Source organism: Candidatus Thiodiazotropha endolucinida, assembly GCF_001715975.1.
In the GTDB taxonomy this organism is placed as follows: domain Bacteria; phylum Pseudomonadota; class Gammaproteobacteria; order Chromatiales; family Chromatiaceae; genus Thiodiazotropha; species Thiodiazotropha endolucinida.
The window spans coordinates 115,016-172,686 of record NZ_MARB01000002.1 but is presented as its reverse complement, the minus strand read 5'-3'; the positions used below and the strand labels follow the sequence as shown (position 1 = coordinate 172,686).

General features: G+C 52.0%; 54 protein-coding genes and 1 pseudogene (2 of these 55 running past the window's edge). 21 read left to right on the top strand and 34 right to left on the bottom strand.

From position 1 onward, the window contains the following. Positions 1-2,077, top strand: the 3' portion of a protein-coding gene (locus CODIS_RS02150; RefSeq protein ID WP_069121083.1) for a penicillin-binding protein 1A. It extends 395 nt beyond the left edge of the window; the window shows 2,077 of its 2,472 coding nt (coding positions 396-2,472); its start codon lies beyond the left edge, outside the window; its stop codon occupies positions 2,075-2,077. A 6-nt stretch (positions 2,078-2,083) separates the two neighbouring features. Then, positions 2,084-2,686, top strand: a complete 603-nt coding sequence (locus tag CODIS_RS02145; protein WP_069121082.1) for a hypothetical protein — start codon at positions 2,084-2,086, stop codon at positions 2,684-2,686. 37 nt (positions 2,687-2,723) lie between these two features. On the opposite strand, the gene CODIS_RS02140 is transcribed toward CODIS_RS02145, so the two are convergent. Then, entirely contained in the window at positions 2,724-4,025 is a 1,302-nt protein-coding gene (locus tag CODIS_RS02140; RefSeq protein ID WP_069121081.1) for a citrate synthase, read from the bottom strand. Positions 4,026-4,292: 267 nt separating this feature from the next. Beyond that, positions 4,293-5,645 carry a KamA family radical SAM protein gene (locus tag CODIS_RS02135; protein WP_069121080.1) on the bottom strand — a complete coding sequence of 451 codons (1,353 nt, stop codon included), beginning with the start codon at positions 5,643-5,645 and terminating at the stop codon, positions 4,293-4,295. A 497-nt stretch (positions 5,646-6,142) separates the two neighbouring features. Here CODIS_RS02135 and sucC point away from each other — a divergent pair, with 497 nt between their 5' ends. The 4 genes from sucC (at position 6,143) to CODIS_RS02115 (ending at position 10,116) form a co-directional block, all read left to right on the top strand. After that, the gene (gene sucC / locus CODIS_RS02130; protein WP_069121079.1) at positions 6,143-7,303 is read left to right on the top strand and encodes an ADP-forming succinate--CoA ligase subunit beta; all 1,161 of its coding nucleotides are present in this window, start codon (positions 6,143-6,145) and stop codon (positions 7,301-7,303) included. Between the two features lie 25 nt (positions 7,304-7,328). Further along, a complete protein-coding gene (sucD, locus tag CODIS_RS02125) occupies positions 7,329-8,198 on the top strand; it encodes a succinate--CoA ligase subunit alpha (RefSeq protein WP_069121078.1) in 870 nt (289 codons plus the stop codon). A 93-nt stretch (positions 8,199-8,291) separates the two neighbouring features. Continuing rightward, positions 8,292-9,164, top strand: coding sequence for a PPK2 family polyphosphate kinase (locus tag CODIS_RS02120; protein ID WP_069121077.1), 873 nt, complete (start codon positions 8,292-8,294; stop codon positions 9,162-9,164). A gap of 175 nt (positions 9,165-9,339) precedes the next feature. Further along, the gene (locus CODIS_RS02115; protein WP_069121076.1) at positions 9,340-10,116 is read left to right on the top strand and encodes a hypothetical protein; all 777 of its coding nucleotides are present in this window, start codon (positions 9,340-9,342) and stop codon (positions 10,114-10,116) included. A gap of 12 nt (positions 10,117-10,128) precedes the next feature. Here CODIS_RS02115 and CODIS_RS02110 read toward each other — a convergent pair whose 3' ends face one another. After that, complete coding sequence (locus CODIS_RS02110; protein WP_154722977.1) at positions 10,129-10,917, bottom strand: dienelactone hydrolase family protein; 789 nt, start codon at positions 10,915-10,917, stop codon at positions 10,129-10,131. 88 nt (positions 10,918-11,005) lie between these two features. Here CODIS_RS02110 and CODIS_RS02105 point away from each other — a divergent pair, with 88 nt between their 5' ends. Beyond that, positions 11,006-12,250 carry a TlpA family protein disulfide reductase gene (locus tag CODIS_RS02105; RefSeq protein ID WP_154722976.1) on the top strand — a complete coding sequence of 415 codons (1,245 nt, stop codon included), beginning with the start codon at positions 11,006-11,008 and terminating at the stop codon, positions 12,248-12,250. Between the two features lie 92 nt (positions 12,251-12,342). Next, complete coding sequence (locus tag CODIS_RS02100; protein WP_069121074.1) at positions 12,343-13,134, top strand: hypothetical protein; 792 nt, start codon at positions 12,343-12,345, stop codon at positions 13,132-13,134. A gap of 47 nt (positions 13,135-13,181) precedes the next feature. Here CODIS_RS02100 and CODIS_RS02095 read toward each other — a convergent pair whose 3' ends face one another. The 5 genes from CODIS_RS02095 to CODIS_RS02075 form a co-directional block, all read right to left on the bottom strand. Then, positions 13,182-14,306 carry a 6-phosphofructokinase gene (locus tag CODIS_RS02095; RefSeq protein WP_069121073.1) on the bottom strand — a complete coding sequence of 375 codons (1,125 nt, stop codon included), beginning with the start codon at positions 14,304-14,306 and terminating at the stop codon, positions 13,182-13,184. Positions 14,307-14,441: 135 nt separating this feature from the next. Next, a complete protein-coding gene (locus CODIS_RS02090) occupies positions 14,442-15,110 on the bottom strand; it encodes a thermonuclease family protein (RefSeq protein WP_162420089.1) in 669 nt (222 codons plus the stop codon). A 143-nt stretch (positions 15,111-15,253) separates the two neighbouring features. Beyond that, the gene (gene rpmE, locus CODIS_RS02085; RefSeq protein WP_069121071.1) at positions 15,254-15,457 is read right to left on the bottom strand and encodes a 50S ribosomal protein L31; all 204 of its coding nucleotides are present in this window, start codon (positions 15,455-15,457) and stop codon (positions 15,254-15,256) included. A gap of 98 nt (positions 15,458-15,555) precedes the next feature. Continuing rightward, positions 15,556-15,906 (bottom strand): DUF3135 domain-containing protein, encoded by a 351-nt coding sequence (locus CODIS_RS02080; protein ID WP_069121070.1) that lies wholly within the window; start codon positions 15,904-15,906, stop codon positions 15,556-15,558. Positions 15,907-16,080: 174 nt separating this feature from the next. Continuing rightward, positions 16,081-16,344, bottom strand: coding sequence for a hypothetical protein (locus tag CODIS_RS02075; protein ID WP_069121069.1), 264 nt, complete (start codon positions 16,342-16,344; stop codon positions 16,081-16,083). 113 nt (positions 16,345-16,457) lie between these two features. Here CODIS_RS02075 and CODIS_RS02070 point away from each other — a divergent pair, with 113 nt between their 5' ends. Further along, entirely contained in the window at positions 16,458-16,910 is a 453-nt protein-coding gene (locus CODIS_RS02070; RefSeq protein WP_069121068.1) for a hypothetical protein, read from the top strand. Between the two features lie 85 nt (positions 16,911-16,995). Here the strand turns inward: CODIS_RS02070 and CODIS_RS02065 are convergent, their stop codons facing one another. The 4 genes from CODIS_RS02065 to uvrD form a co-directional block, all read right to left on the bottom strand. After that, a complete protein-coding gene (locus CODIS_RS02065) occupies positions 16,996-19,701 on the bottom strand; it encodes an EAL domain-containing protein (RefSeq protein ID WP_162420087.1) in 2,706 nt (901 codons plus the stop codon). A gap of 278 nt (positions 19,702-19,979) precedes the next feature. Next, positions 19,980-21,176 carry a radical SAM family heme chaperone HemW gene (gene hemW / locus CODIS_RS02060; RefSeq protein WP_069121066.1) on the bottom strand — a complete coding sequence of 399 codons (1,197 nt, stop codon included), beginning with the start codon at positions 21,174-21,176 and terminating at the stop codon, positions 19,980-19,982. 104 nt (positions 21,177-21,280) lie between these two features. After that, complete coding sequence (locus CODIS_RS02055) at positions 21,281-22,366, bottom strand: TRAP transporter substrate-binding protein (RefSeq protein WP_069121065.1); 1,086 nt, start codon at positions 22,364-22,366, stop codon at positions 21,281-21,283. 186 nt (positions 22,367-22,552) lie between these two features. Beyond that, positions 22,553-24,715 (bottom strand): DNA helicase II, encoded by a 2,163-nt coding sequence (gene uvrD / locus CODIS_RS02050; RefSeq protein WP_069121064.1) that lies wholly within the window; start codon positions 24,713-24,715, stop codon positions 22,553-22,555. A gap of 127 nt (positions 24,716-24,842) precedes the next feature. On the opposite strand from uvrD, the gene CODIS_RS02045 reads away from it, so the two are divergent. Then, the gene (locus CODIS_RS02045) at positions 24,843-25,844 is read left to right on the top strand and encodes a glucokinase (RefSeq protein WP_069121063.1); all 1,002 of its coding nucleotides are present in this window, start codon (positions 24,843-24,845) and stop codon (positions 25,842-25,844) included. Between the two features lie 143 nt (positions 25,845-25,987). Here CODIS_RS02045 and CODIS_RS02040 read toward each other — a convergent pair whose 3' ends face one another. Together CODIS_RS02040 and CODIS_RS02035 are read right to left on the bottom strand one after the other, a co-directional pair. Further along, positions 25,988-26,977, bottom strand: a complete 990-nt coding sequence (locus CODIS_RS02040) for a cytochrome-c peroxidase (RefSeq protein ID WP_083220502.1) — start codon at positions 26,975-26,977, stop codon at positions 25,988-25,990. Positions 26,978-27,374: 397 nt separating this feature from the next. Then, positions 27,375-27,806, bottom strand: a complete 432-nt coding sequence (locus tag CODIS_RS02035; RefSeq protein WP_069121062.1) for a Fur family transcriptional regulator — start codon at positions 27,804-27,806, stop codon at positions 27,375-27,377. Positions 27,807-28,121: 315 nt separating this feature from the next. Here CODIS_RS02035 and CODIS_RS02030 point away from each other — a divergent pair, with 315 nt between their 5' ends. The 6 genes from CODIS_RS02030 (at position 28,122) to CODIS_RS02005 (ending at position 32,684) form a co-directional block, all read left to right on the top strand. Continuing rightward, entirely contained in the window at positions 28,122-28,538 is a 417-nt protein-coding gene (locus CODIS_RS02030; RefSeq protein WP_069121061.1) for a rubrerythrin family protein, read from the top strand. A gap of 86 nt (positions 28,539-28,624) precedes the next feature. Next, positions 28,625-29,971 (top strand): heterodisulfide reductase-related iron-sulfur binding cluster, encoded by a 1,347-nt coding sequence (locus tag CODIS_RS02025; protein WP_069121060.1) that lies wholly within the window; start codon positions 28,625-28,627, stop codon positions 29,969-29,971. A gap of 18 nt (positions 29,972-29,989) precedes the next feature. Next, on the top strand, positions 29,990-30,277 hold the full coding sequence (locus tag CODIS_RS02020; protein WP_069121059.1) for an encapsulin-associated ferritin-like protein: 288 nt from the start codon (positions 29,990-29,992) through the stop codon (positions 30,275-30,277). A 176-nt stretch (positions 30,278-30,453) separates the two neighbouring features. After that, a complete protein-coding gene (locus CODIS_RS02015) occupies positions 30,454-31,038 on the top strand; it encodes a DUF3501 family protein (RefSeq protein ID WP_069121058.1) in 585 nt (194 codons plus the stop codon). A 380-nt stretch (positions 31,039-31,418) separates the two neighbouring features. Next, positions 31,419-31,814 carry a DUF4398 domain-containing protein gene (locus tag CODIS_RS02010; protein ID WP_069121057.1) on the top strand — a complete coding sequence of 132 codons (396 nt, stop codon included), beginning with the start codon at positions 31,419-31,421 and terminating at the stop codon, positions 31,812-31,814. Between the two features lie 36 nt (positions 31,815-31,850). Continuing rightward, positions 31,851-32,684 (top strand): OmpA family protein, encoded by an 834-nt coding sequence (locus CODIS_RS02005; RefSeq protein WP_069121056.1) that lies wholly within the window; start codon positions 31,851-31,853, stop codon positions 32,682-32,684. A gap of 343 nt (positions 32,685-33,027) precedes the next feature. Here CODIS_RS02005 and CODIS_RS02000 read toward each other — a convergent pair whose 3' ends face one another. The 6 genes from CODIS_RS02000 to CODIS_RS01970 all read right to left on the bottom strand — a co-directional run bounded on the left by CODIS_RS02000 (position 33,028) and on the right by CODIS_RS01970 (position 40,464). Next, positions 33,028-34,677 (bottom strand): hypothetical protein, encoded by a 1,650-nt coding sequence (locus CODIS_RS02000; RefSeq protein WP_069121055.1) that lies wholly within the window; start codon positions 34,675-34,677, stop codon positions 33,028-33,030. Positions 34,678-34,750: 73 nt separating this feature from the next. Further along, positions 34,751-35,134 carry a GtrA family protein gene (locus CODIS_RS01995; RefSeq protein ID WP_069121054.1) on the bottom strand — a complete coding sequence of 128 codons (384 nt, stop codon included), beginning with the start codon at positions 35,132-35,134 and terminating at the stop codon, positions 34,751-34,753. A gap of 3 nt (positions 35,135-35,137) precedes the next feature. Continuing rightward, the gene (locus CODIS_RS01990) at positions 35,138-36,175 is read right to left on the bottom strand and encodes a glycosyltransferase family 2 protein (protein WP_083220500.1); all 1,038 of its coding nucleotides are present in this window, start codon (positions 36,173-36,175) and stop codon (positions 35,138-35,140) included. A gap of 169 nt (positions 36,176-36,344) precedes the next feature. After that, positions 36,345-38,276 carry an NAD(P)-binding protein gene (locus CODIS_RS01985; protein ID WP_069121053.1) on the bottom strand — a complete coding sequence of 644 codons (1,932 nt, stop codon included), beginning with the start codon at positions 38,274-38,276 and terminating at the stop codon, positions 36,345-36,347. 304 nt (positions 38,277-38,580) lie between these two features. Then, the gene (locus tag CODIS_RS01980) at positions 38,581-39,075 is read right to left on the bottom strand and encodes a hypothetical protein (protein ID WP_162420085.1); all 495 of its coding nucleotides are present in this window, start codon (positions 39,073-39,075) and stop codon (positions 38,581-38,583) included. A 666-nt stretch (positions 39,076-39,741) separates the two neighbouring features. Then, positions 39,742-40,464, bottom strand: coding sequence for an FCD domain-containing protein (locus CODIS_RS01970; RefSeq protein ID WP_069121050.1), 723 nt, complete (start codon positions 40,462-40,464; stop codon positions 39,742-39,744). Positions 40,465-40,849: 385 nt separating this feature from the next. Between CODIS_RS01970 and CODIS_RS20795 the strand changes: the two genes are divergently transcribed. Genes CODIS_RS20795 through CODIS_RS01960 form a run of 3 tightly spaced genes read left to right on the top strand, consistent with a single transcriptional unit; the run spans position 40,850 to position 41,367 of the window. After that, a complete protein-coding gene (locus tag CODIS_RS20795) occupies positions 40,850-40,999 on the top strand; it encodes a hypothetical protein (protein ID WP_154722974.1) in 150 nt (49 codons plus the stop codon). 42 nt (positions 41,000-41,041) lie between these two features. Then, the gene (locus CODIS_RS21670) at positions 41,042-41,185 is read left to right on the top strand and encodes a hypothetical protein (RefSeq protein ID WP_154722985.1); all 144 of its coding nucleotides are present in this window, start codon (positions 41,042-41,044) and stop codon (positions 41,183-41,185) included. After that, entirely contained in the window at positions 41,122-41,367 is a 246-nt protein-coding gene (locus tag CODIS_RS01960; RefSeq protein WP_069121048.1) for a hypothetical protein, read from the top strand. Before CODIS_RS21670 ends, CODIS_RS01960 begins: the two co-directional genes overlap by 64 nt. 455 nt (positions 41,368-41,822) lie before the next feature. Here the strand turns inward: CODIS_RS01960 and CODIS_RS01955 are convergent, their stop codons facing one another. From CODIS_RS01955 to CODIS_RS01930, 6 genes and pseudogenes are all read right to left on the bottom strand, one after another. Beyond that, positions 41,823-42,929, bottom strand: a complete 1,107-nt coding sequence (locus CODIS_RS01955; protein WP_069121047.1) for a carboxymuconolactone decarboxylase family protein — start codon at positions 42,927-42,929, stop codon at positions 41,823-41,825. Between the two features lie 204 nt (positions 42,930-43,133). After that, complete coding sequence (locus tag CODIS_RS01950) at positions 43,134-43,571, bottom strand: DsrE family protein (protein ID WP_069121046.1); 438 nt, start codon at positions 43,569-43,571, stop codon at positions 43,134-43,136. Positions 43,572-43,584: 13 nt separating this feature from the next. Next, on the bottom strand, positions 43,585-43,857 hold the full coding sequence (locus CODIS_RS01945; protein WP_069121045.1) for an anti-sigma factor family protein: 273 nt from the start codon (positions 43,855-43,857) through the stop codon (positions 43,585-43,587). After that, positions 43,854-44,486 carry an RNA polymerase sigma factor gene (locus CODIS_RS01940; protein ID WP_162420083.1) on the bottom strand — a complete coding sequence of 211 codons (633 nt, stop codon included), beginning with the start codon at positions 44,484-44,486 and terminating at the stop codon, positions 43,854-43,856. The genes CODIS_RS01945 and CODIS_RS01940 overlap by 4 nt, the downstream gene beginning before the upstream one ends. 158 nt (positions 44,487-44,644) lie before the next feature. Continuing rightward, positions 44,645-45,013, bottom strand: a complete 369-nt coding sequence (locus CODIS_RS01935; RefSeq protein ID WP_069121044.1) for a DsrE family protein — start codon at positions 45,011-45,013, stop codon at positions 44,645-44,647. A 635-nt stretch (positions 45,014-45,648) separates the two neighbouring features. Then, a pseudogene (locus CODIS_RS01930) lies at positions 45,649-46,587 on the bottom strand (IS1595 family transposase). Between the two features lie 397 nt (positions 46,588-46,984). Here CODIS_RS01930 and CODIS_RS01925 point away from each other — a divergent pair. Both CODIS_RS01925 and CODIS_RS01920 read left to right on the top strand, forming a co-directional pair. Next, the gene (locus tag CODIS_RS01925; protein ID WP_069121043.1) at positions 46,985-47,266 is read left to right on the top strand and encodes a hypothetical protein; all 282 of its coding nucleotides are present in this window, start codon (positions 46,985-46,987) and stop codon (positions 47,264-47,266) included. Positions 47,267-47,556: 290 nt separating this feature from the next. Beyond that, on the top strand, positions 47,557-48,861 hold the full coding sequence (locus CODIS_RS01920; protein WP_069121042.1) for a hypothetical protein: 1,305 nt from the start codon (positions 47,557-47,559) through the stop codon (positions 48,859-48,861). A gap of 480 nt (positions 48,862-49,341) precedes the next feature. Here the strand turns inward: CODIS_RS01920 and CODIS_RS01915 are convergent, their stop codons facing one another. The 8 genes from CODIS_RS01915 to atpA form a co-directional block, all read right to left on the bottom strand. Then, complete coding sequence (locus CODIS_RS01915) at positions 49,342-50,286, bottom strand: hypothetical protein (protein WP_154722973.1); 945 nt, start codon at positions 50,284-50,286, stop codon at positions 49,342-49,344. A 320-nt stretch (positions 50,287-50,606) separates the two neighbouring features. Next, positions 50,607-52,433 carry a glutamine--fructose-6-phosphate transaminase (isomerizing) gene (gene glmS, locus CODIS_RS01910; protein ID WP_069121040.1) on the bottom strand — a complete coding sequence of 609 codons (1,827 nt, stop codon included), beginning with the start codon at positions 52,431-52,433 and terminating at the stop codon, positions 50,607-50,609. 20 nt (positions 52,434-52,453) lie between these two features. Continuing rightward, positions 52,454-53,824, bottom strand: a complete 1,371-nt coding sequence (glmU, locus tag CODIS_RS01905; RefSeq protein WP_069121039.1) for a bifunctional UDP-N-acetylglucosamine diphosphorylase/glucosamine-1-phosphate N-acetyltransferase GlmU — start codon at positions 53,822-53,824, stop codon at positions 52,454-52,456. A 136-nt stretch (positions 53,825-53,960) separates the two neighbouring features. Next, positions 53,961-54,449 (bottom strand): FKBP-type peptidyl-prolyl cis-trans isomerase, encoded by a 489-nt coding sequence (locus CODIS_RS01900; protein WP_069121038.1) that lies wholly within the window; start codon positions 54,447-54,449, stop codon positions 53,961-53,963. A gap of 53 nt (positions 54,450-54,502) precedes the next feature. Next, positions 54,503-54,931, bottom strand: coding sequence for a F0F1 ATP synthase subunit epsilon (locus CODIS_RS01895; RefSeq protein ID WP_069121037.1), 429 nt, complete (start codon positions 54,929-54,931; stop codon positions 54,503-54,505). A gap of 19 nt (positions 54,932-54,950) precedes the next feature. Next, positions 54,951-56,327, bottom strand: coding sequence for a F0F1 ATP synthase subunit beta (atpD, locus tag CODIS_RS01890; protein ID WP_069121036.1), 1,377 nt, complete (start codon positions 56,325-56,327; stop codon positions 54,951-54,953). Between the two features lie 69 nt (positions 56,328-56,396). Then, positions 56,397-57,257, bottom strand: a complete 861-nt coding sequence (atpG, locus tag CODIS_RS01885) for a F0F1 ATP synthase subunit gamma (RefSeq protein WP_069121035.1) — start codon at positions 57,255-57,257, stop codon at positions 56,397-56,399. Between the two features lie 34 nt (positions 57,258-57,291). Continuing rightward, on the bottom strand, positions 57,292-57,671 hold the end of the coding sequence (gene atpA / locus CODIS_RS01880) for a F0F1 ATP synthase subunit alpha (RefSeq protein ID WP_069121034.1). 1,162 nt of this gene lie beyond the right edge of the window; the window shows 380 of its 1,542 coding nt (coding positions 1,163-1,542); the start codon falls outside the window, past its right edge; its stop codon occupies positions 57,292-57,294.

Sequence of the window (57,671 nt, the reverse complement as noted above, 5' to 3'; positions counted from 1 at the left end):
CTTCTTCCTCAGCAGCAAAAAAACCTACACCCGAAAACTCAACGAGATATTTCTCGCACTGAAGATAGAACGGATGCTCTCCAAAGAGGAGATACTCAAACTCTACCTTAACAAAATCTATCTCGGCCACCGTTCATACGGCGTTGGTGCAGCTGCCTTAGTCTATTACGGCCGGCCTGTAGAAAAACTTGAGCTTTCTGAAATCGCCATGATCGCAGGGCTCCCCAAAGCCCCATCCCGCTACAATCCCATTTCCGACCCGGCACGGGCATTGGTGCGCCGAAATTACGTTCTGGACCGCATGCGGGAACTCAACTATATCAGTCAATTCAAGTATGACACAGCAAAAGCCGCACCGATAACCGCCAAGCTCCATACCACCCCGAGCGAAGTTGAGGCCCCTTACGTTGCGGAAATGGCCCGAGCGGAGGCGGTCAGCCGCTTTGGCCAGGATGCTTACACCAGCGGTTATAGTATCACCACAACTATCGACAGCCACCTGCAATCTGCGGCCAATCACGCCCTTCGGCAAGCTATCCAATCCTATGACAAGCGCCACGGTTATCGAGGAGTTGCCGGTCATTACGATATCGCTGACATCGAGGAAGATATCGAACTGATCGCCCTGCTTGAGGAGCTGCCGGAAGTCACAAGTATGAAGAAGGCCATTGTTACAGCCATTGGCGAGCAGAGCGCAGAGGTCCTTACCGCACAGGGCGAGCAGTTAACACTCGAATGGCCGGGGCTATCCTGGGCAAGTGCCTATGTCGATCACGACATCAAAAAGAAGGCGCCTAAGCAAACCCATGAGGTCCTTTCGGTCGGCGACCTGATCTACCTTTACCATGAGACTCCAGAAGAGGGTGATCCCTATTGGCGCTTGGCGCAGATTCCAGCCGCAGCAGGCGCACTAATCTCCGTCTCCCCGCACAACGGCTCGATAATGGCTTTGGTCGGAGGCTATGATTTTTATCTCAGCAAATTCAACCGGGTGACTCAGGCAAAACGTCAACCTGGTTCAGGTTTCAAGCCCTTCATCTATTCCGCCGCCCTGGAAGCAGACTTTACACCTGCCACCTTGATCAATGATGCCCCGGTGGTTTTCGAAGATGACGGCCTAGAGGCCGTATGGCGTCCGGAAAACTATAGCGGTAAATTTTTTGGTCCCACACGACTCCGTTATGCTTTGACGCACTCACGCAACCTGGTTTCCATACGACTGTTGCGCAAGATTGGGATAAAGCATGCTATTACCTACGCCACCCGCTTCGGTTTCGATAAAAATGATCTGCCTCACGACCTCTCACTGGCATTAGGCAGCGGTTCTGTCACACCGCTCGCCATGGCCGGCGGCTATAGCGTGCTGGCGAATGGCGGTTTTTATGTACCTCCGCACGTTATCGACTCGATCCGCGACGACCAGGGAAATGTCCTCTATCAGGCAAACCCGATCCAGGTGTGCGATGAGTCGATGCGACAACTGGCCGAGAAAGCTTCCCAACACGCCGAGGAAGCAACACCGCTGGAATCAGAGAATGCAGATGGAGAGACGGCAAGCGTGATACCACGCTGTGCCAAACGCGCCATAACCGAACAAAACCAATACCTGATGCATTCGATGCTGCGTGATGTAATTCAGCAAGGCACAGCCCGCAAGGCCCGCTCCCTTGGCAGAATGGACATTGCGGGGAAGACCGGCACTACCAACGATCAGCGTGATGCCTGGTTCAATGGCTTCAACCACTACCTGGTCACCACCACATGGCTCGGCTTCGATAATGTGGAACCGCTGGGCCGTGGAGAAGTAGGGGGCCGGGCAGCACTTCCCGCCTGGATAGACTACATGCGAGTGGCACTAAACGGTATCAAGGAGGTCATACCGGACATGCCGCCAAAAATGGTTACCATGCGGATTGACGTCGACACCGGCCAACCTGTGGGCGTCGGCAATACGAACGCGATTTTCGAGGTATTCGAAATAGACAATGCCCCCAAATTGCCGGATACGGGCCGTACCGGGCAAATCGAAGGGAGCGTCTCACCTTCAAACATAACCCCAATTGAAGACCCATTTTAACCGGCAATGCGGACAGGAAAACGTGAGTTACAGCGGCTAATCGCATATGAGGCGGCACGCATTCTGACAGAGCTGCGCTCCGACAACGTCACTTATGCCTGCCAAAAGGCGGCGGCAAAGTATGGCATCACTAAACGCCAGTTTTTGCCTACCCGCGAGGAGGTGGAGAGTGCCCTCAGGGAACAACAGCGTCTGGTTCGTGGTGAAAGGCAGACGGACACCCTACGCACACTTCGCCTCAGTGCACTCAATGCCATGCAGGCATTGATACAATTTAATCCCAAGTTAGTGGGAGCTGTTTTTGATGGCACGGCCGATAGCAACAGCTGTGTGAAGTTGCACTTATTTGCCGACACCCCGGAAGATCTGCTCTTCACTTTGAGTGATCTGCATATACCCTGGCAGGAAAAGCAGCACAGGTTGCAGTTCAGTGACGGCAGAAAGGAATCGGTACCCTGTTTTATCTTCAATGCCGATGGCGTCGGTTTCGAGCTTGTCGTACTGCCGGCAAAAAATCCACGCAATCACCCATTGGATCCTCTGGACAACCAACCCATTCAGGGCGCGAGCATAAAACAGCTGCAGCAACTGGTCGATACTCCCGGTTGAACCACACTTCTCCCGGCCCTAAGTATGTGTTAGTGCATCATCGGTCGCTTAGCGGCACGTAATCACGCCTGGCGTAACCCTTGTAGATCTGACGCGGACGCCCTATCTTCTGCCTCGGGTCGTCCATCATCTCCAGCCAATGCGCCACCCAACCGACTGTGCGGGCTATGGCGAACATCACAGTGAACATATTGTTGGGTATACCCAGTGCCCGATAGATAATACCGGAGTAGAAATCCACATTGGGATAGAGCTTGCGTTCAATGAAATACTCATCATTCAACGCGATCTCTTCCAGGCGCTGAGCCAGCTCGAACATCGGATTGTTCGCATCCGCCAGTTTTTCCAATACCTCATGGCAAACCTCACGAATTATGCCGGCACGTGGATCATACTTCTTGTAGACCCTATGCCCAAATCCCATCAGACGGAATCCATCGTCCTTATCCTTGGCCTTGGCGATATACTTGTCGATTTGCGAAACATCCCCAATCTCGCTCAGCATATCCAGAACCGCCTCATTGGCACCACCATGAGCGGGGCCCCACAGTGATGCGATACCCGCAGCGATACAGGCGAAGGGATTTGCCAACGAACTGCCGGCAAGTCTTACCGTGGAGGTACTGGCATTCTGCTCGTGATCCGCATGCAGGATAAAAAGCAGATTCAGCGCCTTTTCCGCAACCGGATCCACTTCATACTCTTCACAGGGGGTAGCGAACATCATGTGAAGCAGGTTGGCGCAGTAAGAGAGTTCATTGCGTGGGTACATGAAGGGCTCGCCCACGTTATGCTTGTAACTGGCAGCCGCAATGGTCGGCATTTTGGCGATCAGCCTGTGAGCCGCAACCCGGCGTAACTCTGGATCATTGATATCCAGCGAATCGTGATAAAAAGCGGAGAGTGAGCCAACCACACCGACCATGATTGCCATGGGATGCGCATTGTAGTGAAAGCCATCGAAGAAGTGGGTCAGGGTCTCATTCAACATAGTGTGGCGGTTAATCAGTTGATTGAAATCCCGCAGCTGACCTTCGTTCGGCAACTCGCCGTTCAATAGCAGATAAGCGGTCTCCAGAAAATCACCGTTAGCAGCCAATTGCTCAATGGGGTAGCCGCGATATTCCAGAATACCCACCTCACCCTGAATAAAGGTAATCTTGCTTTTGCAACTCGCCGTGGACATAAATCCGGGATCATAGGTGAAGACCCCGGCCTCTTTGTAGAGCGCCGAAACGTCGATTGCCGGGGGACCCTGGATCGATTCACGAACAGGTAGCTTTACCGACACCCCGGTTTCGTCATTCGTCAAGGTATAGGTCTTTTGATTATCCGCCATGTTGTGCTCCGTGAGTTACTTCAAGGCTTGCGTAGGATCGGTGCATTACATTAACGACCGACAGTACCCTACAACGCATGTGGTATAAACTAACAATCAAATAAATATAACTAATTTTTATAAGCTACAAAATTATAGCCCGAGGTCAACGGGGTTCATCAACCAGATTATGTAAATGATAACTATTGCTTTTTAACAAACTCAATCCACAACCGGCCATCCTGACCATATATGGCCGTAATACCATGGGGGAGTGATTATGCAGGTTTACCGCGCAGCCTCAAGAAAGGGTAGTGCCTGCCCCTGAACTGGCCGCAACTGGTCATACCAGGTGACATTTTCATCATATTGAGCAAAAAAGGGCCGCTGTACAAGATCGTGATCCCTCGCCTGAATAAAGCGTAAAACAAACACCTTCTCTCCATTGATCTCAGTGACACCCTGAATCTCCACTTTACCGGGGCCGGCACTCATACTAGGTCCACGGGCGGTGCGTCCCAATCCGGAAACCTGCTTCATCGCATCACGATAGATCTGCCATGCCCTGTAGAGGGGGACCTCGAAATAGCGACGTGCGCCGGTATCCCGTTCCACAAACATATAGTAAGGGTTAACTCCCAATTTAACCTGTTCATTCCACAGCTTTGCCCAATCGCCCGAATTGTCATTGATGTGAGCTAATAAGGGGCCCTGACTGCGAATTTCAGCCCCAGTCGCCCGTACCCTGCGAATGGCGGCCCGGGCAACATCAGTATCCAGTTCGCGCCAGTGATTGTAGTGGGCCATGATGGCGACATGTTTGCCCGCCAATACCAGATGATGAAGCAATTCAATCAACTCGTCGGCATCGTCATCAAAAATGAAACGATGAGGCCAGAATGTCAACGCCTTGGTACCGATACGAATCGTCTGGATATGACTGAACTCGGGGTGGAGCAGCGGTTCCAGGTAGGCCTTTAACTGCTTGCTTTTCATTACCATCGGATCACCACCGGTCACCAGCAGGTCCGTCACCTCAGGATGGTGTCGCAGATAGCTGTAGAGCTTTTCCGCCTCGGTCGTTGCAATACGTAAGGACTTGTCACCGATGAATTGCGCCCATCTGAAACAGAAAGTGCAGTAACTGTGGCACGTTTGTCCCTGACTGGGAAAAAACAGCACGGTCTCCTTATATTTATGCTGCAGGCCGTTGATTGGCTCACCAGATTCGTCCCGCGGTAGATTATTCTCCAGCTGTCCCGCCGGGTGGGGATTGAGCTCGGCACGGATCTCATTGGCCACCACCTGCAGCTCCTTCTTTTCCAATCCGGAGTCTATCGCTATCGCCATACGTTTGAAATGCGCATCCGACAACATGCCACGCTGGGGAAAGGTCAGCTGAAACATCGGATCTTCGGGCGCCCGCTCCCAATCGATCAGTTCACGCAATACATACTCGTTGACCCTAAACGGCAATACAGAAGAGACAACCTTCATCTCATAACGTAACTCAGCGGGGAGGCGTTCCAGCTGACCGATACGGTCAAGGTCACGGGCTGTATAGACAGTGAAGCGCTGTGGCGCATACTCGAAATCCACCGCGCGCAACAGTGATCTGGTTGATTGGGAATTAAGCAGCATAGTCGTCTCCTCAAGAGATCAATAATACGATCCAAGATCCCTCATATGGTTGGAAAATGCAGCCCATAACCACCGGCAGTCGACAGTGACTCGATTTGCGTATCAGACACCTCACAAACAACCAGAGAATCGGGCATAAGGAGGCGTACCCTAACAAACAATGGCTATTGCATCAAAAAAAGCTTAAGACGACATTATGGACGAAGACAGAATATGGCTACATTTACTGACAATTACAGATATTTGCATGCATTTATCGCCATATTATGATTACATTTGAAAATGCAATGCTTCTTGAAATCAAGATTGCTAACTCACTATTTTGCACCACAACCCTACTGGCCCTCATTGCGCCACCTGGCCTACAAGCGGTATGCCAACTGGATTTTTTGTGCAAAGCACTATAAAAAACCGGCTTCTCCATTCATAATATGATTTATATGCCCATAAACCAAATAAGAGGGCAGTAAAAGTAAAAAAACACCAAAGGCACCACCATGAACCTACACGAATATCAAGCAAAATCGCTCTTTGCCAGTTACGGCATTCCTGTACCGCAAGGCCAGTCTGTCTCAAGCCCAAACGACGCCCGAACCGCAGCCCAGGGACTTGACGGCGACATCTGGGTCGTAAAGGCTCAAGCCCATACCGGTGGTCGCGGCAAAGCGGGTGGAGTGAAGTTGGCGCGCTCTCTGGATGAGGCGGAAGAGGCTGCCCGTGAGATTTTGGGAATGACCCTGGTTACCAAGCAGACGGGGCCGCAGGGACTGCCTGTGAATTCGATATTGGTGGAGGAGGGGAGTGACATTGCCAGGGAACTCTATCTGGGCGCCCTGTTGGATCGGTCTCGTTCACGCATCACTTTCATGGCCTCGGCCGCTGGCGGCATGAATATCGAGGAGGTCGCCGCGGAAACACCGGAGAAGATCCTTACAACGACAGTCAATCCTTCAACCGGAATGCTGCCCTTCCAATGCCGCAAGCTCGCATTTGGCCTCGGCCTGACAGGCAGTCAGATCAAACAGTTTTCGAAAATAATGATGTCTCTGTATCGGCTCTACCTGGACAAGGATGTCAGTCTGATCGAAATAAATCCGCTGATCGTCACTTCATCCGGCGATCTTGTCGCCCTGGACGCAAAGATCAACCTGGACAGCAATGCCCTATACCGCCACCAGGAGCTGGCGGCATTGCGCGATATCACACAGGAGGATGAAAAGGAGGCCGCCGCCGCTATACACGATCTGAATTACATAACCCTGGACGGCAATATCGGCTGTATGGTGAATGGCGCCGGTCTCGCGATGGCGACCATGGATATGGTAAAGCTACATGGCGGCGAACCCGCCAACTTCCTCGACGTCGGAGGCGGCACAACCGCGGAAAGGGTAACAGAGGCGTTCAAGCTGATCCTATCCGACACCAAGGTCAAAACGGTGCTGGTCAACATCTTCGGCGGCATCGTCCGCTGCGACCTGATCGCGGAAGGCATTATCACTGCCGCTCGCACCATTGGCGTCACGGCGCCTGTGGTAGTCCGGCTGGAAGGCACCAATGCCCAACAAGGACTCGAAATGCTGGAATCCAGCGGCCTCGATTTCCTCACTGCCAATGACTTTACCGAAGCCGCGAAAAAAGCCGTATCCGCAGCAGCCTGATCAATCAGCAAGGAATAACAATACAATGAGCATTCTCGTCGACAAGAACACCCGTGTTATCTGCCAGGGCTTCACCGGCAAGCAGGGCACATTCCACTCTGAACAGGCTATTGCTTATGGCACCCAGCTGGTCGGCGGCGTAACACCCGGCAAGGGGGGACAGACACACCTCGACAGACCGGTCTTTGACACTGTGCATGATGCGGTCGCCACCACCGGTGCCGATGCCACGATGATCTATGTACCGCCTCCTTTCGCTGCCGATGCGATCATTGAAGCGGCGGATGCTGGAATTCGGGTAATAGCCTGCATCACCGAAGGCATACCTGTCCTCGATATGCTGAAGGTCAAGGAGGCCCTAAAATCCTATGACGCACGTCTCATCGGTCCAAACTGCCCCGGCGTCATTACTCCAGGCGCCTGCAAAATCGGCATTATGCCGGGCTCGATCCACCAGCCGGGCAGGGTCGGTGTCATGTCACGTTCCGGCACACTCACTTACGAAGCCGTACATCAGACAACGCTCGCCGGACTCGGTCAAAGCACCTGTGTCGGCCTTGGCGGAGATCCGATAAACGGGACAAGTTTCATCGATTGCCTGAAGCTGTTCCAAGAGGACGGGCAGACTGAAGGCATCATCATGGTCGGCGAGATCGGCGGTTCTGCCGAAGAAGAGGCGGCAGATTATATTAAAAACCATATCGATAAACCCGTTGTCGCCTACATTGCCGGCGTTACCGCACCACCGGGAAAGCGAATGGGTCATGCTGGAGCAATCATCAGCGGCGGCAAGGGCACTGCGGAAGCCAAATTCCAGGCCTTGGAAAACGCCGGCGCTCAGGTGGTAAGATCACCTGCAGAAATGGGAAACCGTATGGCAGAATTGCTGACTTGAGCGCTGCTCAGCCACCACACACACCGCCTATAGCAGCACCGAGCCAAGTTGTCGCTATGTACTACTTATAGAACTCGACAGGATTGATAAGAAATGAAGCCAGTAATGAGTCCTTATCTCGTTCCGTTTAAAGGCCGACTGAAGCCGAGCACCCTGACGAACGAACCTCCGGGTGACGCACCAGGCAAAAAGGGCTGTAGGAAAGCCCTGGGAAAAGAGATCGACCGACTGGATGAACTCCAGCGCAGACTCTACGCAGAGGATCGCCGTTCACTTCTAATACTCTTCCAAGCCATGGATGCTGCCGGCAAGGACAGCACCATCCGCGCCGTAATGACAGGCATCGACCCCAGTGGCTGCCAGGTATTTTCATTTAAACAGCCCTCAAAAGAGGAGCTGGACCACGACTTTTTATGGCGGACCACACAGGCGCTTCCTGAGCGTGGGCGCATCGGTATATTCAACCGCAGTTATTATGAGGAAACCCTAGTGGTCAGGGTGCATCCCGAGTACCTGGAAGCACAACGCATCGACATTCCGGATGGACTCGATCAACTGTGGCCGCAACGATTTGAATCCATACGCCAATATGAGAGGCACCTGTCGGAGAATGGCACCGTGATCCTGAAATTCTGGCTCAATGTCAGTAAAGGCGAACAACGTAATCGATTTCTTTCCCGTCTCGATGAGGCGCGAAAAAACTGGAAGTTCTCAATCAAGGATGTGGAGGAGCGTCAACATTGGGACAGCTATATGCATGCCTATCATCAGACCCTGGAGGCAACTTCCAGGCCTTGGGCGCCCTGGTATGCCATACCCGCTGACGACAAGCCCTATATGCGTTGGCAGGTTGCACGCATTATCCGCAAAACGCTGGAGGGGATGGAGCCGCGCTATCCCCAGGCCGACCAGGATGAAGCCAAGCGTTTCGCCGAGATGCGCCAGGTACTGAACAACGAATCATGACGACAAAATGATGGCGGTTATGCATCACTCGGCCGTTTTAAGGCTTTTACCCCATCCTTCATAGCATAAGATGAAATCTCAACCTTTGGCGTCTATGCTGAAGGGTAAAGAGTATTGCCCCGGCTTCACGATTGAGGATTGAATCCTAGCAGTTTGCTGACCCGGTATTCGAACCATGCGCCTGCGGAATATCACAACAATCTGCCTGACCCTGTTCATCCTTGGCGACAGCCAAGCGGAGATAGAGCATGCACAGCGCAGCAATCGCCAGATGGCGGTTACTGTCTGCAACGACTATCGGGAAACAAACCGCCTACCCTGTTTTGTTTCGCGCAAGGAGTGTCCCGGGGGGTTCGAGGTTATTGAACGCTTCGCCAACAGCACCGGCCCAAGCTATTCAGCCTGCCGCGACAAGCGGCATGAACGCCCCAGACACTACAGGTCATCAAGCAGACTGTTCAATACCAATAATCAACAGTTGCTGGATCAATTTAAACGACTCATCGGTGAGATTGAAAGACACCAGACCGGCGCACCTGCACACCTGCCACAGGCCTCACAGGATAAACTGGCGGTATTCTTCTCCGGCATCGACCTCAGCCGCATCCGATTGGCACACAGCAAAGCCCTCACCAACGGCTGCTTCACCGATTGTCGAATTATTTTTTGCGCCAGCAAGGATCAAGTCGACGTCTGGACCAACCCTCATGCCCCGGTTTTGACGATAAGACTACTGCACCAGCTTGCCCATGCTGAACGCTGTGAGATTCAGGGTGGACAACACCGGTTTGTCCAGACCTGGTTGCGCCACTTACCCGAAGATGTCCTCACAGCCCTGGAACGCGGCGAACCCATCGACACAAAAAAAATCCACTTTGCGATTTACATGGAAACACACGCGAACAACAGGGCCGAAAGCATCTGCCGTCGCGTAAGGTGTATAAAGGACTGATCCGGTCAGCGTTCACTTCGCATATATCGCATCCAATGCCTTCGACAAGGCACCCCAGGATTGCTTGTCGGCCATTGCATCGTACTGCAGCGGCAAATCGAATTTCTTACCAAAATCATCGGCCTCCGGGTTGGTAAATGAGTGCTTGGCACCAGGATAATTTGTAAAGCTGTATTTCACTTCGGCCCGATCCATCTCCGCCATGAACGCCTCTATATGCTCCTGTTTTACAAAGGGGTCGTCAGCGCCATTGAAGACCATGACCTCGGCCTTTACCGTTCCTTTCGCCGCTGGCGTGGATGCCGGCAGACTGCCATGAAAACTGGCCACCAGATCGAGATCGTGACCGCGCCTTGCCATCTCCAAAACCATGCCGCCACCAAAACAGTAGCCGATCGCAGAGATATCATTCCGGGCCACCGTCTTGTGGTTCTGTAACAGTTCTGTCGCAGCCTGGAAACGGGCGCCGGCCGTCTCCATGTTGTTTTTCACCTCACCTGCAAACCGTCCGGCATCCTTGGGGTGATCCGCCTGTTTGCCCTCACCATACATATCCACCGCCAAGGCCGTGTACCCCATGGCGGCCAGCTGTTCGGCGCGACTACGCGCATAAGCATTGTGACCCCACCATTCATGTACTACCAGAATACCGGGGCGCTTTTTCCCGATCGCATCATCATAGGCAAGATAGCCGTTCATCCGGGTATCACCGTGACGGTACACAACCTCCTCGCCGACAACCGCGCTCATGGCGGTAAAGGGAATACAACACAGCAATACTGCCATTGCAAACCTGTTCATCTGTTCTCTCCTCCTCATCAAAAAAACCACACATTTGGATACTTATACAGACTACACATAGCACAAATACGTGGGTAACATCACCATAATGCGAGTCCTGATATTACTCTTCCTGCTGTTATCGAACAGCCAGACGATCGTCGCCCTCGAACACTCCGTGACCGATCGTCACGGGAATGAAATCTCTATCGACATCAACCAGGCGATGGGGGATATGGTTATGATCTGGCTGCTCGATCATGACGAACCTCGCCCCCTGTTCGATAGTCTGCTGCAGCAGCTGACAGATTCCGGAATTGAGATATGGCGCGTGGATCTGCTGGATTCCTATTATCTGCCCCGCTCGAGCGAGAACGTACGCACACTCGATGGAGAAGGTGTTGCCGCAGTCATCCAGGCCGCCCATAGCAAGACCACAAAAAAGATCTTGCTTGCCAGCTACGATCGGATGCCCCTGCCACTGTTACGGGGCGTCAACCGTTGGCAAACTGCTCGGAAAACATCACGTCTTTTGGGCGCAATACTCTTCTATCCCAACCTGTTCGGCGCTGCACCGATGGCGGGAGAGATCCCTGAACTGGACCCAATACTCCACGTCACCAATCTGCCATTGGTAATCTATCAACCTGAACTTGGCAGTCAGCGCTGGCGATTGGAGCAAATGGTCACGGCCCTTTGGCAAGCAGGCTCACCCACCTATGTCTACCTGGTGCCAAAGGCAAGGGACTGGTTCATCATGGGTGAGGGCGAACCTGACGAGCAGGAAGCAAAGATGGTTGCCAGAATACCCGGGCAACTGCCCAGCCTGACCAGGCTGCTGGATAGCCACCCCAAACCCGCGGCACAGACACCACAGCAACCGACACAGATACCCACCGGCAACCTGTACACCTTGACGGCCGTCGATCAACATAAGCCTGCACCCCCCTTGCGACTGGCAGACAGCCACGATATTTACCTCGATATCGAAGGGTTAGACAACAGGGTTATCCTGGTCAATTTCTGGGCGACCTGGTGCCCCCCCTGTGTCGAGGAGATTCCTTCATTGAACCGACTTCAGGCCCATTACAAAAATCGAGATGTCAGCATAGTGTCGGTCGATTTTCGCGAGTCGACAGAGGAGATAGAGGCATTTCTCGAGGAGAGGCCCGTCGACTTTCCGGTCCTGATGGACAGGGATGGGCTGACATCCCTGGCCTGGCGGGTGTTCAGCTTTCCCAGCTCATTCATCATCGACAGGCAGGGGCGGGTACGCTATACCGCAAACAGAGCCCTCAACTGGGACAGTGACGAGGTGATAGAAGTCATCGATGGATTACTCGCGGAGCCTTGAGTGTTTGTAGGAAAAAAGCGTGACAGGTATCCGGGAATAAATTAGATATTTATTATAAACTAATTGACTCGCGTGTAATCCGGAAGAGACCAATGGCTAGTCAAACCAGTAAAAAGAAGGCTGCTCCCGCCAAAACCAAGCGCGCCGCCAGTGCCGCAACCAGCCGAAAGAAGCAGACTGCCAAAAAGCAGTCTTCAGCAACCCGCAAAAAGCAGACGGTAAAAAAACAGTCGGCGGCATCTGTGAAAAATGCGAAGGATCAGATTGTAGAGTCGACCAAGCAGTCAAACGAGACCCGTGTCCTCCCTGGCTTGCTGCAAGGGTTGCAATCGGTATTCGATAAGATCCATAAGGACAGCCGTGAGCGCGAAGATCATCAGGAAAAGATCATCGAGGAGTTCAGCGAGCGGCTGACCCAGGCCTTCGAACAGAGCCATTCAGAGACGGAAGAGAAGGAGAAACTGCTGCTGGAGAGGCTGGAAGCCATAGAGAAGGAACAGACGTACAGGATTCAGCGAATCAAGCTCTTTTCCTTGCCGGGTACTTTGATCGCAATCGCTGCCCTGATCTATCTCTTCTACGTGGTTCACATCATGGAACGCTCCATGACCAGCATGTCCGCCGATATGAATCAGATAAGGCACCATATTGCATCGATCGGCAACGATACCCATGCCATGTCGGGTGGCGTTGTCGAAATGAATCAGCAAATGGCGCAGACAAACAAGAACATGAAAGCCATTACCACCCAGGTGCAGGGGATGAACGGCAATATGAATCACCTCACCCGAAACGTGGGTGTAATGACGAATGACGTGGGCGCCATGTCGCATACGGTCAGTCCGGTCATGAATGGGATGCGGAAATTCATGCCGTTCTTTTAACCTCGTTCATGCCGGAGTAAAAAATGCCATCCGGCCCTGGGCCGGCCCTAACTGTCCCCAAAATTGATTCCTATCCGTTTCGCGCTGACCACCCAAGGGTGATCCGTGGGCACGAGTTTCTTGTTACCCGCTACTTCTGCCAGGGGAACCGGCACGGCCACTTCACCTTTTGACGCCACCATGACACCGAATACACCTTTCGAGATCAGATCGGTGCAGGCAGTTCCCAATCGGGTAGCGAGCAGTCTGTCCGCGGCGGAGGGTGTGCCGCCACGCTGTAGATAACCAAGTATGGTCACCCTCGATTCAAGCCCGGTCAACTCTTCAAGTTGACGGGACAAGGTAACCGTATGGTTCGCATGGGCAGCCTCAAATGCGGCCAGTTCTGCTTTCGCATTCTTGCGATCCCGCTTGTTGCCGGCTTCACTTCTCCGTTTTCTGAGCATCCGATACTGTTCAGATTCGCCTTTCGGCAACGCACCTTCCGCCACTGCGACGATACTGAATGGCTTGCCGCCGACAGCTCGAGCTCTGATCGATTCAGCAACACTTTCAATATCGTAGGCGATCTCAGGCAACAGAATAACATCCGCACCGCCCGCCAAACCTGACCCCAGGGCCAGCCAACCGGCACGGTGCCCCATGATTTCGACGACTATGATGCGGTGATGACTGTGTGCGGTACTATGCAGACGATCAATGGCGTCTGTGGCGATACCCAATGCCGTATCGAAGCCGAAAGTTGTATCCGTGTGCGCCACATCGTTATCGATGGTCTTGGGCAGCGTGATGATGTTGAGTCCCTTTTCCATCAACTGCAAGGCGTTTTTCTGCGTCCCGCCGCCACCGATGCAGACCAGCGCATCGAGATGGTGGGCCTGGTAGTTATTGACGATAACATCGGTCATATCCTGACGTTTACCGTTGAAATTCATACGGTGAGGCTTTTCCCGGCTGGTGCCCAGAATAGTGCCGCCGCGGGTGAGAATCCCCGAAAGCGTGTTGCCGTCCAATTGCATGATGCGGTTTTCGACCAGGCCGCGAAATCCATCACGTATTCCAATCACCTGCATATCGTAGAAATTGGTGGCCGACTTGCCGACACCCCTGATTGCCGCATTGAGGCCTGGGCTGTCACCGCCAGAGGTCAATATTCCGATATGTATGGCCATGGATGCTCCCTCGCCAGAATTGTTAACCTATCATCAGTCGCAATAAAACCTTCCATGACGCGCTCAGAGCTTGTTGTATGATACACCACTCAAACAATTGGCTGGAGTGGCCCATAACAGGTTCCGGAGAAGGATTCATTCACGCTCCAGCCAATGAATGGATGAGGTATGCCTCACCCGTATCCGCTGGTTGCCGTTTCGATGATAGATCCATCCACGCACCTCGAGGGACGTGTAGAGGAGAGATTCCGGATCATCGATCCCAAACCCCTCCCAATCGTTCCAGGTTATGCGCAAAGCCAATCCACCATCAAGATTCAGCCAAATACCACTGCGACTCTGGCCTACCCGCTTGATATATCCGTTGAGAATATGAAAACCGGTCTCGTTGCCGTTCAGTTTCGATGCATCACCGACGGGGAGGCGCCAAACGCCTTTCTCACCCTTGCGAGCCTCTTTTTCCGCATGTTTGTAGCACTCATGGTTTCTCAGGTTAGGCGGGACAGCGACCAGATATCCGGCCCCTTGCTTTAACATCCGACGATTGATGCTATCGCCGCGATGATCGTACAGGTGAGCCAGCAGACGGCCATACCTGTCCCGTCGTTCGGCATCCATACAGATTCTGACGGAACCGCCGCTCCGCTTTACCAATATTTCAAGCAGATGTTTGGCCTCCTCAGCATTCGGCTCATCGGCTGTCCCCTGTCCAAGTTCCGGTGTGTTCACGCCGATCAATCTAATCCTTCGTCCATCCTCAAGACGCAAGGTATCACCATCATAGATGGAGGAGACCTCGAGCATGCCGGCACTACAGGGTGAGCAGCTTACTGCATGAGAAAAGGAGGGGATGATAAGTGTGGACAGGAAAAAGGCCCCGCAAAGCGGGGCCCTTCTTAAAATATCGATCAGGAACGCCATGCAACTACATAGCGGCACTGCGTGGATCAGCGGCTGTACTTCCTGCGGAATTTGTCCACACGCCCAGCGGTGTCGACGATCTTTTGCTTACCTGTATAGAACGGATGACAGGATGAGCATACCTCTACATGGAGCTCCTCCTGACCCAGCGTGGAACGCGTCAGGATCTCATTACCACAGCTACATACGACTTTGATCTCCTCGTAACGAGGATGAATATCCGGCTTCATGACTGACTCTCTTGTGAGAAGGACATCGTTGACGATCTGCCCTCCCGGGCAGGGAAGAGCGGAATGATATGCCAAGTCGTTCGCCAAGGCAAGTCTCGTTACTGGCGCGATGGCTTGACCGGAAAATCCAGTATTTTACACCCCCTCTTGGTTACACCGGATCTTAGTTTGACATCACCCTGTAAGTAGCCCAACAAGCCCTTTGGACCGATCATGTGATCCCACATCATATTGGAGATCTTTACACAAGCGCTGAGAGGGGACCGGTTCCTGCGCTCCTGATCTATCCGCCATTGCAGTTGTCGCATCCGTTTCTGCCTCTCTACCGGCAGCGTGGAGATAAAATCATCGATGGCTGCCTGGCGCATGTTCTCGAAACGCATCGGATCCCTCTCTGCCAACTGGAGGAGGTGATCGAAATCCAAGTTTCGGTTACTTAGCTGCGTCATCAATCAATCCTGATTCTTCCCTATGTAGGAAAAGCTATCACAGCAACTCGGCTATGTCCCCGATGGAAATTCCTGAAATAGCGTGATAATGCAACTAATTAAGTGGGTTTTTCCAATAAATACATAGACATATTGAAATTCCCATGTAAATGACAATATTTTGACTATATACTGTCAATCCAGCAGGCTCTCACCGCGATCGACACTATATGCCGCTACAATTCGATCCAGCCTAACAGACTCAATCGACCCATCTTTCTGCTTCAACACTAAAAACTCAGCCCTGTCCCGAGTCACAACATCGATCGGCAACACCCTCGCACGATGCTTCACACCCGCCTCATCATGCCAGCTGAGATCCAACATCAACTTTCTCATGACAGCATACTGATAAGTCTCGTGATGGGCACATGCCACAGGTTCATAGTTCTCGTTCATGCATCTATCCCCATTGCCGCATTTGCTATTGATCCCAAAGCCACCTTAGAATCACTGCGTTGATGTGGCCTTTGACCGCGAATTTCTGGAAATCACTATAAGGGCTTGGAAGTATGTCGAACATAAAGAAAGAGATCGAGAGCCTTAGAGCAAAGATTGCACGCTTGGAAAATGAGCAAAAAAAGGCCGAAATAGTCAAGAAGGCGCTTGCCAGTGCCAATACCCAGATCGATAAGATACTGAAAGATAACGGTATAAATTTCGAGGCCTATATACGACACAATTATAAGAGGGTCAGCCGCATAATTCAGAAGATCGAGGGCAAATCCGATAAAACCAAAGCCAAAACAAAGCGCTCGACGCAGAAGAGATCCACACGCCGGGGTCAACGCATACCAAAAACGGCTGCAACCATAAAGATACCGGCCGGGAAATACGGTAACTTACCGAACAATCCCGACCGGGTTTTCGAAGTCAAGGAAAAGGGACCAAGACCCAAATTGCTTAAGGGCTATGCAGAGGAGATAGGATTGGAAGCCTTTATGAATCAGTGCCGAATCGACTGATGACCGGCCCGCGGGCGAATTAAAGAGACTTTTGCAAGATCGATAGAGACCCTGCTGGTACCGAAATGATCAGTATGAACAGGCGCTAGGCTGCATTAAGCGGGCCTGAGCCGGCCATCTGCAAAGGCATCGGACGCACAACCCCGAAACCCTGGGCATAATCCACCCCAATATCGATCAGTTGCTCCAGGGTCTGATCATCCTCCACGTACTCGGCGATGGTCTGTAGCCCCATCAGGTGACCGATTTCATTGATCGACTCCACCATCGCCTTGTCGACCGGATCATTCACCATGTTTGAAACAAAACTGCCGTCGATCTTCAGGTAATCAACGGGCAGGCGTTTAAGGTAGGAGAAAGAGGACATACCGGTACCGAAATCATCCAGTGCAAAACGAAATCCCCGGCGCTTCAACAGACTGATAAATCGAGCCGCCTGATCAAGCCGACTGACAACCGCGGTTTCTGTAATTTCAAACGAGATCTTCTCCGCAGGCAGGTTAAACTTACGCAACTGCTCCAAGATATGTTCGTGCAAACTGCCGTCACCCAGGGATTGGCCGGAAAGGTTGATGGCACAGAGTCCCAGCTCATCCAAACGCTGAGGATTTTCCGACAGCCACCTGAAGGCATGACTGATTACCCAGCGGTCAAGGCTTCCCATGACATTGTAACGCTCCGCGGCAGGGATAAACGCACCCGGCATGATTTGCTTGCCACGCTCATCCTGCATACGCAGCAGCACCTCAATATGCTCATCCCCGATCGCCGAGCTACGCAGGGACATAATCGGTTGTTGCAACAAAGAGAATCGCTGTTGATCCATGGCGCTTTCGATTCTGCCCACCCAACGCATCTCTCCCTGCTGCCGCTTGATCTCCTCATCGTAGGGCTGAAAGACATGAATCCTGTTTCTTCCCATATCCTTGGCCACATAACAGGCGGCATCGGCCGAACTGAGTGCACTGTGGGGACTTTCAGTATTAGGTCCTATTGCAACGATACCGATGCTCACTCCGGTAGAGAAGGTTCTACCTTCCCATGTGAATCGAAAATCCTTGACCACGCTGCAGATCTTGGTCGCGAGGCGTTGTGCCCGATCAAGCTGGCAATTCTCCATCAATAAACCAAACTCATCCCCGCCCAGACGGGCCAACACATCATCGCCTCCGATGGTGCGCTGCAGCCGGTGAGAGAGCTGGCGTAACATCATATCCCCCGCCACATGGCCACATGTATCATTTACCAGTTTGAACTGATCCAGATCCATATACAGCAATACATGCTGCATTCCATGATCCCTGCAGTTGGCGAATGCCTGTCGCAAACGTTGATCGAAGGCATGGCGATTCAACAGATGGGTCAAGGAGTCATGGGTTGCAAGAAAACGCATTTCCCGCATCATTGAACGGGTGGAAGTAACATCCCTGAACACCGTCACCGAACCTTTGAACCGGCCTTCCTCCTTAATCGGGTAAGTTGAATACTCAACCGGAAAAAGCGTCTCGTTTTTTCTTAAGAATGATTCATCTTTGACCCGAACCGATTCACCTCGCTGCAGTACTGCACTATTGAAGGATTTCCCGGCCTCGTCGAACATTCGAACCCGTTTATGAATCTGTTGATTCAATAATTCATCCTGGGGATATCCCAGCATCTCCGCCGCCGCTTTGTTGATGAAGGTACAGGCATCCCGCTCATCAATTCCGAAGATGCCTTCCCCTGTTGACTCCAGTATCAGCGACATCTTTTTATTTACCGCTTCGAGCTGGCCGGAGGATTTCTCGAGGGACTTATGTGCCACCTTATGCGCTTGGGTACGCTCATAATTCTCTATCGCAAAGGCTAGATCCTTCACCATTTCATCCAACAGATCATGGATCGTGAGGGTGAAGTAGTGGCGCTCCTGGGCGTAGACAGTAAGCGTCGCAACCACCAGTTGGTTAGTGACGATGGGAAATACCGCCGCCGAACGGCTGCCACTGAGCTGCGCTAAACGATGCCAGGGCGTTTTCCCCGGGTCGACATCGATTTCATCAATGACCGACGGACACTTTCCATACGCTGAGATAGCCAGGGGACTGTCTGCCTTTGGATTCGTCAGGTCTAGTTCGAATGTGCAGGCCTTGAGACTCTCCAGATTGATCCCGGCACTGGCAATAGGCACGATATTTTTACCTATTTCATTGACCTCGCCAATCCATGCCGCATTGAAACCGCCAAATGTCACGGCTATGTCGCATACACGTTCAAAAAGCACCCGCGGCGATCGATTGCGCAGAATCATCTTACTGGTTTGTGAAAGCGCAGCATAGAGCGCTTTCTGTCGATTCACCAACTCTTCGCGTTTTGCAATCTCTTCAGCCATGGATTTGAAGGCTTGAGAGACATGCGATAATTGGTCATGCTCCGGCAGATTGGCTGCCGCCAGATAGTTGCCTCGGGCAAGCTCCTTCGCAACCTGCTTGAGATGTGATATGGGAAATAGCAACTTCTTGTTCAATAACCATGAAAACAGGATCAAGCCAAGCAAAAAGCCCAGTGCGTAAAAAATAGAGCGTTGTTTAACGATAGCCAGCAGCTGCTTATTGGCATGGCTTTCTATCTGCAAATCGGATCCAACGTCAGCAGAAGTGACTTCACCGGTATCGGGTTGTCGTTGTGGGAGATTGAGTTGTAGATCGGCAGGCGAGACCGCCACCGATTCCGCAGCGGGATTACCGCTAACACTGATCGGGCGATAATTCAGATACACGTCCACTGTGAATAGGCATAGAAATAGTACCGCCATAGTGGCAGCTACTTTGCCATTCAGTTGCATATCATCGTCGTGGCGCTGAAAGCGCCGGATCCCCCATATTCTCAAGTTGGACTGGAATCTAAAAGACCACTAATCCGCTTCTCCAATTTAGTGATCAGATCGGATCTTTGGGTCCGATGCGCTCCCTGCGTAACAGCTCGCGTATCCAGATTAGACGAGGGGTCGCTAAAACTCCTTAGCCGAATCAGTTCTTATTTTTGTGATATCCGCTTAAATTAATACCTTACACCCGGTATGTAAAGATATATTTAAGTTACGTCGGTAACTTCAAAAATCGGGACCAGCTCATTTAGGAACCTGAATCCCAAAGGCGTGGGACAGAGCCGCCCGTGAACGGGGTGGAGCAGCCCTTTTTTGATCGCGGTTTCCAATGACTCCCGTATGAAATCGAGAGCCAGGCCCGTGGTTGCGCTGAACAGCTCCTCCTCCACGCCGTCGTTCAATCTAAGCGCATTCATCATGAATTCGACTGTCAGGTCTTCCGGTCCTAATACCCGCTCGCCCAGGAGAAACGGCAGTGCTCCTGCCCCGGCGGCCAGATAGTCATTGGGATGGCGTCTTTTCCAACGCCGCATGATGACGCCGTCCCGGGTAGTGATTTTACTGTGCGCCCCTGCACCAATACCGATATAGTCACCGAAGCGCCAATAGTTGAGATTGTGTCTGCAACGCTCCCCCGGACGTGAGAATGCCGAGATCTCATACTGTTCGAATCCCGCCTTCAGCAACATCTCGTGCCCCTGCTGTTGTATCTGCCAAAGGCTCTCCTCATCCGGCAGTACGGGGGGTGATTGGTAGAAAGGCGTATTGGGCTCCAGCGTCAACTGATAGTATGAGAGATGTCCCGGAGCCAATCCGATGGCCACGGTGAGGTCCGCCTGAGCCATCTCCGGAGTCTGCGACGGCAGGCCAAACATCAGATCAAGGTTGATTCGCTCGAATCCGCATCGGACCGCCCTGTCCACCGCCGCAAAGACCTCATCCGAACCATGGATACGACCGAGGGCCTGCAACGATTCAGGATTCAGGCTCTGTACCCCAAGAGAGAGCCGATTGACACCCGCTTCCCGATAACCGGGCAAACGTTCGGACTCCAACGCACCTGGATTGGCTTCCAGGGTTATCTCCACATCTTCAGCCAAAGAAATACACCCTGCCACGCCTGACAACAACCGCCTGATACTGTCTGTTGAAAACAGGCTCGGTGTGCCGCCCCCTATAAAGATACTCTGCACCAGTCGTCCTGAAACCGACACCTGTTCCGTACGCAGATCCTGTAGCAGGGCATCCACATAGGCCTTCTCCTGCAGTGCCCCTTTTTGTGGATGCGAGTTGAAATCACAATAGGGGCACTTCCGAGCGCACCACGGTATATGGACATAGAGAGAGAGCGGAGGCAGTTTCAACATACCACTGACAGGGAGCGCCGGAGAATCCGATGACATGCTTCAGACCGCTCCATTGCGACTGGCAAGCTTCCGAACTCCCCGGCGGCAGGATGTGCCGCCGGGAATAAGATTAATGTGCGGATCAGGTTGCGATAGCCGCACTATGCCTTGTCACGTGCCTGCAGGTAGGCAAAATCGGAGATAGCCCCCCATTCGCGTGAGCCTTTGAGGAAACTCATGTAGGAGTCATACACCTTCTTGGCAAAGGCATCCTTGGCAGCCAACTCCTCCACTACCTCGTTTGAATATTTGCGCAGTGTTTCCAGTACGTCACCGGGATAGACGCGAATATCCACCTTATGCTTCTCGACCAGGGTCTTCAAGGCTGCCGGATTACGTGCCGTATACTCCGCCAGCATCTCCTGGTTGGCTATCTTACAGGCATTGATGACGATCGACTGCAGATCCTTGGGTAGTGCATCATAGGCCTTTTGATTGATGATTGCCTCAAGGGTCGTGCCTGGCTCGTGAAAGCCGGGGTAGTAATAATATTTGGCCGCTTTGAACAGACCGAAGGCTAAATCGTTGTAAGGGTTGACCCACTCGGTAGCATCGATCGCACCCGATTGCAGCGAGGTAAACAGCTCCCCCCCAGGCAGATTGACCGGTGTCCCACCGGCACGCTTGAGCACTTCACCACCGAGTCCGGGAATACGCATCTTGAGGCCTTTCAGATCACCGACGCTATTGATCTCTTTGTTGAACCAGCCGCCCATCTGCATACCTGTATTGCCGCCGGGTGCGGGAATCAGGCCGAACGGTTTATACAGCTCCTGCCACAGCTCCAGGCCACCGCCAAAGTAGAGCCAGCCATTCATCTCCTGAGCCGTCATGCCAAATGGCACCGTGGAAAAGAACTGGGCGGTCTCGCTTTTCCCTTTCCAGTAGTAGGCGGCGCCATGCCCGATCTCAGCAGTACCTCTCGAAACCGCATCGAACACCTCAAAGGCCGGCACCAGCTCTTTCGCACCGTATACCTTGACGTGCATGCGACCGCCACTCATCTCATTGATCACCTCAGCCAGCTTGTTGGCGCCGGTGCCCAGCCCTGGAAAGTTTTTCGGCCAGGTGGTGACCATCTTCCACTTGATCTGCGGTTTCGCCTCTGCGACCTTGAGACCTGCCATACCGGCACCTACGGCCAGGGTTCCGCTACCTGCACGCTTAATGAATTCACGACGTTTCATACCTCTCTCCTGTTCCGTTTATGTTATTTATCGAGCATCGAACATTCTAGGGCCTGTTAACACTAATCCAATACGCCCCGGTGGTGCTGTGACCGGCCCCGGCTATGCCAGAAATTGTCAAAACAATCCTCATTTATAGACAAATACAGAAGGGTAGTTTAGCCCTTCTACCGAACAAGACAGCTCTCAACAGGGAGAAAGATTGGCATAGGCCACTACAAGCCACTTACTTCCCACCTCCTCGAAATTGACCTGTACCCGGGCACTGCGACCCTGACCTTCCGCATTCAATACCACACCCTCGCCAAATTTGGTGTGGCGCACCCGCTGTCCCAGACTGAATCCGCTCAGCTCGCCAACCTCCAGGTGGGGTGGACTGCCATATATCGGTTGGCTGATGGCGGGGCCGGCGCGTACCTCCGACATCAATTCCGACGGCATTTCCCGAATAAAGCGTGAGGGGAGGGGATAGCTGTCACTGCCGTGCAAACGCCGACTCTCCGCGTGGCAGAGGTAGAGTTGACGCATCGCGCGGGTTACCCCCACATAACAGAGTCGCCGCTCCTCCTCCAGGCGTGACGGATCATCCGCCGACATACTGTGAGGAAACAGTCCCTCCTCCATACCCACCAGGAAAACCAGTGGAAACTCAAGGCCCTTCGCAGCGTGCAGGGTCATCAGCTGAACACAGGGTTCGGAGGGATCCCCCTGGGCCTCGCCCGCCTCCAATGCGGCGTGGGAGAGAAAGGTGGACAGCTCATCCATTTCATCGGCATCATCCGCCTCATAGCCAAATTGGCGGGTAGCGTTAACCAGCTCCTCCAGGTTCTCCTTGCGGTCAATACCCTTGCCATCGCGGCTCTTGCCGAAATGGCTTGGCAGTCCACTGGCCTGCAGTACCTGCTCAACCGTTTCCGGCAGTGAAAGGTTCGCGCAATTCACCCGAAGCTCTTCGGTCAAGTCGAGGAAATCCTGTAATGCAGTTGCCGCCCGCTTTGCCATCGCGCCTCCCTGCAACAGCTCCGAGGCAGCTTGCCAAAGGGGACAATCAAAATCCCTGGCATGGGTACGTACGGCATCCATAGTCTTGGGTCCGATTCCCCTCGGCGGCATATTCACCGCCCGCTCGAACGCCCCGTCATCCTGTGGGTTATTGATCAATCTCAGATAGGCAAGGGCATCCTTGATCTCCGCCCGCTCGAAAAAACGCAAACCGCCATAGACGCGATAGGGAATGGCCGCCTGCAACAGCGCCTCTTCGAACAGACGGGACTGGGCGGTGGTGCGATAGAGTATGGCCGCCTCCGATTGGCTGTTGCCCTCATCGATAAACCGTCGGATTCTCTCTACGACAAAACGTGCCTCGTCGATCTCATTGAAGGCGGCATAGAGTTTGATCGGTTCTCCTTCACCATCCTGCGTCCATAACTGCTTGCCCAGGCGTGAAGGATTGTTGTTGATCAGGGCGTTTGCGGCATTCAGGATATTGCCGGTGGAACGGTAGTTCTGCTCCAGACGTACCAACCTGACTGTTTCGCAGTGGGACTGAAAGCTCTGGATATTCTCAACCCGGGCACCGCGCCAACCGTAAATCGACTGGTCATCGTCACCCACTACGAAGAGGTTGTTTCGCGGTCCCGCGAGCATTCTGAGCCAGGCGTACTGGATCGAATTGGTATCCTGAAACTCATCCACCAATACATGCTGAAAGCGCTGTTGATAGTGCTGCAGGATATCCGGTCTCTCCCGCCACAGCTCATGGGCGCGCAACAGCAGCTCGGCGAAATCGACCTGCCCGCCCCGTTCACAGGTATCCTGATATTCGCTGTAGAGACGGATCATCTGCTGTTGATAGGGATCGCCGCCATCATCCAGGTGCTGGGGCCGCAACCCCTCATCCTTGCGGCCATTGATGAACCACTGGACCTGTCTCGGTGGCCAACGGGCCTCATCCAGATCAAGATTCTTCAGCAGACGCTTGATTAGGCGAAACTGGTCGTCGGAATCGAGGATCTGAAAACTCTGCGGCAGTCCCGCATCCTTCGAGTGCGCCCGCAACAGGCGATGCGCCAAGCCATGAAAGGTACCGACCCACATACCACCCAATGGCTGACCGAGCAGCGCTTCGATACGATAGCGCATCTCCTTTGCGGCCTTGTTGGTAAAGGTGACCGCCAGAATAGACCAGGTCGATACGGCCTCAGCCGCCAACAGCCAGGCAATCCGATGCACCAAGACCCGGGTCTTTCCACTACCGGCCCCGGCCAGCACCAACAGATTGCCTACAGGTGCGGTCACCGCCTCGCGTTGCGCATCGTTCAGGGGATCGAGTATGGGTGAAACATCCATGGTGACTAGTTTACTCACCCGATGGCGGCAAAAGCCACCATTCAGGGGCGAATTTCAATCAATTTATATAGAATTGAGCGGGAGCAGGATCTTCTCTGGACCTGAGTAATGTCACAAGAGGTAGTAGATGCAGATACTGGCAGGCGATATAGGCGGCACCAATACACGACTCGCACTCTATCAGTCGAGTTCTGAGTCACCTTTAAACCTGCTGCTGCAAGAGACCTATCCCAGCCGGTCCTACGACTCCATCGAGGCCGTACTGCATCGTTTTTTGGCGCACACATCCACCGGGGAGGTCGATCGTGCCTGCTTTGGCATTGCCGGGCCGGTGATCGACCAGGTGTGTGAAACGACCAATCTACCATGGCGTGTATCCGCAAACCGGATCAACGACCGATTCAAATTCAAACAGACCCGACTGATCAATGACCTGGAGGCCAATGCCTGGGGTATAGAGACACTCGAAGAGCAGGATTTCTTCACCCTCAGTCACGGAGCTGACAAGGCTACTGGCAATCGTTCCATCATCGCTGCCGGCACTGGTCTTGGTGAAGCGGGTCTTTATTGGAGCGGAGAGAGATACCACCCCTTCCCCTCGGAAGGCGGGCATAGTGATTTCAGTCCAGCCACGCCGTTGGAATTTGGGCTGTTCCAGGTCTTGCAGAAGAGATACGGGCATGTCAGCTGGGAACGTCTGGTCTCAGGACCGGGCCTGGAGAGCATCTACGACTATTTGCTCGACCAGCAGGATATGCCAACACCCTCATGGCTATATGAGCAAATGGAGAAAATCGGCAAGGCCCCCGCCATCTCCGACGCAGCACTCGACTCGACAGACCCGCTGTGCCGAAAATCACTGGAACTATTTACCCGGCTCTATGCCCGGGAAGCGGGCAACCATGCCTTGAAAATCATGGCTACAGGCGGTGTCTATCTGGGTGGAGGAATCGCACCTCAGATCCTGCCCATACTACAGGAAAACATTTTCATGGAGGCCTTCCTCGACAAGGGACCCATGCGAAAGATCATGCAGTCGATGCCCGTGAAGGTCATTCTAAATGACAAAACCGCCCTCTACGGAGCGGCAAACTATGCCACCAGGATAGAGGCGATAGCCAAGCGATGAGATCATCCAGTTGAGTGGCGGACGTAGTGAATCAGGAGGATCGGCGCGAATGGATTCCCCCCCGGCCTAAGGGGGGGTGTTAAATGAGATCAGACCATTGAGGCTATGAGGAACCCTGTCAACTGCATTGGTCGGATCCCAGGTTACTCAAAGGGCTTAGGCGCCGGAGTCATGTCGGTGGAAGGCGGCAGGATCGGCATTAAGAAGGCAGGCTGATCACCTGTCAGGGTCTTAAGAAAGGCAACGATCTGGGCGTTCTCAATGTCGGAGAATTTCTTGCCCAATTGCAGGCGCCCCATGACATCTACCGCCTCGGTCAGCGTCTCGGCCTCACCGTCGTGGAAGTAGGGATAGGTCATCTCCACGTTGCGCAGGGTTGGCACCTTGAACTTGAAGCGGTCCGCATCCTTGCCTGTAACGGCGCTCAATCCTTCTGCCGGACTCTTGGCCTTGTAGGGTTCCACAACACCCATCTTTTGGAATGAGTTGCCGCCAACGGCCTCACCGTTGTGACAGCTGACACAACCACTCTCTTTAAACAGTGTATAACCAGCCATTTCATCCTGAGAGAGGGCCTGTTTGTCGCCCAACAGCCACTGATCGAAACGGGAGTTCGGTGTTACCAGGGTTTTCTCGAACTCCGCAATGGCTTGTGTGACTTCGTCGATCGTGATCTTGTCGCTACCAAAAACCTGTTTGAACTCCATGACATATTCAGGGATCGAGGTCAGTACGTCGATCGCCAAAGTATGGGTAAAAGCCATCTCACCGGGATTTGCGATAGGCCCGCCCGCCTGTGCCTTGAGATCGGCCGCCCGGCCGTCCCAAAATTGGGCCACATTCAGGCTGGAATTGAGCACTGTCGGTGCATTGATGGGACCCTGTTGCCAATTGTGTCCAATGGATGTCTTAAGATTATCCGTGCCGCCCATACTGAGGTTGTGGCAGGAGTTGCAGGAGATAAATCCTGATTTAGAGAGACGGGGATCGAAATAGAGCTTTTTACCCAATTCCACCTGACCCAGGTTGATATTCTGCACCGGCTTGATGGGCTGAATCGGTTCATCGATAGCCAAAATTGAGGTTGAAAATCCAAGCATAAGTGAAAACATAGCGATTTGTTTGCGTATCATAGCTTTTTACCCAATAGTTGAAATACTTATGTAGCCATCCTCTGCCGTGAAAAGCCTTTCCCGCTTTATTCACCGGACCTGACTCTTCATCGATAGGGTAATTGTTCCGGTTTTTTCAATTTTTACAGGCGCTTGGAGACATAGGTTTCCTGCGCCACATCAAAAACCCTAAACAAAGGCGGGTTTATACTAGAATTAGAATAATTCTAAAACAATGATGCAGATCAACAATTTTGCCGGATCAGTTCGCAGTCTCAACTGTGATGGATGGGATTTGTTCCGTGGCGGTAAAATTGCCCCAGCCTTTCGGCTTGCGTTCCGAAGGAACTACCCTTGGGGTGCGCCTCGAAGTAAGTCCCCTGGGATGGGCCTGTAAAAGCGCCCATAGGGTTAGGGCCTAGGAGCTGTTTCTTACCCGTACGACAAGGTCGACAATCTCCATGGCGGTGCCCGCTGGCAGATCACTGTCGACGAAGTGGGGCGCCAGGCGCTCCTTGATGTCGATCAGATCGCCGGTGTCCACATTATAGAAATGGTGATGATGGCTGGTATTGGAGTCGTAGAAGGTACGGCTTGAATCGATAAAGACCTCGCGCACCAGTCCCTTCCTGACAAATAACCCGAGGGTATTGTAGACGGTGGCCTTGGAAACCCTGGCGCCTGTGTTTTTCACCGCTTCAAACAACTGCTCTGCGGTCACATGCTGATGACGAGCGAACAGCGTGTCGGCGATAAGACGGCGCTGCCTCGTCAGATTGATGTTGTGGTCATCGAGAAGTTTGTCGATACGCGCTCGATCCACCGTTGGGCTGTTGCTTTTTGAGTCCATCGCCAGAGTATAAATACACACTCCACAAATTGCCAAGCCCTTGAACAAAAAAAAGAATAGACCGAGGAGATCGCCCTATATATCACCAGGCTCGGTTTGACCTGCGCGCATCAAGGGCTTACTCCTTATGCTAGCTGGCGGACAAACTTGATCTCGACCCCTGATTTCGATCCTAAATTATTAGGCATTGTCTATCAATATCATTGAAAAGACCGCTCGATTCCAATTAATTTTAACTCTATTCTAGTCATCAGCGAAGGGCCGCACGGCTCGACGTACTTATCCACAATAAACCATCATTTCGGAGAACCAGATATGGAACTCAAAGGTAGTCAAACTGAGCAAAACCTGAAAGACGCATTCGCCGGAGAATCCCAAGCCAACCGCCGTTATCTCTACTTTGCCGCCAAGGCGGATGTCGAAGGATATAACGATGTTGCCGCTCTTTTCCGCTCCACAGCAGAGGGTGAAACCGGCCACGCTCACGGTCATCTGGAGTATCTCGAGCAGTGTGGAGACCCCGCCACCGGACTGCCCATCGGCCCGACTGGTGATAACCTCAAGGCAGCGGTCGCCGGTGAAACCCATGAATATACCGATATGTATCCCGGCATGGCCAAAACCGCCCGTGATGAGGGTTTCGACGAAGTGGCCGACTGGTTCGAGACCCTGGCAAAGGCAGAGCGTTCCCACGCAAACCGTTACCAAAAGGCATTGGACGAAATGGACTGATATCCAGCCATCATCCTGAGCCCATGGTTCGGGATGATCCATGGGCGGCCTCAGGGCCGCCCTTTGTCACAATCAGGAGCAGACTAATGGCAGCAGCACCCAGCAACCAGAGAGAAGGCAATCTGGAGGCCCCGACACGGCATCCGATCGATTGGAAAAACCCCGATTATTACAACGAAGAGAAGCTCATGAAAGAGCTGGAGAGGGTGTTCGATCTTTGCCATGGCTGTAGACGCTGCGTCAGTCTCTGCCACAGTTTCCCGACACTGTTCGACCTGGTGGATGAATCGGAAACCATGGAGATCGACGGTGTCGATAAAAAAGACTACTGGCAGGTGGTCGATCACTGCTATCTCTGCGACCTCTGTTACATGACTAAGTGTCCCTACGTACCGCCTCATGATTGGAACATCGACTTTCCTCATCTGATGTTGCGGGGCAAGGCCGTCAAATATAAGAAGGGCGACGTTAAATTGCGCGACCGCGTCCTCACGAGTACCGACAATCTTGGCAAACTGGCAGGCATCCCGGTGGTTGCCGGCGTCGTCAATCGTTTTAACAAAGCGAAGAACTTCCGCGAGATCCTCGATCACTCGCTTGGCGTTCATCCCGAAGCGAAATTACCCGAATTTCATGCCAGGCCGCTTCGAAAACGGCTGTCTGAAAAAATCGACAGCGCCGCTGAGGGAACACCTGCCGGGACCACCAAAGGCAAGGTCGCACTGTTCAGCACATGCTACGGTAACCACAACGAGCCCCAGGTCGGCGAGGATCTGGTTGCCGTCTTCGAACACAATGACATACCGGTCACCATTGCTGAAAAAGAGCAGTGTTGCGGTATGCCGAAACTGGAACTGGGCAATCTCGACGCCGTGGAAACCGCTAAAGATGCGAATATCCCGGTACTGGCCAAACTGGTCGACGCCGGTTGGGACATCGTTGCGCCAGTCCCCTCCTGTGCATTGATGTTCAAGCAGGAGCTGCCGCTGTTATTCCCGGATGATCCCGAGGTAAAAAAGGTCGCAGGGGCGATATTCGATATCTTTGAATATCTGATGATTCGTCACAAACACGGCTTTCTGAAGACCGACTTCAAACAGGGGCTTGGCAGGATCGCCTATCATGCCGCCTGCCATCAACGGGTGCAGAATATCGGTGCCAAGACCAAGGAGCTGCTCAGCCTGATCCCCGACACAGAGGTCACCGCCATCGAACGCTGTTCGGGCCATGACGGCACCTATGCTGTCAAAAGCGAATTCCATCAACATGCCATGAAAATCGGCAAACCTGTGGTCAACCGAGTCAAACAGGCTGAGGCCGACCACTACGGCAGCGACTGCCCGATGGCTGGCCGCCATATCGAAAACGGCCTGCGTGACGGCACTGCCTCGGAGCATCCCATCACTCTGTTGCGAACCGCATACGGCGTTTAATCAATTAAGGAGTCAATCATGTCAAACGAAGGCTATCATGAACCCCTGGAACAACTCAGTGACGAAACCCGTGACATGCATAGGGCGATTGTCTCCTTGATGGAGGAGCTGGAAGCCGTCGACTGGTATAACCAACGCGTGGACGCCTGCAGCGACGAGAGCTTGAGAGCCATCCTTGCCCATAACAGGGATGAAGAGAAAGAGCATGCCGCCATGGTGCTGGAGTGGATCAGACGGCAAGATCCCAGTTTCGACAAAGAGCTGAAAGACTACCTCTTCACTGACAAGACCATTGCTCACGAATAGAGGGAATGGACCGGTATTCATGAAGTAAAATCAATTAGTGCCAGTTAGCAATAATCTAATCGGTAGCCATGTCGCCTTATGCCACCCGACAAGATCCAACCGCATAACCGATCAAAACCCGGCCGCATGGAAATGAAGGCCGGTTGCAAATATGAGAAATTACACAGGAGAGATAAATGACCCATCTTTCACACAGCGACCTCTACAGCCTCGAGGAGTATGCCCGAATTCGTCAGCAATTCAGGACCAAGGTAATAGACCATAAGAAGAGTCGCCGCCTTCCCATCGGTCCGCACGCCGCGCTCTATTTCGAGGATGAACTGACCATGCAGTACCAGATACAGGAGATGCTGCGGATCGAACGGATATTCGAACAACAGGGCATTCAGGATGAACTTGACGTCTACAATCCGCTGATACCGGACGGGATGAACTGGAAGGCGACATTTATGATGGAGTATCACGATGTGGATGAGCGCAAGAAGGCACTGGCCAGACTGATCGGCATCGAGGAAGCCATCTGGGTAGAGGTCGCCGGCTTCGACAAGATCAGACCCATCGCCAACGAGGACCTGGAACGCAGCACCGAGGAAAAAACCTCAGCGGTCCATTTCCTTCGTTTTGAACTGACCCAGCCGATGATCGATGCCTTGAAAGGCGGAGCAACCCTATCGGCGGGTATTGATCATCCAAACTATGATTATACGGTAGACGACCTTGAGTCCAGCGTCCGTGAATCTTTGATAAAAGATCTTCACTGACCCAATCGGGATGTGATATGCGTCTGCAAACCACGTGTCAGGGTGCCGCTCAACACCCCGGCATGGTGGTCGCACGCTCTCCGCATCGTTAAAAATCGTTAAATATTATAGCCCAAGGGCCCTCAACCCATCTCGGCCGGAGAGTGACGAAACACCGTCATCACCGGTGGATTCCTCAACCAGCCGCCGTGCCGATCAGGCTGAATCCCACATTGTTCCAAGACTTGCACCCCCCGCTTGTCATGCACTACTCAAGCACATCAGTTAAAGTTACAGACATGACAGGTTGACGAAGCAGCCTTTCACTTTAATAATCGAACCTATCCAACATGTATATATGCACGCTGGACAGCCACATATACCAAGAAAGGAACATTGTCATGATCATCGATCACACCTCCCGACTATGGCGCTCACATACACTACCCGTTTTCAGTGCTCTTTTTTTCACCGCACTCATAGGCTGCAGTTCCACGCCTGAACCGGTTGCGGAGATGGCGGCCGCCAAGACATCCCTGGTGGCCGCTGAAAACGAAGAGACGACGAGGCATGCCCCCGTGGCTATCGATCGCGCCAAACAGAAACTGAAGCGTGCCGAAACCGCGATTGCCAAGGAGGAGTATGAGGAGGCGAAAAGGCTTGCTGAAGAGGCCCAGGCCGATGCTGAGTTGGCGCAGGCCATCGCCTCGAAGGCCGAGGCGGAAAAGGCCGTCAAAGAATTGGAAAACAGCATTCAGGTGTTGCGTGAAGAGATCATGCGGGCCAGGAGCAGGTAAACCATAAGCAAACCCAATGATTAGGGGAGATCTACAATGTCTCGAACAATGATCAACTGGATCACCGCCACATCCCTGGCGCTACTCGTCACCGCCTGCGGCACCCTGCAGAAGAACCAGGCACTGCTCAATGCCGAGCAGACCTACGCAGAAGCCAAACAAGAGGAGCAACTGCTGCGTTACGCGCCCACCGAACTGGAGCGGGCCAACCAGGCGATTAGCCGCGCCGCAGAAGCCGAAACCGAAGAGGATATGACCTCGCTGGCCTATGTCGGAAAGACCCGCGTCGAAATCGCCAAGTCGGTCGCCGCGCGCAAGGCCGCTTCCGCAAGACTCACCGAACTGGGTGAAATCAAAGACAAGGAGAGGCTGCGGGCCAGGGAGATCGAAATTCAACTCGAACAACAGGCAAAGACAGAAGCGCTGCGGGAGAAAGAGGCCGCTCTAATGGAACGGGAGAACGCGCTTGCCAAGGCGGAGGCGTTGCGGCAGGAACTTGCCGATCTGCAGGCGATGAAGACAGAACGCGGCATTGTCCTGACCCTTGGCGATGTACTTTTTTCCACCGGCAAGACCGATCTCCTGCCCGGGGCTATGACGACGATCGATAAGCTCGCCTCCTTCCTTGCCGAGTATCCGGACAAGACCCTGCTCGTCGAGGGACATACCGACAATGTGGGGAGCGATAGCTTCAACCAGGATCTCTCCGAACGACGGGCGATCTCGGTCAAAAACGCCTTGATGCAGGCCGGTGTCGATGGATCGCGTATCGACACGATCGGGCTCGGCGAAACGCAACCCATCACCGACAATAGCACCAGCGCCGGGCGATTGAAGAACCGGCGGGTAGAGATCGTCATTCGGGACTGACAACACCACTGCCGTGACTTAACCGGGCAATCCCGATGGCTGGTTAACATGTTCAGGTTTGGCTATGGGTAGGGTGCGGCTCAGCCGCACCCTTTTTTATCTGAAACAGCCATAAACAACATCTCGCCACACGTGAAATTGAACCTCAAGGGCGACTCGCTTTGAGCTGTCTACTGATCCAAGCCAAGAAAAGAAATAAGGCAAGACTGTATATAACAGCCGACACCGGACCCATCCATAGCGAACCATGCTGCTCGATGCCATGCATCGGTGCGGGTCTGATATAGATGGTTTTGCTCCCGGCAGTGGGTGAAGATAGATCGACAACCTTTTCAAACTGCTCTTATTCGACGAGCACTCTTCCCATCTCCCGTCCCGTTCTGAATTCGGTTTCAATTGCCAATCCGTGGGTGGGCACAGTGGCTCTAAGAACACCATTGCTGATGGTCCCATTGTAAAACCCATCCCTGTCAATATTCCAATTGTGGTTTGACACGACACCGTCTATGCGATGACCCATCCAATTAGGGGTAGATGCACGACCTATGTTTTTAACCGTAACAGGCTTAGTATCAATAGGCGTCACACTGACTTGACGTTTGATGGCAGGCAGCCTCTCCGCAGCAGCCACCAAACCGACCGCAATTCCTATCAATGCAAATACGCTCAGTTTCATACCATAGGAAAATAGATAGCCTTGTCGATCATCCTTTTTTGAAACAATCGAGATTACGGCAATCGCAAAACCAATATATATCGAAAAACCGGACCAATAGAAGTATCGATATTCGGCAGATACCGTCACGAAAAGATAACTCAAAAGATTGATCAACCCCGAGCACATGACTGCAATGGCAAACAGTTCATGCTCATCAATTACACCCCGGAAGCAGGTCAATAGTCCCAGTCCGATTATTGCCGCTATGGCGAATACGATTGGCCGGCCCAGGCGGTCATTCAATGACGAGGTCACATAATATTGAACCAATTTGGTTGTGATTCCCGGTGGATCTGTCTTCACTTCCCAATCGAACAGCTTGTTCTTACCCGGCTTGTAAAACATTGATCGGGAATTGGGATCATACAGGCTTTTATGAAAGGTCGCGGACATGACGGTAAAAAACCCTGCCGGATTCCGCAGGATCTCTTTGATCCACTTGTGGGTCAACCTGTCACTACCCCAAATCTTTTGACGCCTCAGTTCCTCATGTATAAATCCGCACTTGCCCCAAAAAGCGGCGGTGTCCCACTGTACCGGCGTATAACACGCCTCGACTATTTTCAGGGATTGCTCATCGCTCCATTTGCCTGGAAAAAGATTATTGCCTTCAACATATGAGAGGCCTAGCAGGTGAAATGTCTTGATACTGTCTCCCGGTTGCAAAGTCTCCGCTTGTGTCAGCTTCAGCAGTGCGCCATGCAGCACAGGCATCATCAACAACAGCAACAAGCCAAGCAGAATATTCCTGCGCCAACCCAGACCGTGGTTAACGTAAAGCATGAGGGGAAGGATGGCAAAAACCGCGTTTAACCGCGTCAGAAACGCTGCCGTCAGGAGAAGATTGGATATCACCTGATATACTATGATTTTACGCTTCGACACACCATCCTGGTGTGCCATATAACCGAACACACTGGCAGACAACAGCCATCCCGCCAACAACACATCCTTGTGTACATTACCTAACAGATTGAACGCCCCGGGCAAAAAGGGGATGGCGAGAAAAAGCAGTGACCAAGCGCCAATGCGTCGGCTAAAAAGATAGGTCAATATGGCGATGCTTCCCCATACCAACATATTGACCAATATTACAAAACCAAACGGCCCGGGTATTATGGTATCCAGCGCCGCCCATGCCAATGTTGAGAATGGCGATTGCCAGTCATTGAACTTGCCGGTAATGATTTGAGTAAGCTGATTGACGGAATCAGGATTCAGGTATCCGGGATAACTTGCATTGAGAACAAACAGTGCGGCGATAACCGCTATCATAAATCCTGTAAAATTGATAACTAAAACATGACGCTCTGTACTACTCAAGTTCTTGAAGTTTCGCATACATAACTTACTTGGGATAAGTAAATACAAAGTGCTTGGCAAGCAAAAAGTTTACCGTCATACCTGACAGGGAACCGAATGCGACTGCAAGTGGCAACCAGACCGGCGTAAGATTCAATGCATTCACTACCGCCGAATAGCTTAAGAGATTGACCGCACCACCACCTATCGATGTGGTGAAATAGCGGGAAAACTCACGCCGTAATGACGCATCCCCTGAAGTTGAAAAGGTATGTCTTCTATTAATGAGCCAGGTTGTCACGACAGCGGCACTGAATGAAACGAGGCGGCCAATATGCGGCCCCATAACCAGATTGCACAGCAAAAGAACAGCGACATCGACAAGATAGCCGATGGTCCCGGCAACCGCGAACATACCGAACTGTTTCATGGCCTAGTCTTCATTCATACTCATGCTGGAAACAGGCGGCATGGAGAGATAGTGCAGCTGCTTTATCTCCCGTCTACCCACGGTGACCGTCTCCAGGATGAGCCCGGTAATAAAACCGATTGCCCCCGTAATAGCCAATCCTGTGCTCAGAATCGCTGTCGGAAACCTCGGCACCATCCCGGTTTCCAGATAGGTGATGACAATCGGCACAGCCAGGATAATCGCAGACAAAATAAAACCGAACGCAATCAAACCGTAAAAGCGAAACGGACGCTCCATGGCGAATAACTTGATAATGGTTTTGAGAATACGAAATCCATCGGAATAGGTTCGAAGCTTGCTTTCCGACTCTTCCAGCCTGGCACCATAGGGGGTACTCACCTCACCACATGGCATACGCAACTCGAGCGCATGAATGGCAAGCTCAGTCTCTATTTCGAAGCCCTGGGACATGGCGGGGAAGGATTTGACGAAACGGCGTGAAAATACCCGATACCCCGACAGCATATCGGTGAATCCGCTGCCGAATATGCTGGTCGTAGTGCTGGTCAGTAAGCGGTTACCTGATTTGTGGCCTCTTCTGTACGCCTCATTGGATTGATGATTGCGAATGCCGACGACCATGTCCAGGTTATCTCGCAACAGTTTCCGTATCATCGTTGGCGCACTCGCAGCATGGTAAGTGGCATCACCGTCTGCCATGATGTAAATATCGGCGTCAACATCAGCGAACATGCGTCTTACCACATTGCCCTTGCCGGGCAGGTTGACCCGCCGAACGATCGCGCCGGCTTTTCGCGCCTTATCCGCCGTCCCGTCGCTCGAACCGTTATCGAAGACATAGATTGCAGCGCCAGGTAGGGCGTCACGGAAATCAGTGATGACCCTCTCGATTGCGGCCTCCTCATTGAAGCAGGGCAGGATTACCGCCAGCCGGTAACCCGCCGGGCGCTCAACGAGCTCATTATTATTTTGATAGTAGGGCGCGAGGGTAGATGGAAATGAATCCCTTGCAGGTGATTCCTTATACCTTGGTTCCATGATGACGATATCTCATGTTAGCTATCCACACGCAAAAGATACCTTAAAATAGCTGCAAATGCAGTAAATAGCGGTTATTCACTCCTTATGCGGAGGCCTCTTACCGGCGTCGCACCCCTCCATTCCTCCACACAGCAAACCGGGCCGGCAGTTAACTGCTTTTTTCTGATCAATACTGTCCCAGTCCCATTTCGATATAACCGGTGGGGCAGACCTCCTTGCAAATATGGCAGCCGACACACTTGGCGTAGTCCGTGTCCACATAGCGCCCCATGGCGCGTTCATGCTTGTTCACGCGATAGACCGCATCCTGTGGACAATAGATGACACAGTTGTCGCACTCGAAGCAGAAACCGCAGCTCATGCACCGCTTTGCCTCAGTGACGGCGGTCTCCTCGGAGAGACCCGTGAAGCGCTCGATCATGCTTCCCAGCACGTTGGAGGCATTCACATCCATCTCATCCCGGGCATTCAAAGGCTCGTAAGCGAAGTGGCCTGTGAACATGGCACTGCTCTTGACTACGTCCGCATCGGCACGATTTTCAAAATTGTGCACGGACCATTTGGCGCTGTTGGTACCCCAGGTCGGGCCATGATTGTACTCTTCCGGTGAGAGATCTCTCTGAGACAATTCCTGCAGTAGATTAAAGTGATGGCCTTCCACTTTGGGGCGCTCATCGAACGCCTGGCCACGCAGGTGATTATCGATGCTCTGTACCGCAATCGAGGCTTGGCCGATAGCGGTTGTCAGCAGGTGAGGGTTTACCGCATCCCCACCCACGAAGTTACCTGCTTTCCCTTTGACCTGCATGCTCTGGTCGGCATCGATCAGATTCCAGTCATTGGCAATGCCATCGATCCCTTCGTAGTCGCCTGTCTGGCCGGTGGCGGCGACAATCAGTTTGCACTCTATCTCGAACGGCTCGCCATCGGCCTCCATCTTGCCTGAGGACCAGTCGACCGGTTGCACTTTCAGGGCATAGGCATGGCCCTGCCCATCCAGCATCACTTCAAGTGGCGCCAAACCGTCGTGAATCTCAACACCCTCGGCAATGCAGGCCTCCAGTTCGTGTTTGGTGCAGGGGGCCTTGGCAATGGGACGGCGATAGACCAGCCAGCAATCGGAATCGATTCGTTCGGCAGTCTTGTCGTCACTCTGGCTCCCGGTACCGTCAAACACCGCCTCCGGACGCTCCGAGTTCTCGAGGTGTGCCACTTCGCCGATACGCTTGGCCACGGCGGCCACGTCCATCGCCGTGTCGCCGCCACCGATTACCAGGATACGCCCGTCCAGGTATTTCAGGGCACCGTCATTGAAGGCCTTCAGAAAGGTCATCCCATCCACACAGTTCGGGGCCTCGCCGCCTTCGACACGCAGTGGCTTGCCAACCACGGTGCCGACACTCCAGAAGATGGCATCGTACGCTTTCTCCAACGCCTCGACCTTCACCTCGCGTCCCACGCGCGTGTTCAGTTTCACATCGATACCGCCCACGTCCAGGATACGCTGGATCTCATGTTCAAGCACATCCCGGGGTATACGGTAGCCGGGAATACCGAAAACCATCTGGCCACCAAGAGCGCTGTGCTCCTCAAAGATGGTACAGCGATGACCGAGGCGACGCAGAAACAGCGCTGCGGCCAGACCGGCAGGACCACCACCGATAATCGCAACCCGCTTACCGGTATCGGTTTCGGGTTTGGCAAAGGCGAGATTATTCACCCGTGCCCAATCGCCAATGTACTGCTCAATGGAGTTTATTCCGACATAGCCATCAAGGCCGTTGCGATTACAACCCTCCTGACAGGGGGCCGGACATACGCGACCCATGATTGCCGGAAAGGGATTTGCCAATGTCATACGTTCGAAGGCATGTGCTTGCCAAGGCTTGTCGCCTTGAGGTTTGTCCAAACCGCGCACGATCGACAACCAGCCGCGGATATCGTGACCTGACGGGCAGGCATTCTGACAGGGGGGCGTGCGCTGGATATAGGTCGGGCAGATGTAGGACTCACCTTGAATCACCACATCGCAATCCCAGTCATAGTGCTCATCATCGCCATCTTCATAGCGGCGATAGGTTGGGTCATTCTCGCTCATTTTCGATCACTCCACTCTAAATACCGCATAATTTCATAGTGCTGACACAATACCTCTTTCCGAATAGTACCCAAACTCCCTTCTCACCCTCTGGCGCGGTCATCTGCATCCTGTGCATCTATACCCGCCATCGGACCGGCCCGTCAAGCGTCTCTGTCCGCCATAGCTGCGCGGATTCGGTACCCAAAGAATGATAGTCGACAGTCCGCAGCAGACAAGTGAAGCATAAGTTTTTTAAAGGATACTTAAAGGCGGCGAGGAGTCCGTCACACAACTAATAACTAATTTGCAATCAATTGCTTAGTCATCGCTTCATATGTTTGTCAATGAACTCAACCAGTGCATTTGATTCGTCAATATACCTTAGGTGAAGGGACTCGACGAGTTCATCTTCACCCTGGTCTTCAACCCTACTGATTTCAAACTCAGTATTCCGACAGGCGTCTTGGAGTTGCTTGTGCTCCTTGGCAGGCACACCGTGCTCTTTCTCATAGATCCAGACCAGCAGGTCATCTTCTGTTGCCACCCATTGAGGAAGACTCAGAATCTCTGATCCGGAATCTGAAAGCGATGAAACGACATCGGAGAATTCCCTTTCATCTATTTCAAACGGCTCCCACTCAACGCCACCACTCATACCTGAATCAATAATCCCTTTGCGGAGCACGGAGTTAATCACTCTCCGATTTGGTATACCATAGGTCAAAAAATAGGGGATTTCGCGTAAAAGATCGGCCACAGAACCTGTAGCTTCAATAGCTTCACCCACGGTTAGAATCGTATACGCCAATTTTTTCATCGCAGGATATTTTTATGGTTGAGCCAGCGGCTAAAGCCATGTATCCAAGCCATAGTAACTGCCCCCTTTGATTGCGCGTACAACTTTGTATCAAAACGGTTACTGAGCGGATAACAGATGAAACGCTTTTCCATTGCCGTTGAAATCATACTGATACCTGTCCGTTGCATACTGTTGCCCAATTATGATTCGCAATACCAAACTATGGATGTAAATATGGAGATTCAACCGATGCAGCCACTGACAAACATTCTATATATGATATCGACTTTATCCGGGTTACTGTTTTTACTGGGGATTTTGCTGATTAGTACAATCTGGTCCATTAGTTATTTTTTCAGCTGGCTGTTCTAACCAAGTCACAACCTATCATTACCGGCCTGCAAACAGCCCTTCGCCAGTGGCTTTGCGGGGGACGTGAGACACCGCCGATCATGTGATGAATCCCCATCGACTTATCGACATACAACTCCGCCGTTTAAGCCGTGGTGGAAAAGCTATCGGATAAAAGACCCTTACTACCGTAAGAGAGAAATTTAAATTGCGCCAAGCAGATTTTAGGTCGTTCAATTTCATCGCCAGACAGCAATTCACTCCATAATCGGTATGGCGATATTAGAAGGCAGACTACAGATTAATAGCGTTACAAAGTTGAATTAATCCGACTCAATCAACATGTGCGAAAGCGCCTCCTCGATCAATACGATGTAAAGTCTCGTCAACAAACTCCAGATGGTCTTGAGCTGCATTGCGGGCACGCTCAGGATCGCCCTCTAATACGGCATTCAGCAGATTGGTGTGTTGACGTGACAAAGGCTCAAAGATACGCGGCAACTTATAGAGCTGATTCAGATTGCGTTGCACATTAGCCTGTAACAGACAAAACAGGCTGCGCATGATCTGCACCAGTATTTCGTTATGCGAGGCTTCGGCAATGGCAAGGTGAAATTCAGCGTCCGCCTGTGCTTCGACCAGTCCTTCTCCTGCTTCATGCGCAGCGATCATACGATCGTAACAGTCGCGAATCTGTTTTCTATCCTCGTCGGTTGCGCGTAAGGCGGCAAAGTAGGCACTGGTGCCTTCCAGCGCGTGGCGTATCTCCAAAATATCCGGCCATGTCTCCGGCCGGGACTCCATGCGCCGAACCAGGTCCTCACAGGCATCACCGCTGAGATTGCGATTGACGAAGGTGCCGCCTCCCTGGCGGCTGTGCAGTATCCCTTTACTGGCTAGTTTTTGAATCGCTTCGCGCAGGGAAGGCCGGGATACTCCAAGCTGTTCCGCCAGCTGTCGCTCTGCCGGCAGACGCTCACCCGGGTTGAAGTCGCCTCTCTCGATCATCGATTCGAGCTCGACTGCAATTCGATCCGATAGTTTTTCCGTTTTCACTCAATATGCCCAGTGGTAATACCAATTACACTCAATCATAGAAGGTGCGTCTTCTGATTACAAGTGGTGATAGGCACATCTGTCAGCCCAGCATATCCCTTTATAACTAACTGTATTAATAGATAATTAAAAAATATCAACCAGCAACGAATATCCCATTAATAAAATTCATCAGATCCTTCTTTGACAAAACCCAGGGGATCTATCAAGGCTATATGGTATTACCAATTTACCATTTGGTAATGATTTTGTTATACAGGCTAAGCCTTAACCGGGTCTTGTAATGGTGATGTTGCGCCGGAGACCCGTCCAGAGGCAGTAGCCGATCTTACATTGCATTCATTCAAACGCCTTGCGGAGGTAGGAAATGAAGCGGAGGAATCAAATGAGCCGACGGTTATTGTCGATTTGGACAGTGGCAGCGCTGAGTCTCGTATTAGTTTCGTCACCGGCAGTTGCGGCGAAAAAGGTGCTGCTGAAGGTGCCGGTCTGGTTCGGTACCCATCTGACCGGACTGGGCTCCACCCCCAAGTAGCTTGCGGAACACGTCAATGATGCTTCCGGCGGCACCGTCAAGATCAAGATCTACGAGCCCGGTAAGCTGATCCCGCCGAAAGAGATCCTGGAAGCGGTCTCCAAAGGGCAAGTCAATGCCGGATGGACGACACCCGCTTACAATACCGGCCTGATTGGCGAAAAGGGTGCGATCTCTCCCGCCTGAAGCGGCAGATTCCCGAGGATTGCAAACAGGGCTATTCGAACAGCCGAACCTGCGAGATCGGCCTGTCGCGCCATACGGTAATTCCCTATCGGTCAATTGCCTATCTGATCGATTACTGTTACGCCTCGAAGCTGGACCTCTCAGCTTCGGTTATATCCCGCCACAACCAGATTGACGGATGAGATTGCTTGTAATATCTCTTTAAACTCACCGAATAACCTAACGTACATCATCGATGCCTAGATTGGTAAATAGTGGTGGTCTTTATTCCCGAATGGATGCGTGACAATCACAAAATAGTCAATAGACCCACTTCAAGCGAAACCACTCTTCCAAGCAGTAAATATTGCATCAAATCGATATGTTGGCAATCTATATGCGCCAGTATGCAGTCACTGGTAGTATCTTCCGCTTGCAGCCAAAAGCAGTCTTTTGAGAATACTGATTACAACAGTCACTTAAGCAGGCGTAATCAGTATCACTATTGATTCTAATTAAAATGTGGCTGTACTCGAGTGAGCATGTAATTCGAGTACCCGATTTGATCACTCCTAATCTAGTGGTCAAAATACAATGCACTACAATACCAGTAAAATAGTGTCAGAGAGGTACATTCTCCGACACTATTTTTTGCACACTAACTAGCAACGGCATACTGATGTTGGTCGAAATAACCCGTCTTGTCCGCCAGCCATCCGGTCACACGTTTGGATGCCATAAACGCTGACCAGGAAACCGTAACAACCAACGCTGTATCATTGTAATGTTCTTTGTAGGCATCGATTATGTCATCACTCATCTGCTCCGGTGACAAAGCAGTCAATAAAGCCAAGCGTACTGCAGCAGCATTGGCTTGATTTAGCCCGACTGTCTTTGGCGTCAGCCACGCACGACTCAGACCCATAGGGGCACCCTGCCATGATTTGATTTCATTTTTTACGACTTCCCTAACCCGCTGCGGTACATGCGCGCTCGCAGCTTTCTCTACTGCCGAGGCCCAGCGCGATATAGCTGCAGAGATTGTGCTGTTACCGGCCGCCCATTGCAGATCCTGAGGCAGATCGGCCGGACCCAGCAGGCCGATAGAACGTCCGGGCCGTAATCGTCGCAATACCGATTCACGTAACTCGACACCGGTTAAGCGATAAAGTATCGATTTTAAAGTAGTAGATGAAATCGGCGTGGCCAGCGGCGAACCGGAAAAGAAGACCTGCGCATATCGGTTGAAATAACTCAACATCATAGCAACACCAATAACTTCTGGTGCCTCATCGTGGGTAAAAGGTGGCTGATATAGAATCTCAGCATCCTGATCGTAAACACTCTGCGCCCATGCATGAAGCAGGCGAGTTCTCTCATCGGTAATTTCGTCTTGCTTGTGATAGCGCATCTGTTCCGCCAGTTCCAGTTCATTGGCACCATAAACCACACTGTTCATCAGATCCTCACAGTAGGCACAGCTATTTACCTGAGAAATGGTGACACCTAGCGCTTCCTTGTCTTCCCGGGATAAGTGATTATCGGTAAGTACAATTTCACGCTCTGCCATCCACACACCTGCCAGCATTTCTGGTGATACCGCGTGAGTGGTCATTGGCGCATTGATAAAAAACTCATCTATAACCTGGTCATAGACTTTTTTAACCAGCCCTTCTGCTTTGTGATAAGGCTCCGGCTGCACATAGCGTCCAGTCATATTTGACAAAGCATCAAAGAATCTCGGTTTAATGAATTTTGGTAACATCTAATCATCCTCCTCTGTGTAACGTCTTTAATGTGCTTACTGTTAAAGACGCATAAAGGAGCATTGCAGGTCCCGTCATATTTAAATTTCTGCGGGATTAAGGATAACAATTAGCTTGGCGAGTGCTATCGGCAAACAGCAAATGCCACAGGCGATAGGTCAAATAATTAATTTCTTCGGGATAAGCAAATAAGTAATCTGATGCTAACGCAGATACGCATACCCATTATTCTGCAGCATTATAATTTCAGCGTCAGCCATAGGAACCATAGCGACAAATTCGTGAAAATCGTTAGCTGTATATCCCTGTAATTTGGCAGAGGTGATACATAATCTAAATTCGATTATTTCTCCAAAAGTTAAACTTTTCGCTCGTTGCATCAGACCGGAATATTCAGCCTTTGTTTTGGCGAATATTGGAATGGTTCCCTCATGAATCACTATAACGATTTTCGAGTCAAACGAATTGTTACCGTAAAGGTTTTGAAGCAAACTTACCCTATCCAGTATATTCGTGAGATCTAGGGGATCTGAGCTGGTTACATCATATACGGCCTTGGAAGGGGCGTATTCCGCATGAGTGGTTGCAACCACAAATAAAAAAAGCGCAGGCAACAGATATAATATCAACTGTTTGATCATGATTATCGTTCATTCAGTAATTGTCTATTAAATTTTTTACGCGTTTTCTTAGAGTTTTTGGGACTTTTGGCTTTGACGTTTTCTTTAAGCGTTCATTGATTTTGCGTTCCATCTGGGCTCTTGAAAAGCAACTTTTACAATGCCTAAGATGATGTTCTAATTGCTTAATGGCTTCCTCATCTTTAAGCTCATTATTGATGTAGGCATATACATGATCGAACGCTTCCAGACAATCACTATCCAGAGCATCATGTAATTCATCTCTATCTTTTGCTTTCTTTGTCATGTGCCAGGCTCCATCACGTTTTTATTCGGTAATAACCCAGCTTCAGTGGCTTGTTGCCAAAGAAGCCGCTGTAGCAATGTGCGGCCTCTATTCATTCTAGAGCGTACTGTTCCTGGCGACACACCTTGTATTTCTGCCGCTTCATCGTAGGAAAATCCCTCAAGGTTCACTAGTATCACGGTTTCTCTAAATGCTTCAGGAAGTCTCTCTACCGCCTGCAATATTTCCTCTCCTAAGAGGTTGTTGACAAACTCCTTTTCCGGGTTAGCCCACCAATACAAAAACTCATCGGGCTGCTCGATCAATAACGAAGCAATCTCACTTTCTGCAAATTTTTCACAATCATCTGTGTAATTCATGCTTGCTGTACGTTTCGTGCTTTTACGGTAATGATCGATAAATATATTGCGCTGTATACAAAATATCCATGGTCTGAAACGATTCTTGTCTTTTAAGGTATCTATTGAACTCCAGGCCTTCGACACAGCCTCCGCTACTAGATCTTCGGCATCGGCATCATTCTTTGTAAGCCGAACCGCCATCGCATAAAGGGAACCCATGCTCTCTTCAATGCATTGACTGAACCAGTCCTTAACAACCCGTTGGCTTTTATCATTCACGTTAACCATTGTATAAACTCTATTTCTATACATGTTTTGGCTGTTACAGTTATCGGGAGGTTGCACTTCCAGTATAAACCGCCCTTTTTCCAACGGATATGTATTGGCTGTTATATTTGATAATCAGGCCCTGATATTTTTCAGGGCCTGATATTATATAACCCACTCTAGAAAGATAGTGTACTGGCACCATTGCTGACCACACCCAACATTGCAGCAGAACCTGCAAGTTCAGCGCCTTCGATGAGATCATCCTGATCATATCCACGAACTTTGGCACATGGCGGACATACCAAAATGGAACCACCGCTATCGATGATCGTTTGCATCATCTCCTTAACGGGTGGATCAAGAGGATTGGGGCGTGCATTTTCCGCAGCACCTCGGCGCGCCCAATCAGCCCCAGCACTGACCAGAAACATTGTCACCTCATAACCCGTTGCAATTCCCCCATTTGCGACACTCCATGCTACTGAAGCACGCTCATCATCACAGCCTCTTGTTACAACAATAACTAATTTCTTCTGATTTTTCATGATGTTTCTCCTCAATTTCTGAGTAAGTACAAACCACTTTTCAATCACACATCCGCCGAGAGAGTTAGTACTCGGCATAAAGCAGCGTGTTAACAGTAGAGACGCATCATGAGAAGAAATAGGTCCCTAATTCGGACAATTTTTGAAAGATGTATAAATTTCTTTATAGGGAATTACGTTGATACGATATGTGACCGGCAACTTTTAAGCAAAACTGATCGTTTATCTCTTTTATACTAATGGCAGCATTTGCATAATGGCAGTAAATCCACTTTTCATTCACAGTGGTGACTATAGATCGAAAACGAAAGTCGCTTGGATGAATCTTAATGTCTGCTTTTTTTATTAAAGGACATGAACCCTTTCCAGCAGTATGATGCCCGTACACTTCTATAGGAGAATTTATTTTAGCTCACTGATAGATGATCACTTCAAGCCCAAAAAAGACTTGAACAACACCCTTCTTAAATTAAGCAGTTTCTCAAAGAAAACTATTTTCGAACTTAGCTACATATTTAGACATTAATAGCTGGTTTTCGACTTTGATTGTCTGGAACAGTACGACACAAAGTGTTGAGCGGGAATAAAGTCCGTCAAAAAGAGTCTATCTAACTCATTGATTATCCTGATTACCCCTAAACCTCAGCCATTCTCAAGAGGCGATATGGCATGGGTGGAGTGTGAAGAGCGGCAAAAAGCAATCGTTCAATCATGGCGGGTAAATCGAAACGGCGGTTAAACCGATATTCGAACTCAGCACGATAACGCGACACATGTTTATCTCAAATCGCATGAAAAGTACCCAACAGACTGTTTTTGACATTACCCAACATCGTGTTTACCCATTTGAAGCACGAATACTGGACACTTTGGCGCCCACCACCCGTCACCATGGGGTTATGATGGCAATCAGCGGTTGTCACGCCACTAAAGCACCAAAGCCCATCGGTAAAGACTTCGCTGCCAGGCATCAAGCAGGACCGGGCGTATCGGGCGATTTCACGTTTGCGGAAGCCCCTTACACGACGCAGTTGAATTTTCATGGGCCTGCCGTCCCGCGTCGTCTCAACAGCAGCCACGAAAGGGATTTTGTTGCGCGATCCACGACCACGCTTACCGGCTTGCTCGCCTCCCAGATAAGCATCATCCAATTCGATGCGACCGGCCAGTTTTTTTCCACGCTCACGTTCCATCATCACCTGCATCAACTTATGCTTGAGTCGCCAGGCAGTGTTGTAGTTCACCCCGATTTTGCAGGAAAGTTGCAGCGCCGAGATACTTTTCTTGCGTTGGGTCAACAGATAGATCGCAAGAAACCACGTTCTCAGCGGCAGCTTGGTGCCATGGAAGATGCTGCCGGCGGTCAGGGAAGTCTGATGATGGCACTTGTGACATTGATATATCTGACGCTTTTTGAGTTCACAGCCTGTTGTGTTGCCGCACTCAGGGCAGACATAGCCCGTCGGCCAGCGCAGATCATACAATGCCTGACGACACTGATCCTCGGTCCCGTATTGTTCAAGAAAATCGTGCAAACCAAGGCCTTTTTGAAATTGAATGGTATTTCTCGGCATGATGAAATCCTCTTTTATTCAGTAGGTTCCATTATGCTTGCACCACAGGCTCAATAGCTGAGCTTCATGAGTAATCAGGTTGATTATTGATACACCTATATTCACTGTAAAGTCCGTCACAAAAATCCACTAGCTTGTTGATTTGCACTTAAATTAGACCCGGGATTTGCATTGAATAGTGACCCATAATCTCTCTGTGAAGCTCGTTAACATGTAAGAAAACTATGGACCAGGTATTCGATGCAAATACTTTGAAATATGGGTCAATTTAGCATGCAATTCTACATATACGTCCATCAAGGAACGATCTCATCACTTCAAACACAACCCTACTCAAGCAGGCGAATCCGATTCACCCACCGGTCTGCTACCTTTTGCTGGCTACCCGCGTCAGGATATGCCCAAGGGGCTGCCATTTCGACTCAAAGACTATCTCGAACTGCTCGACTGGACAGCCCGCGCCATCCTGGAAAATAAGCATGGTTATATACCCGCGCATCAGCCACCTATTCTTGAACGTTTACAAATCGAACCCAAGTATTGGCTCTACATGACACAGCATTTTGAAAGCCGCTTCAAAGGACTGGTCGGTGCCAGTTATGTGTTGAAAGCGGTTTGTCGAAAACTTGAGTATCAGCGAACGCCGAACCTGGGTGCAGTGTTACAGTTGCTCGCCTAGCGAAATCGTAAAAACCCCAGCAGGCCATGGATCAGCGCAGGCTGAGGTGTTGATATGTCTGTGGCTGGCCATTCCCCTATAGAATTTCTATCTTTAACCCGATTACCGGCTTTTTTCCCACTATTTCTAACGATTGGTCGTCACTCAGCAACAACGAATATTATTTGGTCTGTTCTTATTACTGAGATGTTTTTGATCTTTTTGATTGGGTGTCTTATCTATTCTTTATTGACCTGTTCGCCTACCCCGAAGTAACGGTGACGCGACCCTTCGTCGGGCCGTGGAGCCATATGAGCGACAAGGACAATGCTATACACGTACTCGGTTGGGAGAAGTGGCGTGTGGGTTGGTTGGATGAGACGGGTGATGCGACCGGTAAGACCCTCACCCGGGTCGCCAAGCCGACAGTTGCGACACCGATTGTCGACAGTGACTACACCATCAGTGCGACGGATGCCGATAGCGATACGGTAAAGCTGGTGGCAATCGAGGTCGGCGACCGGCTGTACTACACGGCCGAGTATCGGCGGCAGAGCAACTTGGACACGGATCTGCCCGATGCCGGCGTGGTGATCACCAAAGCCAACGAGCATATCAATCAGGGCGAGGGGCCGGTGATCGTGCAGGAGTCGGATGTGACGGCGGGTAACCTGGATGATGCACCGTTTACCATCAACGCACCGCGCAACCTCTTTGACGACATCGGCTCCGGGGTCAACATCGAAGTGACATCGATGGATGCCAATGAAGCACAGATCCGACTCAACTATGCGCTGCCGCCGACAGAAAACGACGTCTACGTCTCGGACATAAATGAGCGCTGGAAGAGTGAAGATGTTTGGGTCGATGCACCCGATGTCGGTGGTAACTTTGAAGCCGATCCTTTAGCGGTTATCGATACAGACGAACAGCCTGTGGTCGGTGAGCTGAATAAAGTCTATGGCCGGGTGCGTAACCAGGGTCACGCGGATGCGACCAACTTCGAGGTCCATCTCGAGATTCGTGAGCCTTGGGGGGCGGGGGGCCCGTGGCGCTCGTTGAGAATTGAGAACGTACCGCTACTGCAGGGCACAGACACCGATGATCCTGCCTTGCCCAACACTCAGGTGGCGGTGGTGTACACTGCACCGGACGGCACCACCCAAGTCCACTATGTAACAACCGATGAGCATGGTTGTTACGTTGACACCCTCAGTGTCGCTGAACCGGGACGTTGGGAGACTGAGGTGGTCTTGGAGGAAGACGACTGTCGCGAGGGTGCGGCAGCACCGACTGGTACAGTCGAAGTACCGCCAACACTCTGTGGTGGTCCGCTATGGTGTTGCTGGATATTGTTGGTCTTGGTGGTTGCTGTGATTGCCACTTTGTTGTGGTTGGCACGTTTGCTTTGTGGCATTAAGTCTGCCACGCTGCCGTTCCTTATCGCTTTACTGGTCACCATTTTGTTGATATGGCTGATTCTGGCCCGATGCGATGTGATGCTGGGCTGGTTGTTATTGGTGATCGGCGCAGCGATCTTGCTTGCCGTATTGATCATATGCTTTACCCGGCTAGCACCGTGCTTTGGCAGTGGCCGTGAGTCAACCCGGGCTTGAGCCGGATTTAATATGCGTCCCTGAGCGGGATTCAGTGACGCATATTGATTAGCATATGATATTGATCCTTTACTAATTGATTCACATTGGATTACAGATCCTATGTATTGATAATTAGATTCACTTTATTCAGATACTTATTCAACTCAGGCTGGGGTAATATTCAGTGCAACTACCGGCCCAGTAATGAATGCAAATCAACACCTCAGAGTTCCAATACAGGTTTTACCCCATTTCCACTGGAGCTTATGGTTATACATTCTTAATCCACCGATTGATCGACGAAGTGAAAATACGAATCGAAAATCTCAACATCGCAAAATACGCACTTTGGTTTCGCTGCTATCGATAACCTGCCACAACACTCGCATTCCGCGTTGTGTAATAGATGATCGAAATGATCAGCAAGGCTCTCCACTTCGGTGGCTAACTACACGAGACAGAGCTGTTTGTACAGTATTGTTTACTTTCTTTTAAGAGCTAATAGCAACGATAGTAATCACAATCCAAGACTTCTTCGTAATAGCCATCTCCATTGGCGTCCATACTTATAGTATCAAGACCCGAGCCTAACTGGATCAAAGCCGAACTATAGTCGCCGCTCAACTTGATTCTTCCATCTTCTGTCGGATCCAGAGGGCAGATATCGCTCATACTATTACAGGTGGCAACCGCGTTGACGGTTGTTACGTCTACATAACCAAAATCAGAGTCATATATTCTGCCGGAATAGCTGGATCCGTAATAATATTTCGAAAAGTAAAGATCCCCCTTATGCGTGTAATCTTTTTGGATGTAATTTGTAAAAGTACCTGAGCCCGTTGAATTAGAAAGGGTGAAATTCTTTGTGGTATTCTGCCAGTTGAACTCTGGGTCGCTAGTATCATGATAGAATTCAATCGTTCCATCCATTATTACGGACTCTGATCCTAAAGTAATTTGTAAGTTACTTGTCGAAAAAAGAAACCCAGAGGGTATGGTGATATTCCCGCTACCCGTATAGGTTTCCGTATTGTAAATAGACAGATCGATTGAGCCGGTGAAAGTTAATGTAGAGTGAGATGAACAATCTTGGTAATTCGAAAAATCTAGGGTAAGGAATCCTGACGAAAGCGCTTCATCGAGAGAACCGGAAATCTGAACCGAGCCTCCGCATGGGTTATCTATGATAATTTCGACATCGCCAGTCTGATAGGTGAGTGTGTCATAAGTAAAGAAATCAACCACATCTATGATCAAGGTGCGGGCAATATCCAACCGAATGGCAACTAAATAATTTCCTACCGATGAGAAATTGACTTTAGCCTGCTGGTTAAAGGGAACAGTAGTTATATCCGGAGTAGTATCACCCGCGCCGCCGCCACTGCCACCGCCGCAACCAGGAAGGAGAAAGAATAGAAAAAAAGAAAAGAGAAATGTCCTCATATCATACTCCATATAATACATCCCTTGATGAATCGAGAGTCTACTAAGTTAGCCTCTCCATTCGCATCCATCATTTTCACCATAGTAACAGGTGCCTACTAGGTATAGGAAACTATATAAGACAATCGGTCAAATAAAGACTTCCACTTTGCGGTAATACGGACCAATGTATAGAGATGTGGCAGACACCGTGCGTCGAATGACAATTGATGAAGATACTGGCCTGAGGCAAATAACCTAACCGTCACCCGCAACATGCTACTCGCAGGTTACCGTGACGGACTTTGTTCCCGTTCAACAGTTACATCCATCTACATCACCTACTCAACCGTCACCGATTTCGCCAAATTCCGCGGCTGATCCACATCGGTCCCCTTCAAAATCGCAACATGATAGGAAAGCAACTGCAACGGAACGGTATAGACGATCGGCGCCGTGGAAGGATAGATGTCGGAGAGGGTCAGGTTCTGGAAGCGGTCTAGGCCGATCTTCACCTTCTGATCGCTGAACAGGAACAGTTCACCGCCACGGGCACGCACCTCCTGCAGATTCGATATGACCTTTTCCAACAAAGGATCGTCGGGTAGCGCGCAGATCACCGGCATCTCGGCGTCGACCAACGCCAGGGGACCGTGTTTGAGTTCACCGGCGGGGTAGGCCTCGGCGTGGATGTAGGAGATCTCTTTCAGTTTCAACGCGCCCTCCATGGCGATCGGGTAGAAGCTGCCTCTGCCGAGAAACAGGGCGTGGTTCTTTTCCGCAAAGGCATTCGCCATCTCTTTGATGGCATCGTTCAGCTCCAGGATCACTTCAACCTGGCGTGGCAGTGCATGCAGTTCCTCTACCAGCTCACGCTCTCTCTCGGTGCTCATGCCGCGGCGCTTGGCCAGGGCGAGTACCAACAATCTCAGAGCCACCAGCTGGGTGCTGAAGGCCTTGGTGGATGCCACGCCGATCTCAGGGCCTGCCCGGGTCATCAGGGCCACATTGGATTCACGCACCAGCGAGCTCTCGGGTACGTTGCAGATGGTCAGGCTTCCCAGGTAGCCCTGGGTCTCGGCGCCACGCAGTGCGGCCAAGGTATCCGCGGTCTCGCCCGACTGGGAGATCGTAACGAACAGGGTGTTCTCGGGCACCACCACCTGTCGATAGCGAAACTCGCTCGCCACCTCGACGCTGCAGTGAATGCCAACCTCTTCCAGCCAATAGCGTGCAACCAGGCCGGCGTGGTAACTGGTGCCACAGGCAATGATATGTACGTTTTGAGTCTTGTCCAAGAGTTGTTTCGCTTCGAAACCGAATGAATCTTCGAGCAGTTTGCCCTTATGAATCCGTCCCTCCAGTGTCTCAGCGATCACTGCGGGCTGTTCGAAGATCTCTTTCAGCATATAGTGCCGGTAGGGTCCCTTTTCCGCGCTCGATGCGGAAACCCGCGAGGTGCGGACCTCACGCTCCACCTGCCGACCCTGGTCATCGAAGATCCTCACCTCATCCCTCGAGACATGAGCAAGGTCGCCCTCATCCAGGAAGATAAAACGTTGTGTTACCGGCAACAGGGCAAACACATCCGAAGCGATAAAGTTCTCTCCCACGCCAAGCCCGATGACCAAAGGACTGCCGGCCCTGATGACCACCATCTGATCGGGATCATCCGGACTGACAACAGCCAGCGCATAGGCGCCGACCAGTTTACTGCTCGCCTTTCGTATGGCTTTGATGAAATCGGGTTCCGATGCCAGCACATCCGCCAGCAGATGGGCAATGACCTCGGTATCTGTCTCAGAGGTGAAAGTAAACCCCTTGGCGCTCAAGTCCTGACGCAGATCGGCATAGTTTTCGATGATACCGTTGTGTACGATCGCCACCCGCTCGCCGCTCATATGAGGATGTGCGTTGCGCTCCGCCGGCATACCGTGTGTAGCCCAACGGGTATGAGCAATACCCAGACTGCTCGAAAGTGCGGCCCCATCGATCAGGTCCTTGAGCGCGGCGACCTTGCCTACCGAACGAATCCGCTGAATGTGTTGACGCTCATCCAGTACCGCAACCCCGGCCGAGTCATAACCCCTATACTCCAGGCGTTTAAGTCCCTCCATCAGGATGGGAACAACATCCCGTTGTGCGATTCCACCGACAATGCCACACATGCTCTAACTCCCCCTGGATGTTACGCTTTCGGCTTCTTGACCGGTCTCTGCCAGCCATCGATGCTGATCTGTTTTGCCCGTGTCAGGGTCAGCTTTTCCGATGGTGCGTCTTTACTGATGGTTGAACCGGCGCCGATGGTCGCACCCTCTCCGACTATCACCGGCGCGATCAACTGGGTGTCCGAACCGATGAAGGCGCGATCACCGATGACCGTTCTGTGTTTGTTGGCGCCATCGTAATTGCAGGTGATGGTGCCGGCGCCGATATTGACCTGTTCACCGACCTCGCTGTCACCGACGTAGCTGAGGTGGTTTATTTTACTTCCGTCTGCCACCTGGCTCTTCTTTAACTCGACGAAATTACCGATATGGACATGATCGGCCAGACGGCTCTCCGGCCGAATCCGGGCAAAGGGACCAATGCGGCATTCGCTGCCGATCTCGGCGGCTTCCAATACACTGTTGGCAAAGATCTCTGTCCCTTCGCAGATTGAACAATCTTTAAGCACCACATTCGGACCGACCCTGACCCCGTCCGCGAGGCTGACGTTACCCTCGATGATGACATTACAATCGAGGAAAACATCCTGTCCGGTGGTCAGGTGGCCGCGAATGTCGATGCGCGAGGGATCCGCCAGGGTAGCGCCGTTGTGCATCAAGCCCTCAGCCAGCTGGCGCTGGTGGTAACGTTCGAGATAGGCCAGTTGTTTGCGGTCATTGACCCCCATGACCTCCTCTTCACTGTCCGGGTGGACCGCCTGGATATTGACCCCGTCCTCTACCGCCATGGCGATGATATCGGTCAGATAGTACTCTTTTTGCGCATTGTTATTATCGAGTCGAGCAAGCCACTTCTCGAGTCTCTCCCGTTTTACCGCCAGGATACCCGTATTGATCTCGGTGATCTCCTGCTCACGCTGGCTGGCGTCTTTCTGTTCGACGATGCGGATAATCCGGTCCATACCGTCACGCACGATACGTCCATATCCAGCGGGATCGGGTAGATCGACCGTTAGCAGCGCCAGGTTGCTCAGTCTCAAGCAACTCAGCAGACCGGTCAGTGTCGAACTGCTGATCAAGGGTACATCGCCATACAGAATCAGCACCTGGTCGACTTTTCGCAGAGAAGGCAGGGCCTGCATCACCGCATGGCCGGTACCGAGGCGCTCGGTCTGTTCCACCCATGTCAGATCAGGAGCGGAGAGCTGAGTAGGCACCAACTCACCCCCGTGGCCATAGACAATGGTGATCTCATCAGGATTGACCGAGCGTGCCGTATCGATCACATGACCGAGCAGCGCCTTGCCGGCCAACTGGTGCAGAACCTTGGGAAGCCTGGAACGCATTCGCGTACCTTCACCCGCAGCCAAAATAAGTGCCCCCAGATCCATCAATTCACCTCAATGCTGTAACCAATCCCGAGGATAGCTTAATACCATTCGGCAGTACCAGCTTCCAGGTAAAAAAATCACACGCCAGATCAGAGTAGGCTTTTAACGCTTGCGGGGAGATGAATGTATAGAGGTGTCAATTCAGTGTATGGGATTGGCCCGGCATACCCACTGACATGGCATCTTCCTTGGTCGCGTCCCTAACCTCGAGAATCTTGACCTTAACCACCAGTGTCTTGCCTGCGAGAGGGTGGTTGCCGTCGACCGTCAACTTACCATCCTCGATCTTGGTGACGTAGAAACTCTTTACCTCGCCGGCCTCATTCTGCATCTGTACTTCTGCACCCATCTGACGAAATTGCGGGGGCACATTATCGATTTCGTCGGTGAAGGTCAGGTCCGGATCATACTCACCGAAGGCATCACTGGAGGGGATGGTAAGAGTGACTTCATCACCCTGGCACTTACCGGCCACCGCGCGATCCATACCGCCAATCAGTTCGGTTTCACCGCCATGGATATAGCTGACCGGAAGATCGCTCTGTTCCAGGGTATTGCCATCCGGGTCGGCAATAGAGTAAGTAAGGGAGACGAATTTTCCGTTCTGGATAATATCTTTTGACATAGCGGCGTGGCGTGGGGCCTGATAAGTCAGGCCCTGTTATTAGGATGGGATTATCAGGCGCCCTTACCCTTGCGGATACGTTCGATGGCTCGCAACTGTGCCGCTGCCTCCACCAGTTCAGCCTGTGCCTTGGCGTATTCGAACTCGGAGGTTCGGTTCGCCATGGCATCTTCAGCACGGCGCTTGGCCTCCTGGGCGGCCGCCTCGTCCAGGTCTGTGGCGCGAATCGCCGTATCGGCGAGTACGGTAACCACATGGGGCTGAACCTCGAGAATCCCGCCGGAGACATAAAAGTGCTGCATCTCCTGATTATTCCCGGTGTCGACCCGGATCTCACCTGGTTTCAGTTGAGTCACCAGCGGCGTGTGGCGGGGAGCGATTCCCACCTCACCCATTATCGCAGGGGCGTATACCATCTCAGCGAGACCGCTGAAGATCTCGCCCTCGGCGCTGACGATGTCCACATGGATTGTCATGGCCATCTATTCTACTCCCAGCCGATCAGGCCTTGCCACCGCGTTCGACGGCTTCGTCGATACCGCCGACCATATAGAAAGCCTGCTCCGGCAGATGATCGTATTCACCTTCGACGATTGCCTTGAAGCTGGCGATAGTGTCTTTCAACGAGACATACTTGCCGGGGGTGCCGGTGAAGACCTCGGCCACGAAAAAGGGCTGAGAGAGGAAGCGCTGTATCTTACGTGCGCGCTGCACCACCAGTTTGTCTTCTTCCGAGAGCTCATCCATACCCAGGATGGCGATGATGTCTTTCAGCTCCTTGTAGCGCTGCAGGGTACCCTGCACGGCACGAGCCACGCTGTAGTGCTCCTGGCCCACCACATTGGGATCGAGAATACGGGAGGTGGAATCGAGCGGATCCACCGCCGGATAGATACCCAGCTCGGCGATCTGACGGGAGAGCACCAGGGTCGCATCCAGATGCGCGAAGGTGGTCGCGGGCGAGGGATCGGTCAGATCGTCCGCCGGTACGTAGACTGCCTGGAAGGAGGTGATGGAGCCGGTCTTGGTGGAGGTGATACGCTCCTGCAACGCACCCATCTCCTCGGCCAGGGTCGGCTGATAACCCACCGCGGAGGGCATACGGCCCAGCAGCGCGGATACCTCGGTACCGGCCAGGGTGTAACGATAGATATTGTCCACGAACATCAGGACGTCACGGCCTTCGTCACGGAAATTCTCGGCGATGGTCAGTCCGGTCAGGGCCACACGCAGACGGTTGCCCGGGGGCTCGTTCATCTGACCGTAGACCAGGGCCACCTTGTCGAGTACCCCGCCTTCCTGCATCTCGTGGTAGAAGTCGTTGCCCTCACGGGTACGCTCACCCACACCGGCGAATACGGAGAAACCGGAGTGTTCCACCGCGATGTTACGAATCAACTCCATCAGGGTAACGGTCTTGCCCACGCCGGCGCCGCCGAACAGACCGATCTTACCGCCCTTGACGATGGGCATGATCAGGTCGATTACCTTGATGCCGGTTTCGAGGATCTCGGTGGTGGCCGCCTGATCTTCCAGCTTTGGCGGCAGACGGTGGATCGGCATCAGCTTGTCGGCCTTGACCTCGCCGGCCTCGTCCACCGGATTGCCGAGTACATCCATGATACGGCCCAGAGTACCCTGACCGACCGGGATACTGATCGGGTCGCCGGTGGACTCCACGGTGACACCGCGCTTCAGTCCATCGGTCGATCCCATGGCGATGGTTCTCACCACCCCGTCGCCCAGCTGTTGCTGGACTTCCAGTGTGAGGCCCGCCTCTTCAATCTTGAGTGCCTCGTAGACCTTCGGCATCTCACCGCGTGCGAACTGTACGTCCACCACAGCGCCGATGATTTCAACCACTTTGCCCGAACTCATTTCTGGTTCCTCTTGCCGCTCCAGGCGACTCTCAAAATAATAAAAACTAATTCTTTTTCCAGGCTGTCATCAGACAGCCGCCGCACCGCCGACGATCTCCGAGATCTCCTGGGTAATCGCGGCCTGGCGCGCCTTGTTGTAGATCAGCTGCAGCTCATCGATCAGATCACCCGCATTGTCCGAGGCCGCCTTCATCGCCACCATTCGTGCAGACTGCTCACTGGCGCCGTTTTCCACCACGGACTGGTAAACCAGGGATTCCACATAACGGCTCAGCAGGTTGTCGAGCACATCTTTCGAATCCGGTTCGTAGATGTAGTCCCAGTGGTGCCTCAACTCTTCCTCCATGGTGGAGGCAATCGGCACCAGCTGTTCGACAGTCGGACTCTGGGTCATGGTGTTGACGAAGTGGTTGTAGGCGATATAGATACGATCGATCTTGCCCTCGGCATAGGCATCCAGCATCACCTTCACCGTACCGATCAGGTCCTCGATGTGGGGTGTGTCCCCCAGGTGGGTCGCCTGACTGACCACATTACCGCCGAAACGGCCGAAAAATCCCAGCGCCTTGTTGCCGATAGTACAGAAATCGACCTCTGTACCGCTGTCCCTATGGACCCGCATATCCTTAACCAGCTTGCGAAACAGATTATTGTTCAAACCACCGCAAAGCCCTCGATCGGAGGAGACGATGATATACCCAACCCGTTTCACTTCACGCTCGATCATGAAGGTGTGCTTATACTCGGGATGCGCGTGAAACAGATGCCCGATGACGTTGCGCATCTTCTCCGCATAGGGCCGCGTGGCCGCCATCCGGTTCTGCGCCTTACGCATCTTCGAGGCCGCCACCATCTCCATCGCCTTGGTGATCTTGCTCGTATTCTTGATACTGGCAATCTGTGTGCGTATCTCTTTTGCGCCTGCCATAACTCTGAACCTTATCTCGTGTTACGTACTCGGCTTACCAGGTATGGTTGGCCTTGAAGTCCTTCAACGCATCGTGCAGCGCCTGCTCGATCTCGGTGTTGTAGTCACCGGTCTCGTTCATCCTGTCCATCAGCTCCTTCTGACTGCTCTTCATGTAGCCGTTCAACGAGGCCTCGAAGTCAACCACTTTGCTGGCATCCACATCGTCAAGATAACCCTCATTGGCGGCAAACAGCGAGACGGCCATGCCGGCGATGGAGAGCGGTGAATACTGGGCCTGCTTCATCAGTTCGGTGACGCGTTCACCGCGCTCCAGCTGTTTGCGGGTCGCCTCGTCCAGATCGGAAGCGAACTGGGAGAAGGCCGCCAACTCACGATACTGGGCCAGGGCCAGACGCACACCGCCGCCCAGCT

Excerpts from the sequence above, each read along its gene's own strand:
- CODIS_RS02145 (WP_069121082.1), top strand. The coding sequence starts at position 2,084 with ATGCGGACAGGAAAACGTGAGTTACAGCGGCTAATCGCATATGAGGCG.
- CODIS_RS02140 (WP_069121081.1), bottom strand. The coding sequence starts at position 4,025 with ATGGCGGATAATCAAAAGACCTATACCTTGACGAATGACGAAACCGGG.
- CODIS_RS02135 (WP_069121080.1), bottom strand. The coding sequence starts at position 5,645 with ATGCTGCTTAATTCCCAATCAACCAGATCACTGTTGCGCGCGGTGGAT.
- sucC (WP_069121079.1), top strand. The coding sequence starts at position 6,143 with ATGAACCTACACGAATATCAAGCAAAATCGCTCTTTGCCAGTTACGGC.
- sucD (WP_069121078.1), top strand. The coding sequence starts at position 7,329 with ATGAGCATTCTCGTCGACAAGAACACCCGTGTTATCTGCCAGGGCTTC.
- CODIS_RS02120 (WP_069121077.1), top strand. The coding sequence starts at position 8,292 with ATGAAGCCAGTAATGAGTCCTTATCTCGTTCCGTTTAAAGGCCGACTG.
- CODIS_RS02115 (WP_069121076.1), top strand. The coding sequence starts at position 9,340 with ATGCGCCTGCGGAATATCACAACAATCTGCCTGACCCTGTTCATCCTT.
- CODIS_RS02110 (WP_154722977.1), bottom strand. The coding sequence starts at position 10,917 with ATGAACAGGTTTGCAATGGCAGTATTGCTGTGTTGTATTCCCTTTACC.
- CODIS_RS02105 (WP_154722976.1), top strand. The coding sequence starts at position 11,006 with ATGCGAGTCCTGATATTACTCTTCCTGCTGTTATCGAACAGCCAGACG.
- CODIS_RS02100 (WP_069121074.1), top strand. The coding sequence starts at position 12,343 with ATGGCTAGTCAAACCAGTAAAAAGAAGGCTGCTCCCGCCAAAACCAAG.
- CODIS_RS02095 (WP_069121073.1), bottom strand. The coding sequence starts at position 14,306 with ATGGCCATACATATCGGAATATTGACCTCTGGCGGTGACAGCCCAGGC.
- CODIS_RS02090 (WP_162420089.1), bottom strand. The coding sequence starts at position 15,110 with ATGCTCGAGGTCTCCTCCATCTATGATGGTGATACCTTGCGTCTTGAG.
- rpmE (WP_069121071.1), bottom strand. The coding sequence starts at position 15,457 with ATGAAGCCGGATATTCATCCTCGTTACGAGGAGATCAAAGTCGTATGT.
- CODIS_RS02080 (WP_069121070.1), bottom strand. The coding sequence starts at position 15,906 with ATGACGCAGCTAAGTAACCGAAACTTGGATTTCGATCACCTCCTCCAG.
- CODIS_RS02075 (WP_069121069.1), bottom strand. The coding sequence starts at position 16,344 with ATGAACGAGAACTATGAACCTGTGGCATGTGCCCATCACGAGACTTAT.
- CODIS_RS02070 (WP_069121068.1), top strand. The coding sequence starts at position 16,458 with ATGTCGAACATAAAGAAAGAGATCGAGAGCCTTAGAGCAAAGATTGCA.
- CODIS_RS02065 (WP_162420087.1), bottom strand. The coding sequence starts at position 19,701 with ATGGCGGTACTATTTCTATGCCTATTCACAGTGGACGTGTATCTGAAT.
- hemW (WP_069121066.1), bottom strand. The coding sequence starts at position 21,176 with ATGTCATCGGATTCTCCGGCGCTCCCTGTCAGTGGTATGTTGAAACTG.
- CODIS_RS02055 (WP_069121065.1), bottom strand. The coding sequence starts at position 22,366 with ATGAAACGTCGTGAATTCATTAAGCGTGCAGGTAGCGGAACCCTGGCC.
- uvrD (WP_069121064.1), bottom strand. The coding sequence starts at position 24,715 with ATGGATGTTTCACCCATACTCGATCCCCTGAACGATGCGCAACGCGAG.
- CODIS_RS02045 (WP_069121063.1), top strand. The coding sequence starts at position 24,843 with ATGCAGATACTGGCAGGCGATATAGGCGGCACCAATACACGACTCGCA.
- CODIS_RS02040 (WP_083220502.1), bottom strand. The coding sequence starts at position 26,977 with ATGATACGCAAACAAATCGCTATGTTTTCACTTATGCTTGGATTTTCA.
- CODIS_RS02035 (WP_069121062.1), bottom strand. The coding sequence starts at position 27,806 with ATGGACTCAAAAAGCAACAGCCCAACGGTGGATCGAGCGCGTATCGAC.
- CODIS_RS02030 (WP_069121061.1), top strand. The coding sequence starts at position 28,122 with ATGGAACTCAAAGGTAGTCAAACTGAGCAAAACCTGAAAGACGCATTC.
- CODIS_RS02025 (WP_069121060.1), top strand. The coding sequence starts at position 28,625 with ATGGCAGCAGCACCCAGCAACCAGAGAGAAGGCAATCTGGAGGCCCCG.
- CODIS_RS02020 (WP_069121059.1), top strand. The coding sequence starts at position 29,990 with ATGTCAAACGAAGGCTATCATGAACCCCTGGAACAACTCAGTGACGAA.
- CODIS_RS02015 (WP_069121058.1), top strand. The coding sequence starts at position 30,454 with ATGACCCATCTTTCACACAGCGACCTCTACAGCCTCGAGGAGTATGCC.
- CODIS_RS02010 (WP_069121057.1), top strand. The coding sequence starts at position 31,419 with ATGATCATCGATCACACCTCCCGACTATGGCGCTCACATACACTACCC.
- CODIS_RS02005 (WP_069121056.1), top strand. The coding sequence starts at position 31,851 with ATGTCTCGAACAATGATCAACTGGATCACCGCCACATCCCTGGCGCTA.
- CODIS_RS02000 (WP_069121055.1), bottom strand. The coding sequence starts at position 34,677 with ATGATAGCGGTTATCGCCGCACTGTTTGTTCTCAATGCAAGTTATCCC.
- CODIS_RS01995 (WP_069121054.1), bottom strand. The coding sequence starts at position 35,134 with ATGAAACAGTTCGGTATGTTCGCGGTTGCCGGGACCATCGGCTATCTT.
- CODIS_RS01990 (WP_083220500.1), bottom strand. The coding sequence starts at position 36,175 with ATGGAACCAAGGTATAAGGAATCACCTGCAAGGGATTCATTTCCATCT.
- CODIS_RS01985 (WP_069121053.1), bottom strand. The coding sequence starts at position 38,276 with ATGAGCGAGAATGACCCAACCTATCGCCGCTATGAAGATGGCGATGAT.
- CODIS_RS01980 (WP_162420085.1), bottom strand. The coding sequence starts at position 39,075 with ATGAAAAAATTGGCGTATACGATTCTAACCGTGGGTGAAGCTATTGAA.
- CODIS_RS20795 (WP_154722974.1), top strand. The coding sequence starts at position 40,850 with ATGAGCCGACGGTTATTGTCGATTTGGACAGTGGCAGCGCTGAGTCTC.
- CODIS_RS01960 (WP_069121048.1), top strand. The coding sequence starts at position 41,122 with ATGGACGACACCCGCTTACAATACCGGCCTGATTGGCGAAAAGGGTGC.
- CODIS_RS01955 (WP_069121047.1), bottom strand. The coding sequence starts at position 42,929 with ATGTTACCAAAATTCATTAAACCGAGATTCTTTGATGCTTTGTCAAAT.
- CODIS_RS01950 (WP_069121046.1), bottom strand. The coding sequence starts at position 43,571 with ATGATCAAACAGTTGATATTATATCTGTTGCCTGCGCTTTTTTTATTT.
- CODIS_RS01945 (WP_069121045.1), bottom strand. The coding sequence starts at position 43,857 with ATGACAAAGAAAGCAAAAGATAGAGATGAATTACATGATGCTCTGGAT.
- CODIS_RS01940 (WP_162420083.1), bottom strand. The coding sequence starts at position 44,486 with ATGGTTAACGTGAATGATAAAAGCCAACGGGTTGTTAAGGACTGGTTC.
- CODIS_RS01935 (WP_069121044.1), bottom strand. The coding sequence starts at position 45,013 with ATGAAAAATCAGAAGAAATTAGTTATTGTTGTAACAAGAGGCTGTGAT.
- CODIS_RS01925 (WP_069121043.1), top strand. The coding sequence starts at position 46,985 with ATGCCCAAGGGGCTGCCATTTCGACTCAAAGACTATCTCGAACTGCTC.
- CODIS_RS01920 (WP_069121042.1), top strand. The coding sequence starts at position 47,557 with ATGAGCGACAAGGACAATGCTATACACGTACTCGGTTGGGAGAAGTGG.
- CODIS_RS01915 (WP_154722973.1), bottom strand. The coding sequence starts at position 50,286 with ATGAGGACATTTCTCTTTTCTTTTTTTCTATTCTTTCTCCTTCCTGGT.
- glmS (WP_069121040.1), bottom strand. The coding sequence starts at position 52,433 with ATGTGTGGCATTGTCGGTGGAATCGCACAACGGGATGTTGTTCCCATC.
- glmU (WP_069121039.1), bottom strand. The coding sequence starts at position 53,824 with ATGGATCTGGGGGCACTTATTTTGGCTGCGGGTGAAGGTACGCGAATG.
- CODIS_RS01900 (WP_069121038.1), bottom strand. The coding sequence starts at position 54,449 with ATGTCAAAAGATATTATCCAGAACGGAAAATTCGTCTCCCTTACTTAC.
- CODIS_RS01895 (WP_069121037.1), bottom strand. The coding sequence starts at position 54,931 with ATGGCCATGACAATCCATGTGGACATCGTCAGCGCCGAGGGCGAGATC.
- atpD (WP_069121036.1), bottom strand. The coding sequence starts at position 56,327 with ATGAGTTCGGGCAAAGTGGTTGAAATCATCGGCGCTGTGGTGGACGTA.
- atpG (WP_069121035.1), bottom strand. The coding sequence starts at position 57,257 with ATGGCAGGCGCAAAAGAGATACGCACACAGATTGCCAGTATCAAGAAT.